This is a genomic window from Rhodobacter calidifons, assembly GCF_011174775.1.
GTDB classification, from domain to species: domain Bacteria; phylum Pseudomonadota; class Alphaproteobacteria; order Rhodobacterales; family Rhodobacteraceae; genus Tabrizicola; species Tabrizicola calidifons.
Genome location: NZ_JAANHS010000003.1, coordinates 218,596 through 274,538, shown reverse-complemented (window position 1 = coordinate 274,538; position 55,943 = coordinate 218,596). Strand labels below are relative to the sequence as shown.

Sequence of the window (55,943 nt, the reverse complement as noted above, 5' to 3'; positions counted from 1 at the left end):
ACCCGGTCGTAGATCTGCAACATGTAAAGCGGTGCCGTCAGCATCAGCAGGTTGACGAGGGCCGAGAACAGGAACGCCGTCGTGAAGGCCTGGCGCGAGGCGGCGCGGGCGGCGGACAGTTCGGCCCGTCCGGGCTGGGTTTCGGCGTTCCGGGTCGCGGTGTCCGACATCTGTCCATCCCTGGCGTCTTCCTGCCGCAGACGGCGCATCTGCCACGGTTGACCGTTGTCATGGTCAGGACGGGGACTTATGGCTTGGCCTGCGGCGATCGGACACTAGTCTAAGCTGCGTCGAGGCCGGACAGTAGGGGCATGGGTCTGAACATTCCATTGATTTCCGGGAAGGTCCCGCCGATTTCGGCCCTCGTGATGTCGGCCTGCCTGCTTGTGGCCGCCTGCGGTGCGCCCTCGGGCCGCGATGCGATCAACGACCCGTTCGAACCGGCAAACCGCACGGTGCACGGCTTCAACAAGGCCGTGGACCGCAGCCTGGTCGCTCCGGCGGCAAGGGGCGTGGGCGTTGTGCCCGAGCCGGTCAGGCAGGGCATCGACAACCTCGCCGACACGCTGGGCCTGCCGGGCGACATCGCCAACAACCTCCTCCAGCTGCGCCTGGCCGATGCCGGGCAGAACACGCTGCGGCTGGGCATGAACCTGACCTTCGGCGTGGCAGGGCTGTTCGACTTCTCCTCGGCCATCGGACTTGCCGGCAAGCCGACCGACTTCGGCGAGACCCTGCATGTCTGGGGCGTGGGCGAGGGGCCCTATCTGGAACTGCCGCTGGCCGGACCCTCCACCGCCCGCGACGCGGTGGGGATGGTCGTGGACACCGTCTTCGACCCCGTGGGCCGCGCCCTGCCCGTGCGCGAGGCCAACGCGGCGCGCGTCATCCGGCTCATCTCACGGCTTGGTGATCGCAACCGCTTCTCGGCCACGGTGGATTCCGTCCTATATGACAGCGCAGACAGCTATGCCCAGGCGCGGCTCCTCTACCTTCAGAACCGGCGCTTCCAGCTGGCGCGGGGCAAGGCGGCAGGCGGTGCGGAGGGCGCCGGCGACGACGCATTCATCGATCCCTACGAGGACCCCTATGCAGACTGACATCCCCCTCTCGCGCCGGGCCTTCGCGGCCGGCCTTGCGGCCGCAGCGGCGCTTGCCGCGCTGCCCGGACCGGCCCTGGCCCTCACGGCCGAAGCGGCCAAGGATCTGGTTGTCAGGACGGTCGACGACGTCAACAGGATCATCAATTCCGGCAAGTCCGAAAGCGCGATGCTGAAGGATTTCGAGAAGCTCTTCGCCAGCTATGCCGATGTGCCCACCATCGCGCGGTCGGTTCTGGGGACGGCGGCGCGTTCGGCCTCCAAGGCGCAGATGGCGGCCTATACCAGCGCCTTCCAGGGCTATATCAGTCGCAAATACGGCCGCCGGTTCCGCGAGTTCCAGGGCGGACGGATCGAGGTGGCCGGCGCCCGCGCGGTGAAAAGCTATTTCGAGGTCGTCTCGACGGCCCGCCTGAAGGGTCAGGCCCCCTTCGAGGTCCGCTGGCATGTCTCGGACAAGGCCGGCAAGAGCCTGTTCTTCAACATCATCATCGAGGGCGTGAACATGCTCTCCTCCGAGCGCACCGAAATGGGCGCGCTGCTGGACCAGCGCAAGGGCGATCTCGACCGGCTGATCGCGGACCTCCAGACGCTCTGACCCGGCGCTCAGCCCCGCCGCTCCGCGTGCGACTTCGTCTTCTCATTGCGGGCCCTGCGCCCGCAAGGCGTGACCCGGCCCTCTGCCAGCGCGTCCCAAGGCCGGCCGTCGCGCCTCAGTTGCCGTTCAGCAGGGCTTCGATCCGGCTGGCCAGGTCGTCATCGCGGACCGGGCCCTCCATCACCGCGCCAAGGGGCGGGACGCCCTCGTAGATCGGCACGCTTTCGCCGGTCACCGGGTCCTCGTAGAACTGGCCGTTGAAGACCGGGGCGTCGGGGTCGTCGAAATAGGGCACGTCCTCGGCGCTGATCGCGCCTTCGCCAGCGCCTTCGCCGATCGGCGCGAAGGTGCTGTCCGGGATCTCCTTGATCAGCGGCTTCGGCGGCACGCCTTCGTTGATCCGCACCATGACCTCGTGCCAGATCTCGGCCGGCAGGCCGCCGCCGGTGACGCCGGTCAGCGGCCGGTTGTCGTCATAGCCCATCCAGACCCCCACGACGTAATCCGCGGTGAAGCCCACGAACCAGGCGTCGCGCGCGCTTTGCGTGGTGCCGGTCTTGCCGGCGGCCTCGCGGTCCTTCAGCCGCGCGCGGGTGCCGGTGCCGCCGTTCAGCACCTCGGTCATCATGTAGGTCAGCGCATGCGCCGCCTTCTCGCTGATCACCCGCTCGCCGATGCCGCCGCCCGCGCCGAACAGGGGCTCGTCCATCCCCTTCAGCTTCAGCGCCTGCAAGCCGTAGGGCGAAACCGCCGAGCCGCCGTTCAGGATGCCCGCGAAGGCGCCGGTCATGTCGATCAGCGTCGATTCCGACACCCCCAGCGCCAGGGCGGGGCCGTTGGCGAAATTCTGCGCCAGGCCGAAATCGGTCGCCACCCGCTTGACCAGGTCGCGGCCCACCGCCTCGGAGACCCGCACCGCCGGGATGTTGCGGCTTTCGGCCAGGGCCTGGGTCAGCGTGATGGTGCCCTTGAACTTGCGGTCGTAATTCTGCGGACACCAGTCGCCCGACCCGGGCGTGTAGATGCACATCGGGCTGTCCTCGACCAGGTCCATCGGGCTGTAGCCCAGATCCATCGCCACGGCATAGACGAAGGGCTTGAAGGTCGATCCGGTCTGCCGCAGCGCCTGGGTCGCGCGGTTGAAATCGCCCGCGTTCGGCACGTTGCGCCCGCCGACCATGGCACGCACCGCGCCGTCCGCGCTCATCACCACGATGGCCGCCTGCGCCTCGGACCCGGCCTTGACCTTGGTATCAAAGACCCATTTCAGCGCCTCTTCCGCCTTGCGCTGGATGTCGGGGTCCAGCGTCGTCTCGATGATGACATCCTCGGTCGTGTCGCGCGCCAGGTAGTCGGGCGTGGTCTCCATCACCCAGTCGGCGAAATAGCCGCCGGCGCGCTGCCTGGCCGCCTTGGACAGGACCGCGGGATTGGCCCGTGCCTCGTCGGCCTGGGCCTTGGTCAGATAGCCCTGCTCCTCCATCAGCCCGATGACCACCGCGGCCCGGCTCCGGGCGCGTTCCAGGCTTGCCGTCGGCGCGAAGGTGGACGGCGCCTTCAGCAGCCCCGCCAGCATCGCCGCCTCGGCCGCGTTCACCTCTTTCGCCGACTTGCCGAAATAGCGCTGCGCCGCCGCCTCGAAGCCGCGCGCCCCCGCGCCCAGATAGGCGCGGTTGATGTAGATGGTCAGGATCTCTTCCTTGGTATATTTCGCCTCCATCGCCATGGCGAAGGGGACTTCCTTCAGCTTGCGCCAGATGCCCCCCTTGCGGCAGTCCTTCTCGTAGTCGGCTTCCGACTTCCAGACTGCCGGGTCCCATTTCACGCCCAGGCACAGCAGCTTGGCGGTCTGCTGGGTGATGGTCGAACCCCCGTTGCCCTCGAAGGCGCCGCGGCCTTCGGACAGGTTGATCCGGATCGCGCTGGCGATGCCGCGGGGCGAGATGCCGAGATGCCAGTAGAACCGCTTGTCCTCGGTCGCGACGATGGCGTCGTGCAGGACCTTCGCCACGCTGTCCGCCGTCACCATGCCGAAGGTTTCGCCGCGCCAGGCAAAGACCTCGCCGTTGCGGTCCAGCATGGTCACCGAACCCCGGGCGCGGCCGTCGATCAGGGCATCGACCTCGGGCAACTGGGCGTAGAAGTAGCCGACGATCCCGCCGTAGACCAGAAGGCCGATGGCTGTGGTCCGCCACACAAGGCCCCAGAGCACCCGCCAGAGCGCCAGGAACAGGCCCATGATCAGCCCGTGCTGCCGCGCCGGCCGGCCGCGGCGCGTCCGCCCGCGCGGCGCCTTCGGACTTTTCGGCGGGGCAGGCTTTCGTGGTCCGCCGGTCGCCGCACCGGCAGAGGCGCCCGCGCGCGCCGAAGGGTATCTCTTGTCCGCCACAAGGGGGCCGCGCCCCCGGTTTCCAGTTGCCATGCCTGCCCTTGCCAATCGTCAGCCTGGGCCGTTCCCGCCCGTTTGGCGGGCACATTATCCCGGATTTGCCGGAAAGCGAAGTCGGGCAGGCCACGATTCGCATTCGATAGGCGCCTAAAAATCAGGCGATTGTCGAAATAAGTGCAAAAAATGTGCACCAATCCCCGGATCTGCGGCGCTGAAGGGCCACCGTTTCTTGTGCATGCGCAGCCTTCGCCTGCCTCATGACTGGCGAAGGGCCCACCTCTGGGTGCCTGCCAAAGACAGAGGGGAAACACGTGAAGCTCATCATTGCAGCAATCAAGCCGTTCAAGCTCGAGGAGGTGCGCGAGGCGCTGACCGCCATCGGCGTGCGCGGCATGATGGTGACCGAGATCAAGGGGTTCGGCAGCCAGTCGGGGCACACCGAAATCTACCGCGGCGCGGAATATGCCGTGAACTTCGTGCCGAAGGTCCGGCTGGAGATCGTCGTCTCCGATGCGCTGTCCGATCAGGTCGTGGCGACGATCCAGAAGACCGCCAGGACGGACAAGATCGGCGACGGAAAGATCTTCGTCCTGGACGTTGAACATGCTGTGCGGGTGCGCACCGGCGAAACCGATGACGACGCGCTGTGATCGGCGGGGGAAAAGGGGAAACACCTGACATGAAGATGCAATCGAAACTCGCTGGCCTGGGCGCGCTGTCCGCTGCGCTCTTCGCCAGCCTGCCCGCCCGGGCGCAGGAAGCCGCCGCCGAGGCGACCGAAGCCGCCGCAGAAGCGGCCGCCGAGGTCGTCCCCGTGATGGACAAGGGCGACGTCAGCTGGATGATGATCTCGACCGTCCTCGTCCTGTTCATGACCCTGCCGGGCCTGGCGCTGTTCTACGGCGGGCTGGTGCGGTCGAAGAACATGCTGTCGATCCTGATGCAGACGACCGCCATCGCCTGCGTCATGATGATCGTCTGGGTCGTCTACGGCTATTCCTTCGCCTTCGGCGGCTCGACCTCGCCCTGGTGGGGCGGCACGGGCAAGCTGTTCCTGTCGGGCGTCACCGCCGACAGCATGGCGGCGACCTTCTCGGACGGCTACGTCATCCCGGAATACCTGTTCATCGCCTTCCAGATGACCTTCGCCGCGATCACGCCCGCGCTGATCATCGGCGCCTTTGCGGAACGGGTGAAGTTCGGCTCGATCCTGGTCTTCTCGGTCCTCTGGGGCACCTTCTCCTACTTCCCGATCGCCCATATGGTCTGGGACGGGGCGGGCTATCTCTATGGCAAGGGCGCCATCGACTTTGCCGGCGGCACCGTGGTCCACATCAACGCCGGGATCGCGGCGCTGGTCGGCGCCATCGTGATCGGCCCGCGCGTGGGCTACGGCAAGGACAACATGGCCCCGCATTCCATGGTCATGACCATGATCGGCGCCTCGATGCTCTGGGTCGGCTGGTTCGGCTTCAACGTCGGCTCGAACCTTGAAGCCAACGGCGGCGCGGCGCTGGCGATGATCAACACCTTCATCTGCACCGCCGCCGCGACGCTGGCCTGGTGCGCGATCGAGAGTGTGCAGCGCGGCAAGGCGTCCATGCTGGGCGCGGCCTCGGGGATCATCACCGGCCTTGTCGCCGTGACCCCGGCCTGCGGCACCATCGGCCCGATGGGGGCGATCCTTCTGGGCGTGCTTGCGACGCTGGCCAGCTACTTCTTCGTCACCGTGGTCAAGCTGAAGATGAAGTACGACGACAGCCTGGACGTCTTCGGCATCCACGGCGTGGCCGGCATCGTCGGCGCGGTCCTGACCGGCGTGCTGACCGCCTCGACCTTCGGCGGCACCGGCGGCGACGACTTCGCCATCGGCGCGCAGCTCTGGGTCCAGATCGAGGGCGTGCTGATCACCATCGTCTGGTCCGCCGTGGTCGCGTTCCTCGCCTTCAAGCTGGTGGACATGACCATGGGCCTGCGGGTGGACAGCGACACCGAGCGCCAGGGTCTGGACCTCACCAGCCACGGCGAGCAGGCCTACCACTCGTAAGGCACGACCCGGCGGCGGACACTCCTCCCTCCCTGTCCGCCACCGAACCAGGACGGCCCGCGGGATCTTCCCCCGCGGGCCGCTCTCGTTTCCGTCGCGCCGCCTTGGCCCGCCGCGCGCAATGGCCTAGGCTGGCCGCATCGGGACAGGAGACGCGACAATGACCACCACCTGGCAATTCTGGGCCGTCCTCTCCGCCACCTTCGCCGCGCTGACCGCGATCTTCGTCAAGATCGGCGTCAGCGGCCTGCCCTCGGACTATGTTGTCACGCTTCTGCGCACCTGCGTCGTCCTCGCTGTCCTCGCGCTGATCGTCGCCGCGACGGGCCAGTGGCAGAACCCGGCCCGCGTGTCCTGGACCACGCTCGGCGCCATCGTGCTGTCGGGCCTCGCCACCGGGGCGTCCTGGCTCTGCTACTTCCGCGCGCTGAAACTGGGCGACGCCTCGCGCGTGGCCCCGATCGACAAGCTCAGTGTCGTCCTCGTCGCCATCTTCGCCGCGATCTTCCTGGGTGAAAGGCTGTCAGCGGTGAACTGGGCCGGGGTCGTCCTGATCGCGGCAGGTGCCGTCCTCGTGGCTGTAAAAGTCTGACGCCCCCAATTGGACACAGCCGTCGCGCAAACAGGAACTCCGCTCAAGGGCGTCGCGCTGGTCGTGGCGGCGACGCTCCTCTTCGCGACGGGAGACACCCTGGGCAAGCACCTGTCGATGCTCTACGCCGCGACGATGGTCCTTTCCGCCCGCTACCTCATCAACCTCGTCCTCGTCCTTGTCACCATGTGGCCCCGCCATCGCAGCGCCGTCTGGGCGACGCACCGCACCGGCCTTGTCCTGTTGCGCGGCGCTCTCCTCGCCGTTGCCACCGTCACCATGCTCCTCTCCCTCCGCGTGATGCCGGTGGCCGAGACGGTGGCGCTGATCTACATCACCCCCGTCCTCCTGATGCTCGCCTCCGGGCCGATCCTTGGCGAGCGGGTGCCGCTGATCGGCTGGATCAGCGCCGCGCTCGGCTTTGCCGGGGTCCTCCTAATCGCCCGCCCCGGCAGCGGGCTTGACCCCTGGGGCGTCGCGCTCTGCCTTGTGAACGCCGTCCTCGGCACCGGCTACCACCTCCTGACCCGCATCCTGACCCGGACCGAGACGACGATGGCGCTTCTCTTCCACACCGCGCTGGTGGGGTCGGTCCTGTCCGTGGGCGCGACGCTGGTGATCGGGGGCGAGACGATGCCGACGCTGCCCGACATCGGCCTGATCCTCCTCTACGGCACCTGCGCGACGGTCGGCCATCTCCTCCTGACCTCGGCCTACCGCGAGGCCCCGGCCTCCACCCTGGCCCCGGTCAACTACATGCACATCGCCTTCGCCACGCTGCTTGGCTGGCTGGTGTTCCGGCACCTGCCCGACGCGCTGGGCTTCACCGGCATGGCCCTGATCGCCACCGCAGGAGTGCTGGCCGCCTGGCAGGCAAGCCGGTAGAGCACGCCAAGCTTGTGCCATTCAGGCAGAGACCGCCTCAGCCCCTTGCACCGCGCACAGCTTTCCCTTCCCCAAACATCCCCGCCGGAGGCCTCCGAGCCGTTTTGTGTCCTTCACACAAAACGGCGAGACAAATAGTCTTCGCGCCGAAGGCGCTCGATATGACAACCGCCCCCACCCGCAAAGCGTTAACAAACGCTGAACGCCCACAGCCAACCCATTGATTCACAAGGCCTGCAAAACCGCGCCACGCGCGGCGCGCTTCAGAAGAACCCCCGCGGGATCAGCCGGTGCTCCCAGGCGTCCCGCTCCAGCTCCTCCCGGAAATCCGGGTGTGCGATCGAGATCAGCGCCCGCGCCCGCTCGGCAATCGACCGGCCTTTCAGGTTCACCATCCCGTATTCGGTGACCACATACATCATGTCCGTCCGGGGCGTCGTCACCACGTTGCCGCGGGTCAGCGCCGTCACGATCCGGCTCCGCCGCTCCCCCTTCTTCTCGTAGGTCGAGGCGAGGCACATGAAGCTTTTCCCGCCCTTCGACCCATAGGCCCCCCGCACGAACTGCAACTGCCCCCCCGTGCCCGAGATATGCCGGAACCCGTCCGTCTCCGACGCCGCCTGGCCTTGCAGGTCGATCTGGGTCGTGTTGTTGATCGACACCACCCGGTCGTTCCGCATGATGGTGTGGGGAAGGTTCGTGTAATCGACCGGATGGAACTCCACCTCCGGGTTCCGGTCGATGAAGTCGTACAGATACTGCGCCCCCAAGGCGAAGGTGCAGACCATCTTCCCCGGGTTCAGCTGCTTCCGCGCCCCCGTCACCCGCCCCGCCCGATAGAGGTCCACGATCCCGTCCGTCATCATCTCGGTATGGATCCCCAGATCCGAAACCGGGCTTTCCGCCAAGAGCGAACAGACCGCATTCGGCATCCCCCCGATCCCGATCTGCAGGCAGGCGCCGTCCTCCACCTCCGCCGCGATCAGCCGGGCCACGGCCTTGTCGACCTCGGTCGCCGGTGCCTTCGGCAGTTCGGCCATCGGGCGGTCATACCCCGGGATGATGTAGTCCACCTCCGAGACATGCACCCCGGTCCCTTCGCCCATCACATAGGGTAGCGTCGGCGTCTCCTCGACGATCACGACCTTGCCGCGTTCGACCAGGGCCCGCATCCACAGCGTGTTCGGGCCGAAGTTGAAGAAGCCCCTCTCATCCATCGGCGCGGTCTTGAAGACCACGATGTCCGGCGGGTCGATGAAGCGGCGGTAGTAGTCGGGGACCTCGCCCAGGTTCACCGGCAGGTAATGCGCCATCCCGGCGTCATGCTTCCGGCGGTCGTAGCCGGAGAAGTGGGTCGAGAACCAGTGGACATGCCGCGCCTCCGGGTCCGCCTCCAGCACGGCGCGGGGGCGGGCGGTGAGGACCGACCGGAACCGCAGGTTCGTCACCTCGCCCAGCCGCGCCGCCAGGGCCTCGTCGAAGGCGTCGGGCTGGCCCAGCACCGCGCCGTAGTCCAGCCACATCCCCGACCGGACCAGCCCCGCCGCCTCTTCGGCCGTGATCCGCCTTGCTGCCTTGGCCATCGCGATTCTCCCTGCGCCCCGAGCCGCATCAGGACTCGGCACCCTTGCAGAGGTTATCGGCGCAAAACGGGGTTGAGGCTAGACAAAGCTCATCCGGTGCCGGTCATGGCGCGCGATCAGGCGGGCGATCCGGGCATCGCGCACCACCTTGCAGGCCGGGCTGGCGACCGCGTCGATCAGGCCTGGGAAGAGCGTCTCGATCTCTTCCAGCGCCTCCGGCCCGGTCAGCAGCGTCTCGCTGGATGCGCCTTCGGCAAAGATGATCTCGTGCCGGTCGGTCAGCAGGTGGAAATAGTCCACCGACCCACCGGTTTCCTCCAAAGAGGCCCCGGCCAGGCCCAGCAGCTTGACGGCAGGCACGAGAACCTCTTTCGTGCCGAACATCCGTTCGACCACCGGGCTGCAAAGCAACATGCGGTGCTGACGCGACACCAGGAGGTCGCGCCGCGGCAGGCCCCGGCCAAGCGCCCCCCGCGCAAGGCGCACGGGTGCCAGCGTGCCCCGCGCGGCAGCCCGGCTGCATCCGATCCAGCGGATGGGTTGGGCGCCGTTGTCCCGCGTGGTCACAAGGTCGCCCGGGCGCAGATCCTCGATCGGCCTTTCGCCGTCCGGGGTAAGGATGCGAGTGCCGCGCACATAGCAGATCAGGTAGTTCCACGTCTCGCGGATGGCGTTCATGCCGGTGAACGTGTTGCCGTTCAGGCTGTCCAGCGTCAGCGAGCGGATCGGCTTGGCCTCCATCGCCGCCTGGTCGGCATTCGCCGAGAATTCCGGCGCCCAGTAGGTGTTGCCCGCCGTGTCCTGGAAGATGACGGCCGTGATCGTCGCCGTGGTGCCATCCAGATAGGTGATGGTCGCGTTGTAGTTCGCTGCGCCGTCGAAGGTTTGCAGCGGCCCGCCATTGATGCGGAACGTGTCGTTCGACAACGAGTTGTTCATGTCGTAGACATTGGCCGTACCGCCGTTGAACGACCCGGGGGTCAACACCGCCGCGGTGTTCAGCAGCGGGTTCGACATCGTGCCAAAGCTCAGTCCGACCAGCGCCGAGGCATCTTCCGCGACCTGATTGCCTTCCGTGGGGTCGATGATCGGCTGCACGCCCAACTGGAAGACGTTGAATGTTGTCGGCATTTCGAGCTGCCTCTTACCAAGCTGTCACCTTTACCCTGTGACTGTGACGTAAATTTCTGGTTGAAAGAAGGAAAGATTTGGACATCTGGCGAACGTTTGCGCAGGTCGCGGCCGGGGCAAAGGGGGCGCAGCCCCGCGCGGGGCGACCGTGGTGAGACGCTGACGCGGGTCCGGTGTGAACCGGACCGGACCGATGCGAGTCCCGATTCGGGAGGCTTGTGGTTGGCGGTCCGGTCAGATCACCTGCGCGATGGCGGCGGCCAGAACCGGGACGGTCTGCGCGTTCAGCCCCGCGATGTTGATGCGGCTGTCGCCGACCATGTAGATGCCATGATCTTCGCGCAGGCGGTTGACCTGCGCCTCGGTCAGGCCGAGGCGGCTGAACATTCCGCGATGCGCCGCCACGAAGTCGAAGCGGTCAGAGTTCGTCGCCCGGCGCAGGGCATCGGCCAGCTGCCGGCGCAAGGACAGCATGTTCTGGCGCACCTCCTCCAACTCGGCCTTCCAATCGGCGGTCAGCGCGGGGTCCTCGAGGATCATCGTCACCAGCCGCGCGCCGTGGTCGGGGGGGAAGCTGTAGTTCTGCCGGTTCAGGAAGTTCAGGTTGCCCTGCACCACCGCCTTGCGCTCCGCGCTGGTCAGCGCGATCAGGATGCCGGTGCGTTCGCGGTAGATGCCGAAGTTCTTCGAGCAACTGGCGGCGATCAGCACCTCGGGGAAGGCAGCGGCAATCTTGCGGGTCGCCTCGGCATCGGCGTCCAGCCCGTCGCCGAAGCCCTGATAGGCCAGATCGACGAAGGGCACGGCACCTTTCCGTTGCAAAAGCGCGATCACCTGATCCCACTGGTCCGCATCAAGGTTCGCGCCCGTGGGGTTGTGGCAGCAACCGTGCAGCAGCACCGCATCGCCCGCCGCCACGCCTTCGAGGTCGGCCATCAGACCGGCAAAGTCGATGCCCGAGGTGGCCACATCGAAGTAGCGATACTCGACCCCGGTCATGCCCAGGTATTTCACGATCGAGGGATGGTTCGGCCAGGTCGGCGCCGACAGCCAGACGCGCGCCTTGGGGTTCGCCATGCGGATCAGTTCCAGCGCCTGCCGGATCGCGCCGGTCCCGCCCGGGGTCGCCACCGAGGCCGCGCGGTCAGCGTGGCCGTCGCCGAGGATCATGTTCACCAGCGCCGCGTTGTAGGCCGGTTCTCCCGCAAGGCCGGTGTAGGTCTTGGTGGTCTCCGTCTCCCACAGCTGCTTTTCGGCCGCCTTGACCGCGCGCATCACCGGGATCAGGCCGTTTGCGTCCTTGTAGACGCCGACGCCAAGGTCGATCTTGCTGCTCCGCGGGTCCTCACGGAACATGGCGATGAGTTGCAGGATCTTGTCCTGCGGCTGGGGATGAAGCGTTTCGAGCATGGGATTTCCCGGGGTTCTGGACGCCCGCCCAGTGCCATAACGCCACGGCAACGGCAAGCGGCGAAGGCAAGTGGTCGCCTGCCGGGCGCGAAAACCGGTTCCCACTTTTCGTTGGCAGGCGTCAGGGGCCGGTCGCCACCTTCAGATCCTCATACATGCCCCATTCGGCCCAGGACCCGTCATAGAGCGCATGATTCCGGTGCCCCATCCGTTCCAGCGCAAGCGACAGGACCGCCGCCGTCACGCCGGACCCGCAGGTGGTGATCGCAGGCTTCGTCAGGTCGATCCCGGCGGCCTGGAAAATCCGCTTCAGTTCGGCGGGAGGCTTCATCGTCCCGTCGGGATTCAGCACCTCGGTGAAGGGCAGGTTCTTCGACCCCGGAATATGGCCGGCGCGCAGGCCGGGACGGGGTTCGGGCGCCTCTCCCCTGAACCGGGCGGCGGCGCGGGCGTCGATGATCTCGGCCTCGCCCAGCTTGGCGGCATGGGCGACTTGCGTGACGTCCTTGACCAGATGGTTCTGGCGGGAAACCGTCATGTGCCGGTCGCGGATCACCGGGGGCATGTCCTCGATCTCGCGCCCCTCGGCCTGCCATTTCGGGAAACCGCCGTCGAGCACCGCGACATCCGTCTTGCCCATCAGCCGGAAGGTCCACCAGACCCGGGCGGCGGAGAAGATCCCCGCGCCGTCATAGACCACCACCTGATGCCCGTCGCCCACGCCCATCGCGCGCATGCGGGAGATGAACTTCTCGGGCGGGGGGGCCATGTGGGGAAGGGAGGACCGCTGGTCGGAAATCTCGTCGATGTCGAAAAACCGCGCGCCGGGGATATGGGCGGCGGCGTATTCGGCCCTGGCGTCCCGGTTCTCGGCCGGCAGGTACCAGCTGGCGTCCAGCACCCGCAGGTCAGGGTCGCGCAGGTGTCTGGCCAGCCAGTCGGTCGAGACCAACGTCCTTGGGTCATCCTGCGGCGATGGGGTCATGCGGGCCTCCCGGAGTTGACCAGGATATATCCGCGCGGGCGCACGGGGCGCAAGCGGCGCGGGGGCGCATGGGCCCCCGTTCCAGGGCGAATTACTTCGCCATGGCCTTCTTCAGCATGCCCACGATCGCCGTCAGCACGGCACCACCGATGCCGCCGCCCGCGACAGACTGGATGATCGTACCGAGGTCCAGGTTGGCAGCCGCAGCCCCGGCGTCACCGCCGAGCATGCCCATCAGAACACCGCCAAGTCCGCCACCGACCGCGCCCGCGACCGAGTTGCCCGCCGTCCCGAGACTGAGAGTCTTGAGCCCGGCACCCGCCGCATTGCCGCCGATGAGGCCCGCAATGATCTGGATGATCAGTTCCATACCCATACCGCTTACCTTCCCTCTTCGCCGGTTCCCTGACCGGGTTGTCCCGGCTTTTCCCCCGGACTTCCTGTCCGTTAAGGAACAGACTGCCAGAAACCGGCGAATCCGGCAATGAATGCGTGATCAGTGCAAGTTCAGCCGCGGGAGTTCTGTTTCAGCAGCCGGGCCTTGTCGCGTTCCCAGTCCCTTTTGGCGCTGGTCTCGCGCTTGTCGGCCAGCTTCTTGCCCTTGGCGATGCCAAGCTTCAGCTTCACGACGCCGCGGTCGTTGAAATACATTTTCATCGGAACGATGGTCATGCCCTCGCGCCCCACCGCCGACCACAGCCGCGATAGTTCCTTCTTCGAAACCAGAAGCTTGCGCCGCCGCCGTTCCTCATGCCCGAAGGTCCTGGCCTGAAGATAGGGGGCGATGTAGCTGTTGATCAGCCACAGCTCGCCGCCCTCGACCGAGGCATAGCTTTCCGCGATGTTCGCGCCGCCCTGCCGCAGGCTCTTCACCTCGGAGCCCAAAAGCACGATGCCGGCCTCGAGGTCGCTTTCGATATGGTAATCGAAACGCGCGCGCCGGTTCTCGGCGATCAGCCTGGAGTTCGGATCGGACTTTGCCACCATGATCGCGGTGAGATAAGCCTTGGTGCAGGCTTAGTCCAGAAGGGGCGACATGTTCGGACAGATTGCCTTGGGGTCGGTTCTGCTGATCCTCAACATTCTGGTCATGGCCAGCGCGGCCCTGGTCCTGGAAGTCGGGTTCCGCCGGGTCCATCCCTGGCTGCTGCGGCCGCCGCAGCGGCTGAAGCTTCTGGCGATGCTGGTCGCGGTCGGTCTATGGGTGCTGGCGGTGGTGACGGCGGGTGTCTGGATCTGGGCCTTTGCGATGTTCACGCTGGGGGCCTTTGCCAGCCTGGAGGAGGCCACCTATTTCGCGCTGGTCGCCTTTACCACGCTGGGCCTGGGCGATGTGGTGCCGCCGGAGGACTGGCGCATCCTTGCGGCCATGGCGGCGGTGAACGGGTTCCTCAGCTTTGGCCTGCTGACCGCGCTTCTGGTCGAGGCGCTGCGCCAGGTCCGGCTGACGCAGCTGGAAGTGCGGCACAAGGACTGATCCGTCTCAGCCTTTCAGCTCGCTGGTGATCCTGACCGGCCCGACCGCGCCCTTCAGCTTGGCCCGGTAGATCACCACGCCCTCGGCCACCCGCATCACATAGGTCCGCGTCTCGGCGAAGGGGATCGTCTCGACCCAGTCCACGACATCCACGTCGGGACGCCTCGGGTCGCCGAATTCGGTGATCCAGCGCCGCGGGCGGCCTGGCCCGGCATTGTAGCCCGAGGCGATCAGCGCGATCGAGGGGCCGAACTCGGCCGCCATTTCGGCCAGATAGGCCGAGCCCATCGTCACGTTGTAGGCCGGGTCCGAGGTCAGCTTGCCTGCGTCGAACTCCTTGCCCAGTTTTCCCGCCATCAGCCTGGCCGTTCCGGGCAGGACCTGCATCAGCCCGCGCGCATCGGCCGAGGACCGGGCGGTGGGGTCGAATTCGCTTTCCCGCCGGGCGATGGACAGGGCCAGCGCGCGGCTGACCTTCAGCCCGTCCGGCACGAAATCGGGGATCGGGTAATAGGCATGCGGCAGGATCAGCCCGCGTTCGGCGGCCTGTTTTGCGATCAGGAGTGCCATGTTCGGGTCGCCCCAGGCCAGCGCCATGTCGGCCATCTGGGCAAGTCCCGTCGCGTCCTGGCTTTCGCCGAGGTGCAGAAGGAAGCGCCTGGCCAGGCTGCGATCGCCGGCCTTGCGCAGAAGCTCGGCCGCAGCCAGCACGGAGGACCGGGTGAACCCGGCGCTGCGCCAGTCCGGGGTGGCTGGCCGGGCGAGAAGGCCTGCGTCCAGCGACAGGCCCAGCCGTTCGGCGGCCAGCAGCCCGTAGAAGGCCGTCTGGTGCCTTGCCGCCGCCCGGTAGCTGGCGCTGCCGTCGCGCCCCGCCGCCTCTTCTGCGCGGCCGATCCAGTAGTGCGCCCGCGCCACGCTGATCGGCGTCGAAACCCCGGCAAGGAGATGCTGGAAATGCCTTTCGGCTGTCGCCGGATCGTTCAGCCGCCGCAGCGCGATGAAGCCCGCCAGAAACTCCAGATCGGCATAGGCCGAGGCACCGCTGTCGGTCGGCAGATGGTGGTTCGCGGCGACCCGGTAGGCCTCTTTCGCGCGGCCCTGCCGCATCAGCCAGCGCGCCAGAAGCGCCCGGCGTTCTGCCCAGGCCTGCGGGCGGCCGAGGCTTTCGGCGGATTTTGAACGCTCGAGGATCAGCTCGGTCGCCTCGTCGTACAGATCCTTCTTCATCCGCCAGATGAACCGGTCATAGGCCAGGCCCGGATCGCCCGCGCGCCTTTTCGGCACCGCCTCGATCAGGCCGGTGACACCCTTGCCCTGTTCTTGCAGCGCGATCCGCGCGCGGGCGAGGGCCTGAAGATCCTCGGGCACGCGCGACAGCATCCGCGTCGCCTCTTTCGTCCGGCCTTCCCACAGGAGAGTGTCCAGACGCAGTTCATGGACGAAACCCACCGCTTCGGGCGCAAGACCGATCATCTCGGCTTCCTGCTCGGGCGAGAAGGCAAGCCTGGACCAGGCTCGCATCGCCTCGGTCTCGGCCTCTGCCGCCCGGCCTTGGGCCTGAAGCGCGCGGACATAGGCGATGGCACCGCGCCCGGTCACGGGCAGACCGACCTCGAACCAGGCGATGATGCGGGCCGGATCGGTCGAGCGCGCGACGGCCTCTTCGCCCTTTTCGCGCAGAAGCGGCAGGCCCGGCCAGTCCGGGCGGCGTTGCAGGAAGGCCTCGTAATCGCCCAGCCGCCCGCCGCCCGCCCGCAGGCGCTGCCATTCGATCACGTCGCGCCCGACCCCCGAGGGCGCGACGGCCAGCGCGCCGTCGAAATCCTTTCCCGCGGCCAGCTCCAGCGCTGTCCGCATCGCCTGTGTCGTATCTGCTGTCGCCGGAAGCGTCTGGAGGCCAAGGGCCAGGACCAGCGCCCGGATCATTGTTCTGCTGCTCATGCCGCTGAATCTGCCTGACGCGGCGCCGGTGGACAACCCACACTTGCGTCAGCGCGCAAGACTTGGCTTTGGGTCTGCCAGCCGCTAAGAGGAACCCGGTTTCGGGCAATCCCGCCCATCACAGGAGAAGCGTCATGATCAGAGGGTCCCTTCCTGCCCTGGTGACGCCGTTCAAGAACGGCGAGCTCGATCTGGTGACGCTGAAGAAACTCGTGGACTGGCACATCGCCGAGGGCAGCCACGGGATCGTGCCGGTGGGGACGACGGGCGAAAGCCCGACGCTGAGCCACGCGGAACACCAGAGGGTGATCGAAGAGGTCGTGGCTGCCGTCGCAGGCCGCGTTCCGGTGATCGCGGGCGCCGGGTCGAACAACACCGTGGAAGGCATCAGCCTGATCCGCCACGCCGAGAAGGTCGGGGCGGATGCGGCTCTGGTGGTGACACCCTATTACAACAAGCCGACGCAGGCCGGCCTGATCGCGCATTACACCGCGCTGCACGACTGCTGCCAGCTGCCGATCATCATCTACAACATTCCCGGCCGGTCGGTGATCGACATGACGCCGGAAACGATGGGCCAGTTGGCGAAACTGCCCCGGATCATCGGCGTCAAGGACGCGACCGGCAAGATCGAACGCGTGAGCCAGCAGCGTGCCGCCTGCGGGGCGGATTTCATCCAGCTTTCGGGCGAGGACGCGACGGCACTGGGCTTCAACGCGCATGGCGGGGTGGGCTGCATCAGCGTCACCGCCAACGTTGCCCCGCGTCTCTGCGCGGAGTTTCAGGAGGCGACCCTGCGCGGCGATTATGCCAAGGCGCTGGAGTATCAGGACAAGCTGATGCCTCTGCACGAGGCGATCTTCATCGAGCCCGGTCTTGTGGGGGCGAAGTATGGCCTGTCGCTGCTCGGTCTCTGTTCGGAAGAGGTCCGCCTGCCATTGGTAGGGCTGACGGACGGCACCAAGGCCAGGATCAAGGCCGCGATGCAGCACGCCGGGCTGATCTGAGGCGCCAAATTCCTTCGAAGGAATTTGCAAATCTTTTCGAAAAGATTTGCGCCCCGTCCGACCGGCGGGGCGCTTGTCATTTCCGCCCAGCCCAAGCAAGGTCCGCCCATGCGCAGCATCAAGGCCATCCATGTCATCTCGGCCCATGCCGAGGGCGAGGTCGGCGATGTCATCGTCGGCGGCGTCGCCCCTCCGCCCGGCGCGACGCTGTGGGAAATGCGCCAGGCGCTCTGGCGCGACCAGACCCTGCGGAACTTCGTCCTGAACGAACCGCGCGGCGGCGTGTTCCGGCATGTGAACCTGCTGGTGCCGCCCAAGAACCCCCGCGCGCAGATGGGGTTCATCATCATGGAGCCCGAGGACAACCCGCCGATGTCGGGGTCGAACGCGATCTGCGTGGCGACCGTGCTGCTGGACTGCGGGATCATTCCGATGACCGAGCCGGTGACGGAGCTGGTCCTGGAAGCGCCTGGGGGGCTTTTGACAGTCCGTGCCGATTGCCGCGCCGGAAAGGCCGAGCGTATCCATGTCCGCAATTTTCCGTCCTTCGCCGACCGGCTGGGCGTGCCGCTGGATGTCCCCGGGCTGGGTCGCCTGACGGTGGACACGGCCTATGGGGCCGACAGTTTCGTCGTGGTCGATGCCCAGGCGGTCGGGTTCACACATGCGCCGGATGAGGCCCATGCGATGGCGCGGCTGGGGGTCCGGATCACCAGGGCAGCCGACGAACAGTTGGGCTTCCACCATCCTGAAAACCCGGATTGGCGGCATTTCTCTTTCTGTCTTTTCGCCGGTCCGCTGGTCCGCGTCGCCGACGGATGGGAGACGCGGCACGCCGTCTCGATCCGTCCCGGCAAGATCGACCGCTCGCCCACCGGGACGGCGGTTTCGGCGCGGCTTGCCCTCCTCGCCGCACGGGGCCAGATCGGCCCGGGCGAGGTGCTGCGGGCGCGGTCGCTGATCGGGGGTGAGTTCGCGGGGCGGATCGTCGGGGCCGCGAAGCTGGGCGAGATCGACGCGATCCTGCCGGAAATCTCGGGCCGCGCCTGGATCACCGGGGTGCACCAGCACATGCTGGACCCTGACGATCCCTGGCCGCAGGGCTATCGGCTGAGCGACACCTGGGGCGCGCGGTGAGGCTTCCGCACCCGCTCGTCGAGGACTGCGTCCACTCCTCGCTGACCACCGACGCGTGCCGGAAGGGCTCGAGGAGGCGGCCTTGGCGCTGACCGACAACCAACGCGGCGCGCTTTACATGACTGTATCCATGGCGGGCTTCGCCGTCGAGGATGTCTTCGTCAAGGCCGCCGCTGCGGCGCTGCCGCTGGGCCAGGTCCTGTTCAGCATCGGCCTGTGCGGGATGCTGGTCTTCGCCGCCATGGCCGCGCGCCGGGGCGAGCCGATCCTGCCCGCCGCCTTCCTGTCGCGCCCCATGCTGATCCGCAGCGCGTTCGAGGTGACGGGTCGGCTGTTCTACGGTCTTGCCATCACGCTGACCGCGCTGTCCACCACCTCGGCGATCCTGCAAGCCACGCCGCTTGTCGTGGTGGCCGGGGCGGCGCTGGTCTTCCGCGAAAGGGTGAGCCTTCGCCGCTGGCTGGCGGTTCTGGCCGGTTTTGCCGGCGTCATGGTCATCCTGCGGCCGGGGGCGGAATTCTCGGCCCTGTCGCTGCTGGCGGTGGTCGGCCTTCTTGGCTTTGCCGGCCGCGACCTGGCCACGCGCGCTGCTCCGGAGGGCCTGTCGAACCGGCAGCTCGGCGCGCTGGGCTTTGCGATGCTGGCGCTGGCCGGGGCGATCCTGCTTGCGGTCAGCGGCGGAGCCAGGCTGCCCGACCTGGCCGACCTTTCCCGGCTGGCGGCCGGCACGGCCTTCGGCATGCTGGGATATCACGCGCTGAGCCATGCGATGCGGACCGGAGAGGTCTCGGCCGTGACGCCCTTCCGCTATACCCGGCTGGTCTTCGCCATGGTGCTGGCCATGGTCCTGTTCGGCGAACGTCCTGACCTGGCCACCTGGATCGGTGCGGCGCTGGTGGTGGGATCGGGCGTCTTTGCCCTGACCCGCAAACAGGATGCCCGCGCCGCCTCAGCCGAAGGCGAGCGTCGGGACATCGACGATGGTTGAACCGCCATCCACCGTCAGCACCGCGCCGGTGATCATCGCGGCATCGGCCGAGCAGAGGAAGGCAATCGCCGCCGCGACCTCGTCGGGATGCGCGGGGCGGCCAAGGGGCACGTCGCGGGTGACGAGGGCATAGGCGGCCTCGCGACTGGCCAGGCCCTGCCGGGCGCAAAGCTCGTCCATCTCGGCATCGGCCATCTCGGTCGTCACCCAGCCGGGGCAGACCGCATTGCAGCGCACGCCCTGCCGCCCGAAATCCCGCGCGATGGACCGGACGAGGCCGATCTGGGCATGCTTGGCGACGGTATAGCCGAAGGCGCCGGCCGGAGCGGCAAGGCTGGCGATCGAGGCGGTGACCGCGATCGCGCCCTGGCGGCGCTGAAGCTCGGGCAAGGCCGCGCGCAGCAGGATCACTGCCGTGTCGAGATTGGACCGGCGGGCGGCTTCCCAGTCGGCATCCGAGGTCTCGGCCAGCGTGGCAAAGCCGTGGCCGCCGGCATTGGCGACGACGACATCCAGCCCGCCGAAACGGTCGCAGGCCAGAGCGACCGCCGCCGCAGCCCCGGTTGGGTCGGCGGCATCGCCGGTGCAGACCGCGGCCCCGATCGGCCCGGCGACCGCCGCAAGCTGCGCCTGCCGGCGGCCCATGACCACGACCTGCGCGCCTTCCTGCGCCAGCCTCCGGGCGGTTGCCGCCCCGATCCCGGTGCTCCCGCCCGAGACCAGCGCCACCTTGCCGGTGAACCGCCCGCTCATGCCGCGGCCTTACCGGGCGGCACGATCCCCGCGGCAACCCAGGCGTCCAGCCGTGCCAGCACCGCGTCGCAGAAGGCTGCGTCGTTGATGTGGCAGTCCAGCACGGTCAGGTCCACCCGGCCGCGCAGCGCCGCCTCGGCCGCCGCGATGAAACCGGCCAGGCCCTCGGGGTCATGCGCGGCCTCGCCGGGCCTGTCCCATTCTTCGATCCCGCCCGCGGGCAGGAAGACATGGGTCGGCCCCTTCGCCCCGGCCAGCCGTTCGGCCATGGCGACGGCCAGCGCGCGGCGTTCGTCGGGGGTGAAGGCCACGCTCTTGATCAGCCGGTTGTGCACATGGCAGGGGCGGTCGCGGAAGCGGTCCGGCATCTCCTGCCAGCCCGCAAGGTCCAGAATGTCCGCCGCCCCCGGCGCCACCATCTGCGGCGTGCCGCTGCGCCCCGCGCCCGTCAGCCGGTCCGCCCCGGCGCTGACCAGCGAGCCGCCTTCCGCGTTGACGAATTCCTGCACCGAGAAGTCCATCACGCAGGCGAAATGACCGGCCAGGGCCAGCCGCTCGAAGGCCATCCCGCCCATGCCGGTGGTGTGGAACACCGCGATGTCATAGCCGCGCCGGGTCAGTTCCGGGTGCAGCCGCTTCATGTATTTCAGGCAGGACGACCCCAGCGAGGTCATCCCGATCAGCGGCCGGTCGAAGGCGGGCGGCTCCACCGCCTGCGCCGCGCCCAGCACCGCCCCCGCCGCCTGGCTGAGCGAGGATCTGCAGAGCGGATTCAGCCCGTAAAGCCCCCCGGCCCAGAGGATGAACTGCACATCCGCCGCCATCCGGTCCGGCGCGATCAGCGGCGATCCGGCGACGGTCGAGACGATGTATTTCGGCACCCCCAGCGGCAGGGCCTGGGCGCAATCCAGCGCAAGGTCGGTGCCCATGGTGCCGCCCAGGGCGATCATGCCGTCAAAGCGCCCCTCCGCATGGAGGCGCCGGGTCAGGGCGGCTGCGCCCGTGCTCATCCGTTCGAAGGCCTCGCCTTCCTCGCCAAGCGCGATCAGGCCGGCGATGGTCTCGCCCGCCGCTGCGGCCACCTCGTGCTTGGTCACATCGACCGGAACCTTCGCCTCGCCCAGGATGCTGACATCCATCGCCAGCACCGCGCCGCCCTGCGCCTTGATCCGGCCGATCAGATAGTCAAGCTCGTCCGCCTTGGTGTCGAACGTGCCGATGACCAGGATGGTTTTCGTCATGCCGCGCCTCCCCCTGTGCGTGCAGTATTGTCCTGTAGCCAGCCCGTGCAAAGTGCGCGCGCCTCGGCCACGAAACGCGCGTTGCGCGCGGCCCCGCCGGGTTCCGCCATCCGGGGCACGATCCAGCCGACATAGGTCAGCGCGCGCAAGGCGATGAAAAGGTCCAGAAGCGACAGGTCCAGCGGCCGCAACTCATGATAGCCCGCGATCAGCGCCGCGCGCAGGGCCGGGTGATCCGGCTCGTCCAGGGACTTCAAGAGGACTGTGGCCAGGTCGAACAGCCGATAGCCGAAGCCGCCGTCGTCGAAGTCGATCAGGCGGATCGTTCCGCCGTCCAGCAGAACGTTTTCCCGCACCAGATCGGCATGGATCAGGCCGAAATCCGCCGTCGTGCCCGCCAGCCTGGACCGCGCCGCGTCGCGCAGGCGCAGGAACAGGGTGCGGTCGGCCGGGTCCAGCGTCGGGTTGTCCCAGAACTGGCCCCAGACCGGCGCCTCGCCCACGAGACCCTCGGCATCCCAGCGGCAGCGGCGAAAGCCCGGCGGTGGCGTCCAGGCGTCGCAGGCGGCATGCAGCCGCGCGATCTCGGCCCCAAGCGCGCGATAGGTGCCCGTCCGGTCCTCCAGCACCAGCGGCACGCGGCTTTGCCCCAGCGGGCGACCGGGAAGCCAGCCCAGCACATCGGCAAAGCCTGCGCCCACCCGCTCCATCAGCCGCCCGCTCCGCGAGGGCAGGGGGCGTGGCACCTGCAACCCGGCCCGGTCCAGCGCCGCCAGCCAGTCGAGTTCCGACCGAAGCTCGGCTTCGTCGCGGTAACCGGGTCGGCGCAGCCGCAGGGCGTGGTCACCCCGTGCCGAGCGGACCCGCCAGACCCGGTTCTCGCGCCCGGCGACGAAGGTGCAGTCGGCCCCGGCCAGGCCCCAGAGCGCCAGCGCCTCGGCCAGCGGATCGGTCATTCCGACACCGGCGTTTCGGCCAGAACCGCGTCCAGCGTGGTGACAAGAAGGTCCAGATGCTCTTCGCCAAAGGGCATCGGCGGGCGGATCTTCAGCGTGTTCTTGTGCCGGCCAAGCCTTGACAACAGCACCCCGCGCTGGCGCAGCCGGTTCACCACGCGGTCGGCATAGGCCGAGGCGGGGGCCTTCGTGTCGCGGTCCAGCACGAATTCCGCACCGAAGACCATGCCGGATTGCCGGACATCGCCGATCACGGGATACTTCTGCTGCAACTCCGACAGCCGGACCGCAGCCAGCCGGCCGATCCGCGCGGCATTGGCTTGCAGGTCGCGCTCCTGCACCTCGTCCAGCACCGCCATCGCCGCAGCACAGGACACGGGATTGCCGCCGAAGGTGTTGAAATAGCGGAACGCGCTGCGGAAACGCGCCATGATCCCGGGCGTTGTCACCAGGCCCGCGACCGGGTGGCCATTGCCCATCGGCTTGCCCAGGGTCACCACGTCCGGCACCACGCCCTGCCGCTGATGCGCCCAGAAATGGCTGCCCGAGCGCCCGAAGCCGGACTGCACCTCGTCGCAGATCAACAGCCCGCCCGCGCGCCGCACCGCTTCGGCGGCGGGGCGCAGCCAGCCTTCCGCCTGCGTGGGGAAGCCTTCGTTCAGGAACAGGGGACACAGGATCAGCGCGGCGAAACCGATGCCCGACCGTTCCAGATCGGCGATGGCCGCCTCCACCTGCGCCGCGAACCGCTGGCCGTCGGGATCGGGGATGCGGTAGCTGTCGGGCGCCTCGACATGGCGCAGATACTGGCCGAGGCCGAAACCCACCTCGGGCACGTTCGACCGCGACAGATGGCTGACCAGCGCGGTATTGCCGTGATAGGTCGCATCGGTGGCGATGATCCCGCGCTTGCCGGTGACACCTTCCGCCATGCGCAGCGCGATGTCGTTCGCCTCGGACCCGGTGCAGGTCAGGATCGCGGTGGTCAGCGGATCGTCGAAGGTCGCGGTCAGGCGCTCCACATAGTCCAGGATGCCCTCGTGCAGATAGCGCGTGTGGGTGTTCAGGGTCGCCGCCTGATCGCAGATCGCCCGCACGACGCGCGGGTTGCAATGCCCGACATGCGCCACGTTGTTGTAGCAGTCGAGATAGCGCCGCCCCTCGGCATCCCAGAGCCAGACCCCCTCGCCCCGCACCACATGCACCGGGTCGTCGTAGAAGGTCGGGACATTGGGCCCCAGAAGCGCCCGGCGCCGTGCGATCAGGTCAGCCATCCGCACCCCCTTGCCTGCGGGCCTTCAGCACCGTCCAGACCTGCGCGCCGATGGCCGCGAGGATCATCAGGAACAGGACGAAGGCGATGGGCCGGTCGATGAAATCCCAGGGCTCGCGCACCCGGGCCATGGCGGTGCGCAGCCGGTCCTCCATCAGCTTGCCCAGCACCATCCCCAGAATGATCGGCGAGGTCGGCAATTCCAGCCGCTTGAGGATGAAGCCGAAGACCCCGAAGGCCGATGCGATGGCGATGTCGGTCAGCGAATTGCGCAGCGTGTAGATGCCGATCAGGCTGAAGGTCAGGATCATCATGCCCAGGAAACGGTTCGGGATCAGCATGACCTTCATCAGCGTGCGGGTGGCGAAGAACAGGAACGCCACCACCATCACGTTCAGCAGGAACAGGCTGATGTAGAGCGCATAGATGAAGTCCATCTGCTCGGCGAAAAGTCGCGGTCCCGGCACCACGTTGTGCACATAGAACACCGCCAGCATCATCGCCGTCAGTTCTTCCCCCGGAATGCCCAGGGCCAGAAGCGGGATCATCGCCGCCGCCGGGACCGAGTTGTTTGCGGCCTCGGACGCCACGATCCCCTCGGGGTTGCCCTTTCCGAACAACTCGGGCGTCTTCGATGTGCGCTGGGCATAGCTGTAGGACATGAATTGCGACATGAACTCGCCCACGCCGGGGATCATGCCGCAGACCACCCCGAAGGCAGAGGCGACCGAGGCGATGCGGCGATAGACCCAAAGCTCGCGCATCTGGCGGAAGAAGCCGGACTTCTCGACATGGGGCAGAGCGACGCGCTTGTCCTTGCTCATCAACAGCACCAGCGCCTGGCTGATGGCGAAAAGGCCAAGGACCACGACGATCAGATCGACGCCGGATTGCAGCCAGGACTGGCCGAAGGTGTAGCGCTGGGTATAGGCCGAGGGCTCGATCCCGATGGTGGACAGGAAGATGCCCAGACAGGCGAGGATGGCCGCCGGCAGCACCTGCCCGCGATGGGTGACGACGACCAGCACGATGCCCAGAAGCGCCGCCAGGAAGATTTCCCGTGCCCCGAACATCGGCGCGACCCTGGCCAGCACGGGGGCCAGCAGGATCAGCGCGAAGATGGACAGCACGGCCCCGTAGAACGAGGCGGAATAGGCCAAGCTCAGCGCCCGCCGCGCCTCGCCGCGCCTGGTCATCGGATAGCCGTCATAGGTGGTCAGCGCGTTCACCGGCGTTCCGGGCGTGTTGACCAGGATCGCCGGGATCGCCCCGCCGAACATCGAGGATCCGTAGATCCCCAGCAGCAGCGTCAGCCCGACGATGGGCTCCAGCGAAAAGGTCACTGGCAGGGCGATGGCGATGGCCACCGCCGCGCCGACGCCGGGCATGGCACCGACCAGAACGCCGCCGATCGAACCGACGATCAGCGCGGCGATCACGTCCCAGCGGGCCAGAAGCTCGATGCCGGAAAGGAAGCTCTCCATCGGCGCCTCAGAAATAGCGGATCAGGATGTAGCGCAGGCTGCCGGGGGCGAAGTCGTAGATCGCGCCCGCGGGGATCTTCACGTTCATCCCGGTCTTGAAGAACAGGACGACGAACAGGCCGAAGCCCGCCGCGATCCAGACCGCGCGCCCGCGATAGCCGGTGCGCAGGGCGATCCCGGTGCAGAAGGCCAGCGTCGCGCCGAGGTAGCCGATAAGCGGAATCGCAATGACGTACAGCATGTACCAGCCGATGAACTCCAGCGAGCGCAGCCAGAGCGCGGCCTCCTGCCAGCGGCCGGGCGTGCGGGGCACGCGCAGCCGCGACAGTGCATTCATCAACCCGAACAGCACCACGCCCCCCAGCGACAGCGCGGGCCAGAAGCGCGGCTGCGCCGCCAGCCCCTTGCCCGGCAGCCAGGTCGTCTGCCAGGGGATCGCGGCCAGCAGCGCCACCGCCACTGCCATCGTCAGCGTCACGAACAGGATCTCTCCCGGCCGGCGGCCTTGGGGAAAGACATGCGGGCGGTCCTCGGGCCCTTCGCGCATCCGGCCGATCCCGTCCGGCGCCTACTGTTCCAGCATGCCGGCGATGCGGCCCGACACCTGAATGTCCGAGGCGATGCGCGCCTTCGCTGCCTCGGCATCCATCCAGTAGACGATGGCGCCGGTCTGCGCTGCCAGCTCCTGCGCACGGGCCGAGGCCATGGTTTCCTTCGCCGATGCGATGATCTTCTCGCGCACATCGGCCGGCGTGTCCTTGTGCACAAAGAGCCCGTTCCACAGCGAGATGTTCAGGTCCGGCGCGACCGAGGCCAGGGTCGGCGCGTCCGGCACCACCGAGATCGGCCCTTCGGTGACGGTGGCCAGGATCTTCACGCTGTCAAGGCAGGGCAGAATCTGCTGGATCGTCGTGTTGATGACATCGAAGTCGCCCGAGGCCAGCGAATTGCAGTCCAGCGCGCCTGCGGACGCCTCGCCACCCCATTCGAAGCCCAGTTCCTTCGCCGCGGCAAAGGTCGCCTGCGTCGGCAGAAGGAAGGCGCCGAAATGGCCCAGAAGCTGCGGGTCGGACTGCGAGTGTTCGGCAAGTTCGGCCATCGTGGAATAGGGCTTGTCGGCCGAGGTCGCGATGACGAAGGGATAGGTCAGGAAGATGCCCAGCGGCTCGAACGGGTCGGGGTTCAGGCCGGGGACGCCGACATCGGGGCCGACCACGGGGATGTCCACCACGAATGAGCCGATGGTGTAGCCGTCGGCCGGGGCAGCCGCGACTTCGGCCGCGCCGGGGAAGGGCCCGCCCTCCGAAGGCTTGTTCACCACCGCCGCGGCGACGCCGTATTTCGCCTGGAAGTCCTCGGCGATCATGCGGGTCAGGACGTCCTCAAGGTCGCCGGGCGGGAAGGGCACGACAAAGCTGACCGGCCGGTCGGGGTATTCGGCCAGGGCCGGTGCGGCGACACTGGATGCAAGCAGGGCAAGCAGGGCAGGCTTGAACTTCGGCATTGACGACCTCCCATCGGTTCATTATTGTCACCATTGGTTCAAATCTTAGGACCATCAGCACGCTGCGTCAACGTTTTTTGGCGCGGGTTTGTTGGTCCGGGCGGAAGTTGGGGGTCACATCTTGTCAAGCACGGTAGCCAAAGCCTTGTCTCTGCTGGATTACTTTTCGGATTCCGAGCCCGAGATCGGCCTGTCCGAACTGGCCCGCCGGTCGGGCGTGGACAAGGCGACCGTGCACCGGATGCTGGCGGTCATGTGCGACCACGGCCTTCTGGAAAAGCGCGGCGATGCAAGGCTTTACCGGCTGGGCGCGGGCGTTCTGCGGCTGGCGCGGGTGCGCGAGACGGCCTTTCCGGTCTCGTCGGTCTTCCAACAGTCGCTGGAGGCGCTGTCGGCGCAGATCGGCGAGACGGCGCATGCCTCGCTGATCTCGGGCCGGGCGCTGGCGACCATCGGGGTCTGCGAGGCCAGCCGGGGCAGCCGGGTCTCGCTGGTGGCGGGCGAGATCCTGCCGTTCCACAGCACGGCATCGGGCCTGGCAGTCCTGGCCTTCTCGCGCCCCGAACTGGTGGACCGGCTGCTGGCCGAGCCGCTGGCCGCCCGCACCTCGCGCACGCCCACCGATGCGGAGGTGATCCGCGCGCGGCTGCAAGAGGTTCGGCTGACCGGCTATGCCGAGGCCGACCAGACCAACGAGGACGATGTCTATGGCATCGCCATGCCGGTTTTCGACACCGACGGAACGGCAACCGGGGCGATTGCGGTCGCGGTGCCGGCGCACCGGATGACGAACGACCTGCGCCGCCAGATCATCGCCGCGCTGTTCGCCGAGGCCGAGACGCTGAACGCGGGCATCGGCGGCCGTCCGCCGGCCACGTTCCGCGCCGCAGTTGCGCGCTTCGGCGCGGCCTGACCCGCCATCCGCGCCCGGCATCTGGACCGCCCTTGCGCTTGCTGGGTTGACCGAATCCCTTCCTGGGCGCAATATATGAACCGCTGGTGTAAATAAAGAACCAACATGACCCAATCCCAGATCGACAGCCTGCGTGCGCAACGGCTGGAACCGGCCCTGCACGTTGTGGACGGTCGCCGCGTTCCGGCTTCGGACGGGGGCACGATGCCGGTCGTCTCGCCCATCGACGGCCGTCAGCTCACCACCTGCGCCCGCAGCACAAGGGCCGACGCCGATGCCGCCATCGCCGCCGCCCGCCGCGCATTCGACGATGGCCGCTGGTCCGGCCTTGCGCCCGCCGCGCGCAGGAAGGTCCTGCTGAAATGGGCCGATCTGATCGAGGCCCGGGCGCTGGAGATCGCCGTCCTGGGCGTGCGCGAGAACGGGACCGAGATCGGCATGGCGCTGAAGGCCGAGCCGCTCTCGGCGGCGGCGACGCTCCGCTATTATGCCGAGGCGATCGACAAGCTCTCAGGCGAAATCGCCCCCACCGACCCGGCCTTCCTGGGCCTGGTCCATCGCGAGCCTGTCGGCGTGGTCGGCGCCATCGTGCCGTGGAACTTTCCCCTGATGATCGGCGCCTGGAAGATCGCTCCGGCGCTGGCGGCCGGCTGCACCATGGTGCTGAAACCGGCCGAGACCGCCTGCCTGACGCTGCTGCGCCTGGCCGAACTGGGGCTGGAGGCGGGCCTGCCGCCGGGCGTGTTCAACGTCGTCACCGGAGAAGGCACGGTGGTGGGCGCGGCCATCGCCGAATCGATGCAGGTGGATGTGCTGGCCTTCACCGGATCGGGCGCGACCGGGCGGCGCCTTGTCGAGGCTGCGGCCCGGTCGAACCTGAAGCGCGTCTATCTGGAACTGGGCGGCAAGTCTCCCAACATCGTTTTTGCCGATGCGCCCGACCTGGACGAGGCGGCAAAGGTCGCTGCCCATGCCATCTTCCGCAACTCGGGTCAGGTCTGCATCGCCGGCTCGCGCATCCTGGTCGAACGCAGCATCCACAAAGGCTTTGTCGAGAAGCTTGCCGCCCATGCCGCCGCGATCAAGGTCGGCGATCCGCTGGACCTGGCCACCCAGGCCGGGGCGGTCAACTCGGAACGCCAGCTGCACCGGAACCTTGCCTTCGTGGCCGAGGCGCGCGCGGCCGGACGGCAGGTGATCGGCGGCGCGCGGATCCTTCAGGAGACCGGCGGCTACTACATGTCGCCCGCCATCGTCGCCGATGCCGAACCCGGGGACCGGGTGTTCCGCGAGGAGGTCTTCGGTCCGGTCGTCACCGTCACCCCCTTCGACACCGAGGCCGAGGCGGTGGCCCTGGCCAATGCCACCGACTATGGCCTGGCCGCCGCGGTCTGGACCGCGAACCTGTCGCGGGCGCATCGCATGGTGCGGGCGATCCGGGCGGGGCTGGTGCATGTGAACACCTATGGCGGGTCTGACCTGACGGTGCCCCTGGGCGGGGTCGGCCAGTCCGGCAACGGGCACGACAAGTCGCTGCATGCCTTCGACAAGTTCCTGAACCTCAAGACCGCCTGGGTGAAGCTGTGACCCGCGCGCTGGTGCTGGATTTCGGCGGGGTGATCTCGAAGACCCTGTTCGAGACGCACGCCCTGTCCGAGGCCGCGCTGGGCCTTGCCCCGGGCACGCTGACCTGGCGCGGGCCGTTCGACCCGGCCTCGGACGCGCCCTGGCGGGCGATGCAGGCGGGCCAGATGACCGAACGCGACTACTGGGCGCTGCGGATGCGGGAAACCGGCGCGCTGGTAGGTGAAGACTGGACCGCCTTTCCCCAGTTCGTCGGCCGCGTCCGGGGCGCCGATCCGGCGGCAGTGATCCGGCCCGAGGCACTGTCGGCCATTGCGGAGGCCAGGGAAAGGGGGCACCGGCTGGCGATCCTGTCGAACGAGCTGGACCTGTTCTACGGCGCCGGTTTCCGCGCGAAGCTGCCCTTTCTGGCCGATTTCGACCTGATCGTGGACGCCACCCACACCGGCATCCTGAAACCCGACCCGCGCGCCTTCGCGATGGTCATCGAGGGGCTGGGCCTGCCCGCCGCCGCCTGTGTCTTCGTGGACGACCAGGCGCGGAACCTGACGGGCGCCGCAGCCGTCGGCATGCCCTTCGTCCATTTCGACGTCACCCGGCCCGGCGCCAGCTACGCCCGGGCGCTTGCCTTGCTTGACCAGGAGATCGCCCGATGAAGGATGCCAACTTCCTGAAGGAACACAACGCCCGGCACCTGTGGCACCCGATGGCGCATCCGGCCGACAGTCTGGCCAACCCGCCCGACATCATCGTCGAGGCCGAGGGGGTTCAGATCATCGACGTGGACGGCCACCGCACCATCGACGCGGTGGGCGGGTTGTGGAACGTGAACCTGGGCTATTCCTGCCAGCCGGTGAAGGACGCGATCACGGCGCAGCTGAACCGGCTGCCCTATTACTCGATCTTCCGCGGCACGACGAACGACAACGTGATCGAGCTGGCCGAGATGCTGGCCGCCTTCTTCGCCCCCGACGGGCTGAGCCGCGCCTTCTATACCTCGGGCGGGTCGGACGGGGTGGAGGTCGCGCTGCGGCTGGCGCGGCAGTATCACAAGATCCGGGGCGAGGCCGGGCGGGTCAAGTTCCTGAGCCTGAAGAAGGGCTATCATGGCACGCATACGCTGGGGGCATCCGTGAACGGCAACGCGAATTTCCGCACCCAGTACGAGCCGCTGATGCCGGGATGCTACCACACGCCTGCGCCCTATACCTACCGCAACCCCTTCAACGAGACCGACCCCGAACGGCTGGCGCAGCTGTGCCTGGCGGCCATCGAGGACGAGATCATGTTCCAGGACGCCTCGACTATCGCCGCCTTCATCATGGAGCCGGTCCTGGGCGCGGGCGGGGTGATCCCGCCGCATGCAAGCTTCATGCCGGGGGTGCGGGCGCTGTGTTCGAAACACGGGATCCTGCTGATTGCGGATGAGGTCATCACGGCCTTCGGTCGGACGGGCGGCTGGACGGGCTCGCGCCACTGGGGGGTGCGGCCGGACCTGCTGGTGTCGGCCAAGGCGATCACCAACGGCTATTTCCCGTTCGGCGCGGTGATGGTGTCGGAAGGCGTGGCCGAGGTGTTCGAGAAGGATACCAGCGGCCGCGGCGCCATCGGGTCGGGCTATACCTATTCCGGCCACCCGGTGGGTGCGGCGGCGGCCATCGCCTGCCTGCGCGAGACGGAACGGCTTCAGGTCCAGCTGAATGCCGGGGCGCGCGGGGCGCAGTTGTTCGCCGGGTTGCAGGCGCTGATGGCGCGGCACGAGGTCATCGGCGATGTCCGCGGCGGGCACGGGCTGATGTGCGCGCTGGAACTGGTCGCGGACCGTGGCAGCAAGACCCCCATCGACAAGAAGACCATCGGCAAGGTGCACCGCGCAACCTACGAGGCGGGGGTGATGGTCCGGGTCTCGGGCAACAACATCATCCTGTCACCGCCGTTGGTGGTGTCCGAGACCGATGTGGCGAATATCCTGTCCGCGCTGGAGGCCGGGTTCTCGGCGATCTAGCCTGGTCAGTCCTCGGCGCCCGCGCCCGGCGGGACGGCCTGGGCCAGCCGTCGCAGCAGGCTGACCAGCCGTTCGGCATCCTCGGTGCCCAGCACGGCGCGCAGCTGACGGTCGAAGGCCAGCGCGAGCCCGCCAAGCTCGGCAAAGACCGCGCGACCCTGCCCCGTCAGCGACAACAGCTCGGCGCGGCGATCGGTCGCGCTGGGCGCGCGGGACAGGAGGCCCGCCTGTTCCAGCGCGGCCACGGCGCGGCTGACCTTGGTCTTCTCGATATGGCTGATCGCGCAGATGTCGCGCGCGGTCATCGCGCCGAACTTGCCCAGATTGGCCATGACCCGCCATTGCGTGCGCGTGAAGCCATAGCGGTCGCGGTAGGCCGCCTGAAACCCGCGCGAGGTCGCCTCGGCCGCCTGGTTCAACAGGTAAGGCAGGAAGTCCTGCAAATCGAAATCGTCGGCCGGATCGGTCATGGCGTGGGTCTCGCCCGGTCGGGATGCGCCGCCTGGAAGGCGGGCAGAGCCTCAAGGGCCGCCGCGACTTCGGCCACCCGCGGGAAGGGGGCAAGGTCCACCCCCCAGCGCCGGGCATTGTAGATCTGCGGCAAAAGGCACAGGTCGGCCAGCGTCACCCCGTCGCCATGGCTGAACCGTCCCCCGGCATGGCGCTGCATCAGCCCCTCCAGCCCCGCAAGGCCCAGGGGGATGAAATGCCGCATCCAGCCCTCCATCGTCGCGCCCAGCGAGACCGCGTGCTGCGCCACGCGCAGGTTGCAGACGGGATGGGTGTCCATCGCCACCGCATGGGCCATGGCCCGCACCTCGGCCCGCGCGGCGGCATCGCCCGGCAGCCAGCCCGCGCCCCGCGTCTCGTCCAGGTATTCCAGGATCGCCAGCGATTGCGTCAGGCGCAGCCCGTCGATCTCCAGCACCGGGACCAGACCCTGCGGATTGCGCGCCAGATTGTCCGGGCCGCGCTGCTGCCCCGCCGTCAGATCGACCGGCACCGCCCGGAAGGGCAGGCCCAGAAGGTGAAGCCCGATCCGCACCCGGTAGGCGGCCGAGGACCGCCAGTAATCATACAGCACCGTCTCGGGCATGGTGTCTCCAGTTCGTTGCAGATGCAACTTGTTCTTGACTTGGTTGCATTAGCAACTATACAAGACCAAAAGCACCGCCCAGGCAAGGGCGGATCCGAGTCCCCGATGCCACCCCGCCAAAAGGAGGTGCAAATGACCAGCCATTCCCTTCCCAAGGGCATGATCCGCGCCGCATCCATCGCCGGCCCGCATGAGGGCTACATGCCTGGCTTCGGCAATGACTTCGAGACCGAGGCGCTGCCGGGCGCGCTGCCGCAGGGGATGAACAGCCCGCAGAAATGCAACTACGGGCTTTATGGCGAACAACTGTCGGGCACGGCCTTCACCGCGCCCGGCCATCAGAACGAGCGTACCTGGTGCTACCGCATCCGGCCGAGCGTCAAGCACACGCACCGCTTCCGCAAGATCGACGTGCCGCTGTGGAAATCGGCGCCTTGCATCGACCCGGACATCGTCAGCCTTGGCCAGTATCGCTGGGACCCGCTGCCGGTGCCCGACGAACCGCTGACCTGGATCACCGGCATGCGGACGATGACCACGGCGGGGGATGTGAACACCCAGACGGGCATGGCCAGCCACATGTATCTGGTCAACACCTCGATGCGGGACGAATATTTCTTCTCGGCCGACGGCGAGCTGCTGGTCGTGCCGCAGGAGGGCCGGCTGCGGTTCTGCACAGAGCTTGGGATCATCGACCTGGAGCCGAAGGAAATCGCCATCCTGCCGCGCGGGCTGGTCTATCGGGTCGAGGTGCTGGAAGGTCCGGCGCGGGGCTTCGTCTGCGAGAACTACGGGCAGAAGTTCCAGCTTCCCGGCCGCGGGCCGATCGGCGCCAACTGCATGGCCAACCGCCGCGACTTCAAGACGCCCGTGGCGGCCTTCGAGGACCGGGAGGTGCCGTCCACCGTCACCGTCAAGTGGTGCGGCCAGTTCCACGAGACGAAGATCGGCCATTCGCCGCTGGACGTGGTGGCCTGGCACGGCAATTACGCGCCGGTGAAGTACGACCTGCGGACCTACTGCCCGGTGGGCGCCATCCTGTTCGACCATCCCGATCCGTCGATCTTCACCGTGCTGACCGCGCCCTCTGGCGTCGAGGGGACGGCGAACATCGATTTCGTCCTGTTCCGCGAACGCTGGATGGTGGCCGAGAACACCTTCCGTCCGCCCTGGTACCACAAGAACGTCATGTCGGAACTGATGGGCAACATCTATGGCGTTTATGATGCCAAGCCCAAGGGCTTTGTCCCCGGCGGCATGTCCCTGCACAACTGCATGCTGCCGCACGGGCCGGACAAGACGGCCTTCGAGGGCGCCTCGAACGCCGCGCTGAAGCCCGAGAAGCTGGAGGACACCATGTCCTTCATGTTCGAGACCCGCTTCCCGCAGCACCTCACGCCCTTCGCGGCACAGGCAGGCCATCTGCAAGAGGACTACATCGACTGCTGGGGGTCGCTGGAGAAGAAGTTCGACGGGACGCCGGGCGTCAAGTGACAGGCGGCGGACCGGGGGCCAGCCCCCGGACCCCCGGGATATTTTCGGACAGATGAAAGAGGGCAGATGCCGCTGCTGCGATCCTGGGTCGAAAGCGCCAATGCGCCGGACCATCCGTTTCCGCTGAACAACCTGCCCTGCGGCGTGTTCTCGATGCCGGGCGGCGATCCGCGCTGCGGCGTGGCCATCGGGGATTTCGTGCTGGATGTGGCGGGGCTGGAGGAGGCGGGGCTTGTTGCCCTGTCCGGTGGCCCCTTCCTGGACGTGCCGTTCTGGAACGACCTGATGGAAGCCGGGCCGGCGGTCTGGGCCGCCCTGCGCGACCGGCTGACCGCCCTGCTCGCGGAAGGAGCGGCCGAGAGGGCGGCTGTCGCGCCCTTCCTGGTGCCTCTGGCCGGTGCAACCCTGCACATGCCGTTTCTGGTCAGCGAATACACCGATTTCTACGCCGGGCGGCACCATGCGACCAATGTCGGCACCATGTTCCGGGGGGCCGAGAATGCCCTGCCGCCGAATTGGCTGCATATCCCCATCGGATATAACGGGCGGGCGTCGTCGGTGGTGGTCTCGGGCACGCCGGTGCGTCGGCCCTGGGGGCAGCTGAAGGGGCCGGAGGATGCCGCGCCGCGCTTTGCGCCCTCGGCCCGGTTCGACATCGAGCTGGAACTGGGCGCGGTGGTGGGACTGCCGTCCGAAGGCCCGGTGACGGTGGCCGAGGCGGACGCGATGATCTTCGGCTATGTCCTTCTGAACGACTGGTCGGCGCGGGACATCCAGGCCTGGGAATATCAGCCGCTGGGGCCCTTCCAGGCCAAGGCCACGGCGACGACGATCAGCCCCTGGATCGTGACGCGCGCGGCGCTGGAGCCGTTCCGCACCTCGACGCCTGCGCGGGAGAAGCCGCTGTTGCCCTACCTGCACGAGCCGCGCCCGATGCTGTACGACATCGCGCTGGAGGTCGGGCTGACGCCGGAAGGCGGGACGGAAACCGTGATCGCCCGGACCAATTACGCCGAGATGTATTACTCGGCCGCCCAGCAGCTGGCGCATCACACCACCTGCGGCTGCCCGATGAACACCGGCGACCTGCTGGGGTCGGGCACGATCTCGGGGCCGACGAAGGACAGCCGCGGCAGCCTCCTGGAACTGTCCTGGGGCGGCAAGGAACCCATCGTGATCGCGGGCGGCAGCCGCAGTTTCATCGAGGACAACGACACCCTCACCCTGCGCGGATGGTGCCGCGGGGATGGCTACACCATCGGTTTCGGCGACTGCTCCGGCAAGGTGCTGCCCGCGCTTGAAGACCCCTATGCAAGGACCTAGACCATGGCCAAGGCTTTCGCATCCCAAGGCGACCTGAGCGGGAAGCAGATCAGCTTCACCGAGATCGGCGAGGGCCTTTACGCCTTTACCGCCGAGGGCGACCCGAACTCGGGCGTCATCATCGGCGATCAGTCTGTGATGGTAGTCGAGGCGCAGGCCACGCCCCGCCTCGCGCAGAAGGTGATCGACTGCATCCGCAGCGTGACCGACAAGCCCATCTCTCACCTCGTGCTGACGCATTACCACGCGGTGCGGGTGCTGGGGGCGTCGGCCTTCAAGGCCCCGCAGATCATCATGTCGGAAGCCGCGCGCAACATGGTGGCCGAGCGCGGGCAGGAGGATTGGGACAGCGAGTTCCAGCGCTTTCCCCGCCTGTTCCAGGGGCATGAGGACATCCCCGGCCTGACCTGGCCGACCACCACCTTCAACGGGAAGATGACGGTCTGGCTGGGCAATCGGCGGGTGGACATCCTGCAACTGGGCCGCGCCCATACCGCAGGCGATGCGGTGATCCATGTCCCTGACCAGAACGTGATGTTCACCGGCGACATCGTCGAGGCGCATTCCGCCTGCTATTGCGGCGACGGCCATTTCGCCGACTGGGGAGGCACGCTGGAGGCGATCCGCGCCTATGATCTGGACGCGATCGCTCCAGGCAGGGGGGATGCGGTGGTGGGCCGTGCGGCGGTGAACGCGGCGTTGGACCGGACGAAGGATTTCGTGGAATCGACCTACCGGCCCGTGGCCCGTGTCGCGGCTCGCAACGGCACCCTGAAGGAAGCCTGGGAGGCCTGCCGGGCGGAATGCGATCCGAAGTTCCGGGACTACGCCATCTACGAACATTGCCTGCCCTTCAACGTCGCCCGCGCCTATGACGAGGCCCGCGGGATCGGCCATCCCCGCATCTGGACCGCCCAGCGCGATCTGGAGATGTGGGCGGCGCTTCAGGGCTGAGAACCGCTGAGGGAGGAGCAGATGACCGAACGCCTTCCGGAACGCTACGCGCTGGCGTTCCGCCTCTATCCCTATCAGCGGTCGCCCGATCAGGATGCCGCCACGCCGATCCGCCACCGGGTGATCGTCGTGGGCGGCGGCCCGGTCGGCCTGGCCATGGCGTTGGACCTGGGCCGGCGCGGAGTGCCGGTGCTGCTGCTGGACGACCACGAAGGCGCGGGGCTGGGCAGCCGGGCGCTGTGCTTTGCAAAGCGCACGCTGGAGATCTGCGACCGGCTGGGCGCGGCGGGGCCGATGCTGGAGAAGGGCGTGCAGTGGAACGTCGGCAAGGTGTTCCACGACGACCGGCTACTGTATGAGTTCAACCTGTTGCCCGAGGGCGGCCATGCCTTCCCGGCCTTCGTCAACCTGCAACAGCCCTGGTTCGAGAAGTTCCTGCACGACGCCATCCTGGCGGCGCAGGCCGAAGGCGCGCCGATCGAGCTGCGGGGGCGGAACCGCGTCGATGCCGTCAGCCTGGCCGATGATCATGTGACGCTGGACATACTGACGCCGGACGGACCCTACCAGCTTCAGGCCGACTGGCTGATCGTCTGCGACGGCGCCCGCAGCCCCTTGCGGGGCATGCTGGGGCTCAGTTTCGACGGGAGGGTGTTCGAGGACAACTTCCTGATCGCCGACGTGAAGATGAAGGCCGATTTCCCGACCGAACGCTGGTTCTGGTTCGAGCCGCATTTCAAGTCGGGCGATTCCGCGCTGCTGCACAAGCAGCCCGACGACATCTGGCGCATCGACTTCCAGCTGGGCTGGAACATCGACCGCGCGAAGGAGCTGGAGCCGGCCCGCATCCGCGCCCGCGTCGATGCGATGCTGGGACCGGATGTGGAGTATGAGCTGGACTGGTGCTCGATCTACACCTTCCAGTGCCGCCGGATGGAGCGGTTCCGCCATGGCCGGGTGCTGTTCGCGGGCGACTCGGCGCATCAGGTCAGCCCCTTCGGCGCGCGGGGCGCGAATTCGGGCATCCAGGACGTGGACAACCTGGCCTGGAAACTGGCGCTGGTGCTGGACGGCACCGCGCCCGAGACGCTGCTGGACAGCTATGATGCCGAACGTGTCTTCGGCGCCGACGAGAACATCCTGAACTCTACCCGGGCGACGGATTTCATCACGCCCAAGACCCCGGTGTCGAAGCTGTTCCGCAACGCGGTGCTGACGCTGGCCGAACATCTGCCCTTCGCCCGCACCGTGGTGAACTCGGGCCGGCTTTCGGTGCCCTGCACCTATGACGGCTCGGCGCTGAACGGCCCGGATCTTCCCGCGATGCCCGCCCGCACCCGTCCCGGCAGCCCCTGCCCGGATGCGCCGGTGGCGGATGGCTGGCTGCTGAACCGTCTCGGGCGGGGCTTCACGCTGATGACGATCGATGCCGACGCGCCCGACAGCCTGGACGCCCACGGCCTGACCGTAGCGCGCCTGGCGCTGACCGCCACGCCGGAACTGACCGCCCGCTATTTGGGAGAGGCGCGCTCGGCCGTCTATCTGATCCGCCCGGACCAGCATGTCGCCGCCCGCTGGGACAGGTTCGACGAAAGCGCCGTCACGGCCGCGCTTGCCCGTGCCATCGGAAAGGGCTGACCCATGCTGATCACCACCCCGAACCTGACCAGCCCGGACGAAACCTATGCCGCGCTGATCGCCACGCACGAGGGCCTGAGCGAGGCGGAGAGCCATGCGCTGAACGCCCGGCTGATCCTGATCCTGATGAACCACATCGGCGACCATGCCGTGCTGGCCAGGGCGCTGCGCCTGGCCCGCGACCCGGGTTCGACGTCCGACTGACAGCCGTCAGGCTCGCGTCAGGCAGCGGCCTTTTCGCCCGCGAAGCGGCCGTAGAAGGTTTCGCCCTTCTCGGCCATCTCGCGCAGAAGCGCGGGAGCATGGAACCGCGGCCCGAACTGCGCTGTCAGGCCCCGGCAGATCGCGACCGCGCGGGGCGCGCCGATCATGTCCAGCCACGAGAACGGCCCGCCCGACCAGGGCGCAAAGCCCCAGCCGAGGATCGCGCCCACGTCGCCTTCGCGGATGTCGGTCAGCACGCCGTCCTCCAGCGCGCGCACCGCCTCCAGCACCTGGGCGAAAAGCATCCGGTGCTGGACGTCCGACAGCGAGGGCTGCATCTTGTCCAGCGGATACTTGTGCGCAAGGCCCTCCCACAGACCCAGACGCTCGCCCTTGTCGTTGTAGGCGTAGAACCCGGCGTTCGACTTGCGGCCCAGCCGGCCCTGATCGGCCATCCAGAACAGCACATGGTCCACCGCCTCGTCGGGGTAGTCCTTGCCCATCGCCTCTTTCGTCGCCTTGGCGATCTTCACGCCAAGGTCGATCGAGGTCTCGTCCACCAGTTGCAGCGGTCCCAGCGGCATCCCCACCAGCTTTGCCGCATTCTCGATCAGCGCCGGTTCCACCCCTTCGGCGACCATGCGGATGCCTTCGTTGATGTAGGGGATGATGCAGCGGTTGGCGTAGAAGAACCGCGCGTCGTTGACGACGATGGGGGTCTTGCGGATCTGGCGGACGAAATCCAGCGCCTTGGCGACGGCGCGTTCGCCGGTCGCCTTGCCGCGGATGATCTCGACCAGGTTCATCTTGTCCACCGGGCTGAAGAAGTGGATGCCGATGAACTGTTCCGGGCGCGCGCTGGCCTTCGCAAGGCCGGTGATCGGCAGGGTCGAGGTGTTCGTGGCATAGATGCAGTCGGCGCCCACCACGGCCTCGACCCTGGCCGTCACTTCGGCCTTGACCTTCGGATCCTCGAACACCGCCTCGATGACCAGATCGGCACCTGACAGCGCGGCGTAATCGGTGGTGGCGGTGATCCGGCCCAGCACTTCGGCCTTCTTCTCGGCCGTGACCTTGCCGCGCTTCATGCCCTTGTCCAGCAGCCCCTCGGAATGCGCGCGGCCCCGATCTGCGGCCTCTTGCGTCGCGTCGATCAGGACCACCTCGATCCCCGCATTGGCACTGACATAGGCGATGCCCGCCCCCATCATCCCCGCCCCGATCACGCCCAGCTTCTTCACGGACTGATCCGCGACCTTCGGCCGGTTCGCGCCCTTCTCCAGCGCCTCCTTGTTGATGAACAGGCTGCGGATCATCGCCGCGGACGAGGGGTTCATCAGCACGGATGTGAAATGCCGCGCCTCGATTCGCAGCGCGGTGTCGAAGGGCACCAGCGCGCCCTCATAGACCGCCGCAAGCAGCGCCTTCGCCGCCGGATAGACGCCCATCGTCTTGCCGAGGACCATGGCAGAGGCCCCGACGAAGGTCGGGAAACCCGCCGGGTGATAGGGCGTGCCGCCGGGCATCTTGTAGCCCTTCTGGTCCCAGGGCTTCACCAGATCGGCGTCGGTCGCCGACAGGACCCATTCCTTCGCCCGCGCCAGCAGGTCCTCGGGCGCCACCACCTCGTCGATCAGGCCCGCGCCCTTCGCCTCTTTCGGAGACACCAGCTTGCCCTCCAGCAGGAAGGGTGCCGCCATCATCGCGCCCAGCTTGCGCACCAGGCGCGTGGTGCCGCCGGCGCCGGGGAAGATGCCGACCATGATCTCGGGCAGACCGATCTTTGCCTTGGGGTTGTCAGCCGCGATGATGCGGTGGCAGGCGAGCGGCAGTTCCAGCCCGATCCCCAGCGCCGTGCCCGGCAGGGCGGCGACGATGGGCTTGCCCCCCTTCAGCGTCTTCGGGTCCATGCCCGCGCGTTCGATCTTGCGCAGGACCTGGTGCATCTGCATCACGCCGTCAAAGATCGCCTGTGCCCCGCCCGCGCGCATGCCTGCGATAACGTTCAGGTCCATCCCTCCGGCAAAATCCTTCTTGCCGCTGGTCAGGATGATCCCCTTCACCCCCGGATCGGCCAGCGCCCGGTCGATCAGATCGGACAACAGCGCGAAAGCCTCGGTGGACATCACGTTCATCGATCTGGACGGGACGTCCCAGGTGATCGTGGCGACACCTTCGGCATCGGTGGTCATGGTGAAATCGGTCATCGGTTCGTCTCCTTGGGCCAGCCGGATGAGGGGGTGCCCGCCTTGTGCGGCAAGGTGCAGGGTCCCTTCCGGCGCAATTGGTGCAGATCGTCTTCAGGGCAGGTCATCGCGTCCCGAGGCCGCCGCCCGGCGCCGCGGAAACGGGTTATGGATCGGTCGCAGCAGCGGTCAGGCGCCGAGCGTCCCGCAGGCCGGGGCCGCGGGTCGGGCCGGGCGGTCATGCGCGGGCAGAGGTCAGGCTCCGGGTTCACGTCAGATCCCTCGGGCTCAAGCGCCTGCCGAACTGCGCCAGCAGCACGTCGCGGGTGATCGGCCAGCGGTCGGCCCTGATCTGGTAATGCGCCTCCGAGAACAGCCAGACCTCACCGCGCCGCACGATGGCGTGGCGCGAGGCATGCGGGCAGGCCACCCGCTCGCCGTGCGAGATCAGATGCGTGTGGTGCCAGCCCTCGATACGGTCGCAATCGACATACTCGGCTTCGCGGGCAACCCTTTCGTAATGAGTCACATTAAGATCCTTCAGGGTCTGGTGCAGGGTGTCGAATGTCGGGCGCAGATCGTCGCCAGACGTGACCAGAAGCCGCGCGGTCTCGGTATGGATCAGATAGGGCAGGTCGATCCTGCGTGCATAGCCGTCAAAATCGCCGTTCAGCACGGTTTGCGAGACGGCATTCAGGGCTTGCTGATAGATATCCAGCGCGTTCATCGCGGGCCTGTCCAATCCTGGCCGTCGCGATAGGTGAACCGCGCCTTGCCGCCCTCGATCTCGACCCGCAGGTCCACATCCGAATAGGTCGCCACCTCGCGCGGGGCCTTGGTGCCCACGACCAGAAACCGCGCCACGCGGTCGGAGCGGTTGATGAAATGGTGTCCGTCCGTGCTGCCCGCCGGGAAAGCCGCGCAGTCGCCCGGGCGCATCACCGTCTCGCCCGCGTCCTGGACCAGGGTGCATTCGCCCTCGGTCACCATCACGAACTCGTCCTCGTTCAAGTGCCAGTGCCGAAGCGACGACCGGCCCTTCATCATGCCGGCATAGGGTTCGGGATAGATCGAGCCGGTCTTTACCGGAACCTTCGCGGGGTCGATCACGGGCATGCGGGGTCTCCTTCCGGTTGGGCGCCGCCCGGCCGGAGAGGCCCCCGCGTCAGGCGGAAAGCGCCAGAGCCTCGAATTGCTGTGCCAGGTCGGGCATCGACGCGCGGGTATAGTTCACCATCTCGACCTGCGGTCCAAGCGCGGTGGCGCGGCAGAAATAGACCGCCGAGGACGACCGCCCCGCCTCGCCCGCCAGCGTCAGCTCGTTCCAGTCGGCCCAGACCCGGAACCGACCGGCGCGGGGCAGTTCGACGGCCCTGACCTCTGGCCGCAACGCGGCGACCCCATCCCGCAGCAAGCGCTGCCGCAGCAGCGAAAGGAACAGCCGCGCTTCCGGCCGCCCCGACAGAAGCAGACGTTCGGCCGGCAGGAAGATGGGCAGCGGAAAGGCGTAATAGTCCAGAAGCGCCTCGATCCGGCCCGCCAGAAGCAGCTCTCCACGAAAGCGAAGATGCGCAGCGATATGTGAATGCATGACGGGAGTGCCACCCAAACCGATTTGAAGAAGCGCCCATCATGGGAGAATCAGCTCCGTCGCGACGGAGGATTGCGACATCGGGTGCACCGGATGCGACAGCAAGGCGGCCTTGCACCTCTCGCATGGCGCCGAACTTGCCTGTGCAGCGCATCGGATCAGACCCGTTCGATGATCGTGGCCGCGCCCATGCCGCTGGCGATGCAGAGCGTCGCCAGCCCCAGTTCCTTGTCCTGCCGCTCCAGCTCGTCCAGCAGCGTGCCGATGATGATCGCCCCCGTGGCCCCCAGCGGGTGCCCCATGGCGATCGCCCCGCCATTCACGTTGACCACGGCAGGATCGACGTCGAAGGCCTGCTGGAACCGCAACACCACGGATGCGAAGGCCTCGTTCACCTCGAACAGGTCGATGTCGCGGATCGTCAGACCCGAGTCCTTCAGGATCTTCTGCGTCGCCGGGACCGGGCCGGTCAGCATGATCGTCGGGTCAGTGCCGATCTTCGCCGTGGCGCGGATGCGGGCGCGGGGTTTCAGCCCGTGGGCCCGGCCGAACTCGGCGCTGCCGATCAGGACGGCCGCCGCCCCGTCCACGATGCCGCTGGAGTTGCCCGCGTGGTGGATGTGGTTGATCTTCTCGAGGTGCGGATACTTCATGATCGCGACCTTGTCGAAGCCGGGCATCACCTCGCCCATCTCCTTGAAGGCCGGTTTCAGCGCGCCAAGCGCCTGCATGTCGGTGCCGGGGCGCATGTATTCGTCGCGGTCCAGGATGGTCAGGCCGTTCTGATCCCTGATCGTCAGGACGGATTTCGCGAACCGCCCTTCCTCCCACGCCACCGCCGCGCGGCGCTGCGATTCCACCGCCAGGGCGTCGGCCTGGTCGCGGGTAAAGCCGAATTCGGTGGCGATGATGTCGGCGCTGATGCCCTGCGGGACAAAGTAGGTCTTCATGGCCAGCGTCGGATCGACGGCAATCGCCGCCCCGTCCGAGCCCATGGGGACCCGCCCCATCATCTCGACCCCGCCGGCGATATAGGCATGCCCCGCCCCGCCCTTCACCTGGTTCGCCGCCAGGTTCACCGCCTCCATCCCGCTGGCGCAGAAGCGGTTGATCGCCAGGCCGGGGATGCGTTCGTCCAGATCCGAGGCCAGCACCGCCGACCTTGCGAGGCAGCCGCCCTGTTCGCCGACCTGGGTGACGTTGCCCCAGATCACATCCTCGACCGCGTGGCCTTCCAGCCCGTTCCGCTCCTTCACGGCGTTCAGCACCTTGGCCGACAGTGCGACCGAGGTCAGTTCGTGCAAGCTGCCGTCGGGGCGGCCCTTGCCGCGGGGGCTGCGGACGGCGTCGTAGATGAAGGCATCGGTCATGGTGGTCTCCTCAGGCGGGGAAGGCCCGCGTCAGCAGGTCGTAGGGGTGTTTCCAGCCGGGCAGCGCACTGATGCGGTCCAGCCAGCGGTCGATGTGCGGCCAGTCGGTGCGATCAAAGCCGAAGGGCTCGGGGTAGAAAAGGTAACCGCAGCAGGACAGGTCGGCGATGGTCACGGCCTCTCCGGCGATCCAGGTGCGGCTGTCGAGGTGGTCGTTCAGCACCGTATAGGCGGCCTTCAGGCGGCCTTGCAGGAAGGGGATCACCGCCTCGGGGCGCTTTTCGGGGGGCAGGAAGTTCATCAGGAACCGGGTGGTGCCGATGGCGGTGGACAGCTTGTGGTTGTCCCAGAACAGCCACCGCAGCACCTCGCGCCGTTCTGCGGCAGAGCGGCCCCCCAGCTTGCCGGTCTTGGAGCTGATGTAATCCAGGATCACCCCCGACTGGGTCAGCGTGGTGTCGCCGTCGACCAGCACCGGGACCTCGCCCATCTCGTTGATCGCCTTGAACTCCGCGCTTCGCGCCTCGCCCTTGAAGAAATCGACGAAGACCGGCTCCCAGTCCAGGTCGGCCATCTCCAGCGCCAGGGCGCATTTGTAGGCGTTGCCGCTTTCGCCGAAACAGTAGAGCTTCATCACCGTCCTCCCTTGTCCCCTCCTACCCTTACGCGCCACGCGCCGGACGGAAAGCCTCCTGATGCGACTTCGGCGCATCGCCGGGGGCAACCCCGGCGAGGTGTGACGAAGTCAACGACGAGCGGCCCGGTTCAGAACGCCTCGGCGGCCAGCGCCATGACCGGATCGGCCCCGCTTTCGATGCGGGCCAGATGCATGGAACAGGCCGGAAGCTGCCGGGCCATGTAGAAGCGGCCCGTGGCGATCTTCGCCGCGTAGAAATCACGGTCGGCGGCACCGGCATCCAGCGCCTCATAGGCAGCCTTCGCCATCCGGGTCCACATCAGGCCCAGGCAGACATGGCCCATCATGTGCATGAAGTCATAGGACCCGGCCAGCGCCGCATTGGGGTTCTTCATGCCGTTCTGCATGAAGAACATGCCCGCCTGTTGCAGCTGCTTCGACGCGGTCTTCAAGGCCTCCACGAAGCCCGTCATCCGCTCGTCGCCCTCATGCGCCTTGCATTCGGCCTTCACCATTTCAAAGAAGGCCATCACATGCCTGCCGCCGTCCTGCGCGAGCTTCCGGCCCACCAGATCCAGCGCCTGTATACCGTTCGCGCCTTCGTAGATCATCGCGATCCGGGCGTCGCGGGCGAACTGCGACATGCCCCATTCCTCGATATAGCCGTGCCCGCCAAAGACCTGCTGGGCCTGTACTGCCATCTCGAAGCCCTTGTCGGTCTGGAACCCCTTCAGCACCGGGATCATCAGGCTGACCAGCCCTTCGACCGCGGCGTCGCCCGTGCGGGTATAGCGGTCGATCAGCGTCGCGCCCCAGTAGGTCAGCGCGCGGGCGCCTTCGACAAAGCTCTTCTGCTCCATCAGGTTGCGGCGGATGTCGGGATGCACGATCAGCGGATCGGCCGGGCCGTTCGGGTTCTTCGCCCCCGTCACGTCGCGGCCTTGCAGCCGGTCCTTCGCATAGGCCAGCGCGTTCTGATAGGCGGCCTCGGCCACGGCATAGCCTTGCAGCGCCACGCCCAGCCGCGCCTCGTTCATCATGGTGAACATGGCGCGCATGCCCTTGTGGAGTTCACCCAGCAGATACCCCGTCGCCCCGTCGTAGTTCATCACGCAGGTCGCGTTGCCGTGGATGCCCATCTTGTGCTCGACCTTGCCCACGGACACCGCGTTCCGGTCGCCAAGCGTGCCGTCATCATTCACCAGGAACTTCGGCACGATGAAAAGGCTGATCCCCTTCGTCCCCTCGCCGCCGCCCGGGGCCTTGGCCAGCACCAGATGCACGATGTTCTCGGCCATGTCGTGATCCCCGGCCGAGATGAAGATCTTCTGCCCGGTGATCCGGTAGGACCCGTCCGCCTGCGGCTCGGCCCTGGTGCGCAACAGGCCGAGGTCGGTCCCGCAATGCGGCTCGGTCAGGTTCATCGTGCCGGTCCATTCACAGGTCACAAGCTTCGGCAGCCACTTCCGCTTCTGCTCCTCGGTCCCGTGCGCAAGGATCGCCGAATAGGCGCCATGGGTCAGGCCCTGATACATGTTGAAGGCCATGTTGGCCGAAACGAAGGTCTCGTTCACCGCGGTGTGCATGAGGTAAGGCAGCCCCTGCCCGCCGTATTCGGGCGCCGCGTCCAGCGACATCCAGCCGCCCTCGCGCAGCGTGTCGAAGGCCGCCTTGAACCCCCTGGGCGTGCGGACGACGCCGTTTTCCAGCACGCAGCCCTCGACATCGCCCACCGTGTTCAGCGGGGCAAGCACGTCCTGCGCCACCTTGGCGGCCTCCTCGAAGACGGCCACGGTGAAGCTGCGGTCAAGGTCGGAGTAGCCAGGTATGTCGGCCTCGCTGACCTTCAACAGGTCGTGCAGCAGGAACTGCATGTCCTTCACGGGGGCGGTATAGCTGGGCATTCCTCTCTCCTCTTCCCTTCAGGTGCCGCGCCCCGGACGGGGCGCGGGTCGTTCAGGCCGCGTGCCGGGGCACCAGGCCCTTGGCTTCGGCCTCCGCCAGCTCGGCCTTCAGCTCGGCGATCGCCAGGTCCAGCTCGGCCCGCTGCGCCTCCATCTCGGCCAGCCGCTTCACCGCCAGCTCAAAGGCCCGCTGGCGCTGGGCGGTCACCCCGCCGTCGCGGTCATAAAGGTCCAGCGTCTGCCGGATGTCCTCGAGGCTGAAGCCGAAGCGCTTGCCGCGCAGGATCAGCACCAGCCGCGCCCGATCGCGCCGGGTGAACAGGCGCCGCGTCCCGATGCGGATCGGGTGCAGCAGTTCCTTGGCCTCGTAGAACCGCAGGGTGCGCGGGGTCACGTTGTAGCTCTCGCACATCTCGCGGATGGTCATCACGTCACTCGGTGTTCCAGTCGTCATGGTCGCACTCGTCATTGGAAGCATCACTGCCGCCGCAGATGCGAACCTGCCTACAGGATTACCAGAGGAGTTGACGTTAACGTCACTGTGACGTCACGTCAGAACCGCGCCTGACGTGAAGTCAGACTTCGTCCTGAAATCGTTCCGGTTGACGCAGAGGGAGCGGGACTGGCAGCGGAACGGGCAGCGGAAAAGGCCGGGTCCCGGTCTGACAGCCGGGCCAGCAGTCCTGCAATCCTGTCCCCGGTCAGCGCAGGACCATGCCTTCCGGCCAGGTCAGAACCTGTTCCAGCGTGATCGTCTGCCTGGCCCCCGCAGGCAGCGCGAAGTCCCAGGCGAGGATGCCGCGCTGGCCATCGACATCGGTTTCCGTGACCTTGGGACTGGCCGTCACCGCGATCTCCAGGTCGTCCTGCTCGCTGTAGGGGACCTGATCCAGGATCCGCACCGGCCAGGCTTCTGCCCCGGTGTTCTCGACCGTGATCACCGCGCTTTCGCTTTGCCGGTTGGCGCTGACGAAGATCCCCGTCTGGCCCCCCGCGCGCTTCGGCATCTCGCGCTTGACCCGCAGCGTTTCAAGCGCGCCGAACCCCACCTTCGTCTCCACCCCCGGAGCGACCACGTCCAGCCAGGTCTGGCCGGCCAGCACGCCCTCGCGGAGCAGCATCGCCTGACCGGGCAGCAGCGGCTCGTCGCTGGCGTTGGTAAAGCTGGCCATCACGAAGGCCGTCCGGTCCAGCCGGGGCACGGCCACGGCCTGCACGACCGGCACGAAGTCGAGGCTGTCCAGGGCAAGCCGAAGGTCTTCGGCGCCCGCAGCCACGGTCACCGGCACCGGGTAGTTGTAGACGACGGTGTCACCCTCCAGCGCCACGCCGGCCGTGACCGACGGGGCGGTTTCGGACACCGGCGCCTCCATCATCGCCATGTCCGCGTCGCCCCGCGATTTGCGCGCCAGACCTTCCGGCGCGTCCTCTGGCCAGATGCTGCGCAACTCTGGCCAAAGCTGCGAGGGGGCCGCCTGTTCCGAGGGCCGCGCGGACGACAGGGTCAGTGCCACCCCGTCCCAATCCTCGTCGGTGTGCTGCGTCACCAGGACCGAACGGTCGAGGGTCAGCCTGTCGCCGCCCTTCCGCGTCAGGTTCAGGTCATAGACCGGCTGCCAGCTTGCGTTGCCGACATATTGGGTGATCGTCACTGTCGCTTCGCCCGCCTCCTGCGCGGTGACCGCCACCGACAGCGCGGCATAGTCCATGTCCGCCGAGGGCAGCGCGTCATAGGCCGCCTGCGCCCTGACCAGCGCCTCCTGTGCCTCGGTCACGGCCTTCTGCGCCGCAGGAAGATCCGCCTTCGCCGCCAGCGCGGCCTGACGGACGGCAAGCGTCTCGGCCCCGATCATCCCGGCCATCGCCCTGATCGTCTCGGGCGTCGCCCCGTCCGGCAAGGCGCCAGAGAAGGATGACAGGAACCGCACCTGCGCCTCTGCCGCCTCGACCCGAGCCGTCACCGCCTCCAGCGCCAGTTGCGCGGTGTCGGCGGCGGTCTGCGCGGCCTCGATCCGGGCCTTGGCGGCCTTCTGGTCCTCGGTCAGCGGGTCCTCGCGCGGGGGTAGACGGTCGGCGCGCAGGTTGAAGGCGCCAAGCCGCAGACTCTCCGAAGGGGCAAGCCGGATCATCCCGGGGTCGCTGTCAGAGGGCAGGTCGGTGACCAGCAGCTCGTGGCTGCCCGCCGAAGGCACGCTGAACGTCACCTCGCGCGTCAGCCTTGCGCCTTCGGGATAGACGGTGACGGCGGTGATCCGGCTGGTTGCCGCGATGGTGTCGGCACAGGCGGGCAGGGCGGTGAAGGCGAGGAGAACGGCAAGAAATGCGCGCATCGGCGGGGCCCTTCGATCGACATCGGCCGAAAGGGTAAGCCCGATGCCGCAGTCCGGGCAAGGCCGGGATACCCGTCGCAGGGATTTCGTCCCGGCGCGCGTCAGGCCATGTCGAACTGTGCCGGATCGGGACCGCAGCGCCGGCCCTCGTCCAGCGTCGCCATCGCGGCCATCTCCGCCTCGGTCAGCGCAAAGTCGAAGAGGTCCAGGTTCTCGCGCAGCCCGGCCTCGCGGGTCGAACGCGGAATGACCGCGGCGCCGATCTGGAGGTGCCAGCGCAGGATGACCTGGGCCGGGGACTTGCCGGTGCGGCGCGCGGCGGCCTGAACGGGGGCGGCCCCGAAGCTCTGCCCCTGGCCAAGGGGCGTCCAGCTCTGGGTGACGATGCCGTGGCGGTCGTGGAAGGCGCGCAGGGCAGGCTGTTGCAGGCGGGGGTTGATCTCGACCTGGTTCACGGCGGGCGTGACGCCGGTCTCGCCGATGATCCGTTCCAGATGCGCCTCCTGGAAGTTCGACACGCCGATCGACAGGGCGCGACCCTCTTCCCGCAGCCGGATCAGCGCGCGCCAGGTGTCGAGGTAAAGGCCCCGGGCCGGGCAGGGCCAGTGGATCAGCAGAAGGTCGACATGGGCCAGGCCCAGCCGTTCCAGGCTTGCCTCGGCCGCGCGGATCGCGGAGTCGAAGCCCTGTTCGCTGTTCCAGACCTTGGTGGTCACGAAGATGTCCTCCCGCGGCAGACCCGAGGCGCGGACGCCCTCGCCCAGTCCCACCTCGTTGCCGTAGATCGCCGCGCCGTCGACCAGCCGGTAGCCGAGTTTCAGCGCCGTGGCCGTGGTCTCGGCGGTGCTGGCAGCTGGCACCTGCCACAGGCCGAAGCCCAGCTGCGGGATCTGGCGGCCGTCGTTCAGGGGAAGCATCGGGGTCATCGCGGGTCTCCTGCCGGTACGGACAGGTAAGCCCCTGGCCGCCCGAGGCGCAAGGGGACGGGGCTCCGGGTCGGGGTCAGGGGCGGGGGTTGGGGTCGGGCAAGGGCCCGAGCCGCGATTGCGGGGTTGGGATGGTCCGGAAAGCCGCAGCCGAAGCGGCGGACAAGGGCCATGCAGGCCGGGCCCACCTGGCTCGACTTGGCCAGAGGCATGCCGGTGGCGGCGTCGAGAAGGTTCAACCCGCCACCTGCGGGCACGTATTTCAATCCGCGTTCGGCAAGCGCCCGTTGCAGTTCTCCCCAGGTCTCGGAGACTACCAGCGCCTATGCGACGAGAAGCCGAAGGCGCGACGCAGGAGCCGCTCGTCGATGCCTTCGGCACTCCTCGCTCTGCGGCGCTCCCAGCGCTGCACCTCAAGGCCACCAGGTCGCGCAGCACGGCTCCGGGCGTCTCGTCCCGCGCGCGGCACAGCGTCACAAACCGCCGCCACAACAGGCCGTCACAGTGAAAAAGGGTCTCGGCCATAAGCCAAGACCCTCCACGATCAGGGTTAAGAAACCCTCAGCCCTTCTTCAGCGCCTTCGACCCCAGCAGTTCGGCGATCTGCACCGCGTTCAGCGCCGCGCCTTTGCGCAGGTTGTCGGACACGCACCACAGGCTCAGCCCGTTCTCGATGGTCGAATCCTGCCGCACCCGGCTGACATAGGTCGCATATTCGCCCACGCATTCGATCGGCGTGATATAGCCACCGGGCTCGCGCTTGTCGATCAGCATCACCCCCGGCGCCTCGCGCAGGATGTCCTGCGCCTCCTGCCAGTCGAGGAAATCCTCGAACTCGATGTTGATCGCCTCGGAGTGGCCGACGAAGACGGGCACGCGGACGCAGGTGGCCGTGACCTTGATCTTCGGGTCGAGGATCTTCTTCGTCTCGGCCACCATCTTCCATTCCTCCTTGGTCTCGCCGCTGTCCAGGAAGACGTCGATCTGCGGGATCACGTTGAAGGCAATCTGCTTCTGGAACTTCTTTGCCGGAACCTCTTCGACCGGGTTGTAGATCGACTTGGTCTGGTTCCACAGCTCGTCCATCCCTTCCTTCCCGGCGCCCGAGACGGACTGATAGGTGGCCACCACCACCCGCTTGATCCTTGCGCGGTCATGCAGCGGCTTCAGCGCCACCACCATCTGCGCGGTCGAGCAGTTGGGGTTGGCGATGATGTTCCGGTTCCTGTAGCCGTGGATGGCGTCGGCGTTCACTTCCGGCACGATCAGCGGAATGTCGGCGTCGTAGCGGTAGAGCGACGAGTTGTCGATCACCACGCAGCCCGCCGCGGCAGCCTTGGGGGCATAGACCTTCGTCGCCTCGGACCCCACGGCGAAAAGGGCGATGTCCCAGCCGGTGAAATCGAACGTGTCCAGGTCCCTGGTCTTCAGGGTCTTGTCGCCAAAGCTGACCTCGGTGCCCAGCGATTTGCGCGATGCCAGCGCGGCGATCTCGTCCACCGGGAACTCGCGCTCGGCGAGGATGTTCAGCATTTCGCGGCCCACGTTGCCCGTGGCACCCGCGACGACGACCTTGTAGCCCATCGGGGTTCTCCTCTGATCGTCCCAAAGGCGGGACGGGCGGCTGTTAGCGCAAGGCCCGCGCGGGGAAAAGCGGATTCGTCGGCGGAAAGGCCGCCGGGGCTCAGCCCCTGCGGTCCTGTGACCAGAGGTAGACGGCAAGACCCGCCGCTGTTGTCAGGGCGAAGAACAGGAACACCGCCTCATAAGGCGCGGCGGGGGTGACGGGTTCGGTTGCGGCATGCAGGCGTCCGGTCACGATCTGGGCGATGCCGATGGGCGCGATCCCGAACAGGTTCAGCAGCGTCACGCCGCGCCCGGTCAGATGCGCCGGCACGAAGGCCCGCCCATGTGCCAGAACGATGGGAAAGCTTGCGCCGAAGAAGCCCGCAGCCACCAGCAGTCCCGCCGCCACAATCGGCGGCGCGGCGGCGAACCACCACAGCCCGAACAGGCAGACCAGCATCGCCGCATTGCCCAGGATCACCAGCCGCTTGCGGCTGCGGAACCAGCGGTCCAGCGGTCCATAGGCGAAATTGCCCGCCACCATGGCCAGACCCATCCACAGGCTGATCCGCCCGATCTCCAGCGCATCCGCACCGTGCACATCGGCCAGATAGGGCCCGATCCACAGGCCCCGCAGCCCGGCGATGGGCGCATAGCAGACCATCATCATGATGAGGACCGGCCAGAGCGCGGGCATCCTCAGAAGCTCCAGCAGCGACCCGTGCCGCGCCCCCTCCAGCCGTTCGGGATCCCGCACCAGAGCGAGAATCGCCAGCGCCACCGCGCCGGTGATGGCAGCGAGGCCCAGCACCGTCTCGCGCCAGCCGAAGGCGGTCACCGCCCAGGACAGGGGCAGCGACGCGGCAACATTGCCCAGCGTGCCGATCCCCAGGGTCAAGGCCGCCAGCGTCCCGAAGGCGGCTGACGCGAACTGGCGGGCGAAGATGAAGTAGCTTGCCATCAGGACCGGCGCACAGCCCACCCCGATCAGCGCCATGGCCAGCTTGATCTGCCCTGCGTCCGTGGCCTCGGCGAACAGTACCGCCCCTCCGGCCCCCACCGCCAGCAGAAGGCCCGAGGTCAGCCGCGGCCCCACCCGGTCAAGCCAGGCGCCGATCGGCAGCTGCATCGCCGCAAAGGTCAGGAACCACCAGCCCGAGGCCGAGGCCAGCTCGGCCGCCGTCACCCCCAGATCCTGCGTCAGCACCGGCGCCAGCACCGCCAGGAAGGCGCGGTAGAACTGGCTCAGGACATAGGCGAGGATCAGGGCGGCGATGCCGATGCGCATGAGGGGCCTTTCGGGACGTCCGGCGCTTGTGACAAGCCTCTCCGCCCGGCGCAAGGCCGATTTCCGGCGGAAATCGGTCCGGAGTTTTGCAAACTCCGGTCGCTCCGGGGCTTGCAGGGTTGCCCCATCCGGCGTCAGATAGTCGTGGTCCGCCCGGAGGTTTCCATGCGCCTCGTCCTTGTCTCTGCCTGCCTTGCCGCGACCCCCGCCTTCGCCAATGACGGCTTCGGCGGCCTCTCCGCCACCGGCCTGACCTTCGGTCAGACCGAGGCCATCGCGATGGAGGAAGAACGGCTTTTCATCGGCCTCGACCGGATCACCGTGGACTATGTGTTCCGCAATCTCACCGACCGGGACGTGACTGGATAAGTGATCTTCCCCCTGCCGCCCGTCGGCGTATGGTCGGGCTATGAAGCGGCGATGAACCTGCCCGAGGACCTGTCCTCGCCCGATCTCGTCGGCTTCACCGCCACCGTGGACGGCCGGCCCGTGCAGGTCGCCATCGACCGCATCGCGGTGGTCGAAGAGGGCTTCGACGAGGAGAACCCGCCCTCCCGCCAGTACGACAACCCTGGTCGCGACGTGACGGCCGATCTGGCCCGGCTGGGCATCCCGCTCACGCTTGACCTCGTGGCGGTGCGCGAGGCGCTGCTGTCCCTGCCGCAGGACCGGCGGGCCGAGGTCGAGGCGCTGGGGCTGGCGGAGTATTACCCGGGCGATCCGGCGCAGGGCTTGCCGCCGGATGTCTGGGGAACCTGGGCCATCGTCACCCGCTATCACTGGACCCAGACCTTCCCGGCCGGGGGAGTGGTCCGCATCAGCCACAGCTACACCAACCGCCCGCCCGGCGGGGTGTTCTACTGGACCCACCCGCCCGAGGACTGGCAGCTTCACCTGAAGGATCAGTATTGCATCGACGAGGGCACCTCGAAGGCGATCGCCAGGACGCTCGAGGCCTCGGGCAGCGCTGAATTCGGCAATATCGGCACCGGCTGGAACATCTCGTACATCCTGCGCACGGCGAACAGCTGGGCCGGCCCCATCGGCCGCTTCACCCTGACGCTGGACAAGGGCGATCCGAAGAACGTGATCTCGCTGTGCGCCGAGGGGGTCCGCAAGACCGGACCCACCACCTTCGTGATCGAGAAGACGAACTACGTCCCGGACCGCGACCTCGAGGTGCTGATCGTCCAGCCGATGCCCCAGAACTAAGGACGCCTGCCCGGCACCGGATGCGCACCCCGCCCGTGCGCCCCGCGACGAGAAGCCGCCCGTCACGCCGCCTGCGCCACCATCTGCCGTTCCCGGATCGGCAGGTGAACCAGCGCACTGAAGGCTCCGACCCCGACGCCGATCCACCAGACCAGCGTATAGTCGCCGTTCAGGTCATACATCCGGCCCCCCAGCCAGACCCCCAGAAAGCCGCCGATCTGGTGGCTCAGGAATACCACGCCATAGAGCGTCCCCATGTAGCGGATGCCGTAGATATGCGCGACCAGCCCCGAGGTCAGCGGCACGGTCGCCAGCCAAAGCGCCCCCATCACCGCCGAGAAGATCAGGACCGAGGCCGGGGTGATCGGCATCAGGATGAAGGCCGCCGCCGCGATGGTCCGGCCGACATAGATCCAGAACAGCAGGTATTTCTTGGTATGGCGCTTGCCCAGCCAGCCCGCCGTCAGCGTGCCGACGATGTTGAACAGCCCGATCACCGCAATCGATACCGCCCCCAGCGCCGAGGTCGTGGTGATGCCGATGTTCGACAGCATCGACCCTGCGTCGATGGGGGAACAGAGCTCGGTCACGAAGGCCGGGAAATGCGCGGTGATGAAGGCCAGCTGATAGCCGCAGGAAAAGAAGCCCAGGAAGATCAACGTGTAGGACGGATCGCGGAAGGCGCGGATCAGGACCGTGCCCATGCTTTCCTCCAGCTCGGCCCGCGTCGCCAGCTTCGGGCTGCGCAGGAAGGGCAGGGCCGCCAGCGTGGCCAGGATGACGGCCGCGAAGATCAGGAACACGCTCTGCCAGCTGTAGCTCTGCAAAAGCCACTCGGCCGTCGGCGCGCCGAACACCTGACCTGCCGACCCGGCTGCGGTGGCGATCCCCAGCGCCATCGAGCGGTTCTCGGGGCTGGCGGCGCGGCCGACGATGGCCAGGATGACGCCGAACCCGGTGCCGGCGATGCCGAAGCCGACCAGGATCGCCAGCAGCTGATGCTGCCCGGGCGTCACCGCATAGGCGGACAGCACCAGCCCCAGCGCATACATCAGCGCCCCCAGGATGATCGCCCTGCGGTCGCCGAAGCGTTCCGCCAGCGCGCCGAACAGCGGCTGGCCGATGCCCCAGGCCAGGTTCTGGATCGCGATGGCCAACGAGAACTCCGCCCGCAGCCAGCCGAATTCGGCGGCTACCGGGATCTGGAAGACGCCAAAGCTTGCCCGGATCGCGAAAGAGATCATCAGGATCAGGCAGCCGGCGATCAGCACGGGGGTGATCAGGGGGGCTTTGGTCATCGAGGGCGCTCCGGCTCTGGCCGGCAAGGTGCGCGCGAGGGCCGGACGGGTCAACCGCGATATTGTCACCGTTACAGACCGGCAGCGCCCGTCTGGCGGGCAGGACGTTGCGGATGTGCCGCAGGGGCGGGGATTCTGCACGCGGAAGGGCATCGCAACCGCTATGGACTTTTGCGCCGACCCGACCGCCGCTATGGCCGGATCAGGCATCGGGATAACTGGGGGTAAGAATGTCCGACTGGTGGCGTGGCGCCGTGACCTATCAGGTCTATCCCCGGTCGTTCCAGGATGACAATGGCGACGGGGTGGGCGACCTGCCCGGGATCACCCGGCGGCTGGACCATCTTGCGGCGCTGGGCGTGGACGCCCTCTGGCTCTCCCCCTTCTTCCGCAGCCCGATGAAGGACATGGGCTATGACGTCAGCGACTATTGCGACGTCGATCCGGTCTTCGGCACCCTGGCCGATTTCGACGCGCTGGTGGCGCGCGCTCATGATCTGGGGCTGAAGGTCATCATCGACCAGGTGCTCAGCCACACCTCGGACCAGCACCCCTTTTTCGTCGAAAGCCGCAAGGACCGGGTGAACCCAAGGGCCGACTGGTATGTCTGGGCAGATCCCCGGCATGACGGCACCCCGCCCAACAACTGGCTGTCGGTCTTCGGCGGGCCCGCCTGGGCCTGGGACGCGCGGCGCAAGCAGTATTACCTGCACAACTTCCTGGCGGCGCAGCCCGACCTCAACTACCACAACCCCGCCGTCCAGGACTGGGCGCTTTCGGCGATGCGCTTCTGGCTGGAACGCGGGGTGGACGGCTTCCGCTTCGATACCGTCAACTATTTCTTCCACGACCTGCTTCTGCGCGACAATTGCGCCGACTATCGGGTCAAGCCGGAACCCGAGGGCAACCCCTACGGGATGCAGTATCACCTGTTCGACAAGAACCAGCCCGAGAACCTGGCCTGGCTGGAACGCATCCGCAGGCTGCTGGACGACTATGGCGCGGCAAGCGTGGGCGAGATGGGCGAAAGCCACCATGCGATCCGCATGATGGGCGAATACACCGCGCCGGGGCGGCTGCATCAGTGCTATTCCTTCGAACTGATGGGCTACGACTATTCCGCCACCTTCTTCCGTGACCGGATCGAGGGCTTCTTCAAGGGCGCGCCCGACGGCTGGCCGATGTGGGCCTTTTCCAACCACGATGTCGTCCGCCATGCGACGCGCTGGGCCAGACACGCGGCCAGCACCGAGGATCTGGCGAAACAGGCAGCTTCGCTGCTGCTGTCCTTCGAGGGCTCGATCTGCCTCTGGCAGGGCGAGGAACTGGGCCAGACCGACACGCCCCTCGATTTCGAGGAACTGACCGACCCGCAGGGCATCAACTTCTGGCCCGAGCCCATCGGCCGCGACAACACCCGCACGCCGATGGTCTGGGACGCGTCGCCGAACGCGGGCTTCACCAGCGGCAAGCCCTGGCTGCCGGTGAAGGCGGAACAGGCCGCCCGCCATGTCGCCGGGCAGACGGGCGCGCAGGGCTCGGTGCTGGAACACTACCGCGCGGCGCTGGCCTTCCGCAAAGGGTCAGCGGCGCTCAGGACCGGAAGGACGCGCTTCCTCGACCTGCGTGAGCCGGTCCTCGGCTTTGTCCGGGGCGAGGGCGAAGGCGCGCTGCTCTGCCTCTTCAATCTCTCGCCGGTGGCCTTGTCGGTGACCGTGTCGGGCGTCGGCGCACCCACCGGGCCGTCGCTTCACGCAGTCCTGCAAGGTGACCGGCTGACCCTTGGCCCGAACGCGGCGGCCTTCCTGCCGGTGACCGGCACGGTTGCGGTGCACGACTGAAGTCCCCGGTCGGGTGGGGTTGACCCTCACCCTACCTTTCGGTCCACCACACCCCTGCCGGGGGGATCGTCACCCCACCCCATTCGGCAGGAACCGGGTTGT

At 67.6% G+C, this 55,943-nt stretch carries 52 protein-coding genes and 1 pseudogene (2 of these 53 only partly in view); 21 read left to right on the top strand and 32 right to left on the bottom strand.

Annotated features, from left to right (window positions below; translation table 11 throughout):
• On the bottom strand, positions 1-170 hold the start of the coding sequence (locus G8O29_RS06200; protein WP_166402366.1) for a type I secretion system permease/ATPase. Its footprint begins 1,582 nt before the window's first position; 170 of the gene's 1,752 nt are visible here — the first part of the coding sequence; it begins with the start codon at positions 168-170; the stop codon falls past the left edge of the window.
• A 198-nt stretch (positions 171-368) separates the two neighbouring features.
• On the opposite strand from G8O29_RS06200, the gene G8O29_RS06195 reads away from it, so the two are divergent.
• Entirely contained in the window at positions 369-1,100 is a 732-nt protein-coding gene (locus tag G8O29_RS06195; protein WP_242678922.1) for an MlaA family lipoprotein, read from the top strand.
• The gene (locus G8O29_RS06190; RefSeq protein WP_166402364.1) at positions 1,090-1,698 is read left to right on the top strand and encodes an MlaC/ttg2D family ABC transporter substrate-binding protein; all 609 of its coding nucleotides are present in this window, start codon (positions 1,090-1,092) and stop codon (positions 1,696-1,698) included. The genes G8O29_RS06195 and G8O29_RS06190 overlap by 11 nt, the downstream gene beginning before the upstream one ends.
• Positions 1,699-1,813: 115 nt before the next feature.
• Here the strand turns inward: G8O29_RS06190 and G8O29_RS06185 are convergent, their stop codons facing one another.
• Positions 1,814-4,120: a transglycosylase domain-containing protein gene (locus G8O29_RS06185; protein ID WP_166402363.1), complete on the bottom strand. Its 2,307-nt coding sequence runs from the start codon at positions 4,118-4,120 to the stop codon at positions 1,814-1,816.
• Between the two features lie 278 nt (positions 4,121-4,398).
• On the opposite strand from G8O29_RS06185, the gene G8O29_RS06180 reads away from it, so the two are divergent.
• From G8O29_RS06180 to G8O29_RS06165, 4 genes are all read left to right on the top strand, one after another.
• The gene (locus tag G8O29_RS06180) at positions 4,399-4,737 is read left to right on the top strand and encodes a P-II family nitrogen regulator (RefSeq protein WP_166402362.1); all 339 of its coding nucleotides are present in this window, start codon (positions 4,399-4,401) and stop codon (positions 4,735-4,737) included.
• Between the two features lie 29 nt (positions 4,738-4,766).
• Entirely contained in the window at positions 4,767-6,134 is a 1,368-nt protein-coding gene (locus G8O29_RS06175) for an ammonium transporter (RefSeq protein ID WP_166402361.1), read from the top strand.
• Positions 6,135-6,294: 160 nt separating this feature from the next.
• Positions 6,295-6,726 (top strand): EamA family transporter, encoded by a 432-nt coding sequence (locus G8O29_RS06170; RefSeq protein ID WP_166402360.1) that lies wholly within the window; start codon positions 6,295-6,297, stop codon positions 6,724-6,726.
• Between the two features lie 9 nt (positions 6,727-6,735).
• The gene (locus G8O29_RS06165) at positions 6,736-7,611 is read left to right on the top strand and encodes a DMT family transporter (RefSeq protein WP_166402359.1); all 876 of its coding nucleotides are present in this window, start codon (positions 6,736-6,738) and stop codon (positions 7,609-7,611) included.
• A 263-nt stretch (positions 7,612-7,874) separates the two neighbouring features.
• Here the strand turns inward: G8O29_RS06165 and G8O29_RS06160 are convergent, their stop codons facing one another.
• The 6 genes from G8O29_RS06160 to smpB all read right to left on the bottom strand — a co-directional run bounded on the left by G8O29_RS06160 (position 7,875) and on the right by smpB (position 13,707).
• Positions 7,875-9,194: an acetyl-CoA hydrolase/transferase family protein gene (locus G8O29_RS06160; RefSeq protein WP_166402358.1), complete on the bottom strand. Its 1,320-nt coding sequence runs from the start codon at positions 9,192-9,194 to the stop codon at positions 7,875-7,877.
• Between the two features lie 78 nt (positions 9,195-9,272).
• Positions 9,273-10,325, bottom strand: a complete 1,053-nt coding sequence (locus G8O29_RS06155; RefSeq protein ID WP_166402357.1) for a Hint domain-containing protein — start codon at positions 10,323-10,325, stop codon at positions 9,273-9,275.
• A gap of 234 nt (positions 10,326-10,559) precedes the next feature.
• On the bottom strand, positions 10,560-11,735 hold the full coding sequence (locus G8O29_RS06150) for an amino acid aminotransferase (RefSeq protein ID WP_166402356.1): 1,176 nt from the start codon (positions 11,733-11,735) through the stop codon (positions 10,560-10,562).
• A 121-nt stretch (positions 11,736-11,856) separates the two neighbouring features.
• Positions 11,857-12,720: a 3-mercaptopyruvate sulfurtransferase gene (sseA, locus tag G8O29_RS06145; protein ID WP_166402355.1), complete on the bottom strand. Its 864-nt coding sequence runs from the start codon at positions 12,718-12,720 to the stop codon at positions 11,857-11,859.
• 91 nt (positions 12,721-12,811) lie between these two features.
• Positions 12,812-13,090, bottom strand: a complete 279-nt coding sequence (locus G8O29_RS06140; RefSeq protein WP_207623679.1) for a hypothetical protein — start codon at positions 13,088-13,090, stop codon at positions 12,812-12,814.
• Positions 13,091-13,227: 137 nt separating this feature from the next.
• Positions 13,228-13,707, bottom strand: a complete 480-nt coding sequence (smpB, locus tag G8O29_RS06135) for an SsrA-binding protein SmpB (protein ID WP_166402353.1) — start codon at positions 13,705-13,707, stop codon at positions 13,228-13,230.
• 49 nt (positions 13,708-13,756) lie between these two features.
• On the opposite strand from smpB, the gene G8O29_RS06130 reads away from it, so the two are divergent.
• Positions 13,757-14,197 (top strand): ion channel, encoded by a 441-nt coding sequence (locus tag G8O29_RS06130; RefSeq protein ID WP_166402352.1) that lies wholly within the window; start codon positions 13,757-13,759, stop codon positions 14,195-14,197.
• Positions 14,198-14,203: 6 nt separating this feature from the next.
• Here G8O29_RS06130 and G8O29_RS06125 read toward each other — a convergent pair whose 3' ends face one another.
• On the bottom strand, positions 14,204-16,138 hold the full coding sequence (locus G8O29_RS06125; protein WP_166402351.1) for a lytic transglycosylase domain-containing protein: 1,935 nt from the start codon (positions 16,136-16,138) through the stop codon (positions 14,204-14,206).
• A 134-nt stretch (positions 16,139-16,272) separates the two neighbouring features.
• On the opposite strand from G8O29_RS06125, the gene dapA reads away from it, so the two are divergent.
• The 3 genes from dapA (at position 16,273) to G8O29_RS06110 (ending at position 19,270) form a co-directional block, all read left to right on the top strand.
• Entirely contained in the window at positions 16,273-17,145 is an 873-nt protein-coding gene (gene dapA / locus G8O29_RS06120) for a 4-hydroxy-tetrahydrodipicolinate synthase (protein ID WP_166402350.1), read from the top strand.
• Between the two features lie 108 nt (positions 17,146-17,253).
• Complete coding sequence (locus G8O29_RS06115; protein WP_166402349.1) at positions 17,254-18,282, top strand: trans-3-hydroxy-L-proline dehydratase; 1,029 nt, start codon at positions 17,254-17,256, stop codon at positions 18,280-18,282.
• An 82-nt stretch (positions 18,283-18,364) separates the two neighbouring features.
• Positions 18,365-19,270, top strand: a complete 906-nt coding sequence (locus G8O29_RS06110; RefSeq protein WP_302848564.1) for a DMT family transporter — start codon at positions 18,365-18,367, stop codon at positions 19,268-19,270.
• Here G8O29_RS06110 and G8O29_RS06105 read toward each other — a convergent pair.
• Genes G8O29_RS06105 through G8O29_RS06075 form a run of 7 tightly spaced genes read right to left on the bottom strand, consistent with a single transcriptional unit; the run spans position 19,232 to position 26,481 of the window.
• Positions 19,232-20,023: an SDR family NAD(P)-dependent oxidoreductase gene (locus G8O29_RS06105; RefSeq protein WP_166402348.1), complete on the bottom strand. Its 792-nt coding sequence runs from the start codon at positions 20,021-20,023 to the stop codon at positions 19,232-19,234. The genes G8O29_RS06110 and G8O29_RS06105 overlap by 39 nt on opposite strands.
• Entirely contained in the window at positions 20,020-21,264 is a 1,245-nt protein-coding gene (locus G8O29_RS06100; protein ID WP_166402347.1) for a Tm-1-like ATP-binding domain-containing protein, read from the bottom strand. Before G8O29_RS06100 ends, G8O29_RS06105 begins: the two co-directional genes overlap by 4 nt.
• The gene (locus G8O29_RS06095; RefSeq protein WP_166402346.1) at positions 21,261-22,220 is read right to left on the bottom strand and encodes a phosphotransferase enzyme family protein; all 960 of its coding nucleotides are present in this window, start codon (positions 22,218-22,220) and stop codon (positions 21,261-21,263) included. The genes G8O29_RS06100 and G8O29_RS06095 overlap by 4 nt, the downstream gene beginning before the upstream one ends.
• Complete coding sequence (locus G8O29_RS06090; RefSeq protein ID WP_166402345.1) at positions 22,217-23,494, bottom strand: aspartate aminotransferase family protein; 1,278 nt, start codon at positions 23,492-23,494, stop codon at positions 22,217-22,219. The genes G8O29_RS06095 and G8O29_RS06090 overlap by 4 nt, the downstream gene beginning before the upstream one ends.
• Positions 23,487-24,977 carry a tripartite tricarboxylate transporter permease gene (locus G8O29_RS06085; RefSeq protein WP_166402344.1) on the bottom strand — a complete coding sequence of 497 codons (1,491 nt, stop codon included), beginning with the start codon at positions 24,975-24,977 and terminating at the stop codon, positions 23,487-23,489. The genes G8O29_RS06090 and G8O29_RS06085 overlap by 8 nt, the downstream gene beginning before the upstream one ends.
• A 7-nt stretch (positions 24,978-24,984) precedes the next feature.
• Complete coding sequence (locus G8O29_RS06080) at positions 24,985-25,524, bottom strand: tripartite tricarboxylate transporter TctB family protein (RefSeq protein WP_166402343.1); 540 nt, start codon at positions 25,522-25,524, stop codon at positions 24,985-24,987.
• 21 nt (positions 25,525-25,545) lie between these two features.
• Positions 25,546-26,481: a tripartite tricarboxylate transporter substrate-binding protein gene (locus G8O29_RS06075; RefSeq protein WP_166402342.1), complete on the bottom strand. Its 936-nt coding sequence runs from the start codon at positions 26,479-26,481 to the stop codon at positions 25,546-25,548.
• Positions 26,482-26,569: 88 nt separating this feature from the next.
• On the opposite strand from G8O29_RS06075, the gene G8O29_RS06070 reads away from it, so the two are divergent.
• From G8O29_RS06070 to G8O29_RS06055, 4 genes are all read left to right on the top strand, one after another.
• Positions 26,570-27,394 carry an IclR family transcriptional regulator gene (locus G8O29_RS06070; protein WP_367890131.1) on the top strand — a complete coding sequence of 275 codons (825 nt, stop codon included), beginning with the start codon at positions 26,570-26,572 and terminating at the stop codon, positions 27,392-27,394.
• A gap of 105 nt (positions 27,395-27,499) precedes the next feature.
• Entirely contained in the window at positions 27,500-28,981 is a 1,482-nt protein-coding gene (locus G8O29_RS06065; RefSeq protein WP_166402340.1) for an aldehyde dehydrogenase family protein, read from the top strand.
• The gene (locus tag G8O29_RS06060) at positions 28,978-29,634 is read left to right on the top strand and encodes an HAD-IA family hydrolase (RefSeq protein ID WP_207623677.1); all 657 of its coding nucleotides are present in this window, start codon (positions 28,978-28,980) and stop codon (positions 29,632-29,634) included. The genes G8O29_RS06065 and G8O29_RS06060 overlap by 4 nt, the downstream gene beginning before the upstream one ends.
• Positions 29,631-30,983, top strand: a complete 1,353-nt coding sequence (locus G8O29_RS06055; protein ID WP_166402339.1) for an aminotransferase class III-fold pyridoxal phosphate-dependent enzyme — start codon at positions 29,631-29,633, stop codon at positions 30,981-30,983. The genes G8O29_RS06060 and G8O29_RS06055 overlap by 4 nt, the downstream gene beginning before the upstream one ends.
• Positions 30,984-30,988: 5 nt before the next feature.
• Here the strand turns inward: G8O29_RS06055 and G8O29_RS06050 are convergent, their stop codons facing one another.
• Both G8O29_RS06050 and maiA read right to left on the bottom strand, forming a co-directional pair.
• Entirely contained in the window at positions 30,989-31,453 is a 465-nt protein-coding gene (locus tag G8O29_RS06050) for a MarR family winged helix-turn-helix transcriptional regulator (RefSeq protein ID WP_166402338.1), read from the bottom strand.
• Complete coding sequence (gene maiA / locus G8O29_RS06045; RefSeq protein WP_166402337.1) at positions 31,450-32,079, bottom strand: maleylacetoacetate isomerase; 630 nt, start codon at positions 32,077-32,079, stop codon at positions 31,450-31,452. Before maiA ends, G8O29_RS06050 begins: the two co-directional genes overlap by 4 nt.
• 132 nt (positions 32,080-32,211) lie before the next feature.
• Between maiA and hmgA the strand changes: the two genes are divergently transcribed.
• From hmgA to G8O29_RS06020, 5 genes are all read left to right on the top strand, one after another.
• Positions 32,212-33,573, top strand: a complete 1,362-nt coding sequence (gene hmgA / locus G8O29_RS06040) for a homogentisate 1,2-dioxygenase (RefSeq protein WP_166402336.1) — start codon at positions 32,212-32,214, stop codon at positions 33,571-33,573.
• Between the two features lie 66 nt (positions 33,574-33,639).
• On the top strand, positions 33,640-34,896 hold the full coding sequence (fahA, locus tag G8O29_RS06035) for a fumarylacetoacetase (RefSeq protein ID WP_166402335.1): 1,257 nt from the start codon (positions 33,640-33,642) through the stop codon (positions 34,894-34,896).
• A gap of 3 nt (positions 34,897-34,899) precedes the next feature.
• Complete coding sequence (locus tag G8O29_RS06030; protein WP_166402334.1) at positions 34,900-35,850, top strand: MBL fold metallo-hydrolase; 951 nt, start codon at positions 34,900-34,902, stop codon at positions 35,848-35,850.
• Positions 35,851-35,871: 21 nt separating this feature from the next.
• Entirely contained in the window at positions 35,872-37,488 is a 1,617-nt protein-coding gene (locus tag G8O29_RS06025) for an FAD-dependent oxidoreductase (RefSeq protein ID WP_166402333.1), read from the top strand.
• A 3-nt stretch (positions 37,489-37,491) separates the two neighbouring features.
• Positions 37,492-37,692 carry a DUF2783 domain-containing protein gene (locus tag G8O29_RS06020; RefSeq protein WP_166402332.1) on the top strand — a complete coding sequence of 67 codons (201 nt, stop codon included), beginning with the start codon at positions 37,492-37,494 and terminating at the stop codon, positions 37,690-37,692.
• 17 nt (positions 37,693-37,709) lie between these two features.
• Here the strand turns inward: G8O29_RS06020 and G8O29_RS06015 are convergent, their stop codons facing one another.
• The 12 genes from G8O29_RS06015 to G8O29_RS05960 form a co-directional block, all read right to left on the bottom strand.
• The gene (locus G8O29_RS06015; RefSeq protein WP_166402331.1) at positions 37,710-39,899 is read right to left on the bottom strand and encodes a 3-hydroxyacyl-CoA dehydrogenase NAD-binding domain-containing protein; all 2,190 of its coding nucleotides are present in this window, start codon (positions 39,897-39,899) and stop codon (positions 37,710-37,712) included.
• A 247-nt stretch (positions 39,900-40,146) separates the two neighbouring features.
• Positions 40,147-40,605: a hypothetical protein gene (locus G8O29_RS06010; protein WP_166402330.1), complete on the bottom strand. Its 459-nt coding sequence runs from the start codon at positions 40,603-40,605 to the stop codon at positions 40,147-40,149.
• Positions 40,602-40,994 (bottom strand): cupin domain-containing protein, encoded by a 393-nt coding sequence (locus G8O29_RS06005; protein WP_166402329.1) that lies wholly within the window; start codon positions 40,992-40,994, stop codon positions 40,602-40,604. Before G8O29_RS06005 ends, G8O29_RS06010 begins: the two co-directional genes overlap by 4 nt.
• Positions 40,995-41,043: 49 nt before the next feature.
• On the bottom strand, positions 41,044-41,469 hold the full coding sequence (locus G8O29_RS06000) for a hypothetical protein (protein ID WP_166402328.1): 426 nt from the start codon (positions 41,467-41,469) through the stop codon (positions 41,044-41,046).
• A gap of 158 nt (positions 41,470-41,627) precedes the next feature.
• The gene (locus G8O29_RS05995) at positions 41,628-42,839 is read right to left on the bottom strand and encodes an acetyl-CoA C-acetyltransferase (protein WP_166402327.1); all 1,212 of its coding nucleotides are present in this window, start codon (positions 42,837-42,839) and stop codon (positions 41,628-41,630) included.
• A gap of 10 nt (positions 42,840-42,849) precedes the next feature.
• Entirely contained in the window at positions 42,850-43,473 is a 624-nt protein-coding gene (locus G8O29_RS05990; RefSeq protein ID WP_166402326.1) for a glutathione S-transferase family protein, read from the bottom strand.
• Between the two features lie 131 nt (positions 43,474-43,604).
• Positions 43,605-45,380 (bottom strand): acyl-CoA dehydrogenase C-terminal domain-containing protein, encoded by a 1,776-nt coding sequence (locus tag G8O29_RS05985; protein ID WP_166402325.1) that lies wholly within the window; start codon positions 45,378-45,380, stop codon positions 43,605-43,607.
• Positions 45,381-45,432: 52 nt separating this feature from the next.
• Positions 45,433-45,834: a MerR family transcriptional regulator gene (locus tag G8O29_RS05980; protein ID WP_166402324.1), complete on the bottom strand. Its 402-nt coding sequence runs from the start codon at positions 45,832-45,834 to the stop codon at positions 45,433-45,435.
• 247 nt (positions 45,835-46,081) lie between these two features.
• Positions 46,082-47,710: a DUF4139 domain-containing protein gene (locus G8O29_RS05975; protein WP_166402323.1), complete on the bottom strand. Its 1,629-nt coding sequence runs from the start codon at positions 47,708-47,710 to the stop codon at positions 46,082-46,084.
• Between the two features lie 101 nt (positions 47,711-47,811).
• Positions 47,812-48,636 carry an aldo/keto reductase gene (locus tag G8O29_RS05970; protein ID WP_166402322.1) on the bottom strand — a complete coding sequence of 275 codons (825 nt, stop codon included), beginning with the start codon at positions 48,634-48,636 and terminating at the stop codon, positions 47,812-47,814.
• 561 nt (positions 48,637-49,197) lie between these two features.
• Positions 49,198-50,220, bottom strand: a complete 1,023-nt coding sequence (locus tag G8O29_RS05965; RefSeq protein ID WP_166402321.1) for an aspartate-semialdehyde dehydrogenase — start codon at positions 50,218-50,220, stop codon at positions 49,198-49,200.
• 100 nt (positions 50,221-50,320) lie between these two features.
• Positions 50,321-51,490, bottom strand: a complete 1,170-nt coding sequence (locus G8O29_RS05960) for an MFS transporter (RefSeq protein WP_166402320.1) — start codon at positions 51,488-51,490, stop codon at positions 50,321-50,323.
• A 165-nt stretch (positions 51,491-51,655) separates the two neighbouring features.
• On the opposite strand from G8O29_RS05960, the pseudogene G8O29_RS05950 reads away from it, so the two are divergent.
• Positions 51,656-52,702 (top strand): annotated as a pseudogene (locus G8O29_RS05950) (DUF4424 family protein).
• 62 nt (positions 52,703-52,764) lie between these two features.
• Here the strand turns inward: G8O29_RS05950 and G8O29_RS05945 are convergent.
• Positions 52,765-54,000, bottom strand: a complete 1,236-nt coding sequence (locus G8O29_RS05945) for an MFS transporter (RefSeq protein WP_166402317.1) — start codon at positions 53,998-54,000, stop codon at positions 52,765-52,767.
• A 230-nt stretch (positions 54,001-54,230) separates the two neighbouring features.
• On the opposite strand from G8O29_RS05945, the gene G8O29_RS05940 reads away from it, so the two are divergent.
• A complete protein-coding gene (locus G8O29_RS05940) occupies positions 54,231-55,841 on the top strand; it encodes an alpha-amylase family glycosyl hydrolase (protein ID WP_166402316.1) in 1,611 nt (536 codons plus the stop codon).
• A gap of 31 nt (positions 55,842-55,872) precedes the next feature.
• On the opposite strand, the gene G8O29_RS05935 is transcribed toward G8O29_RS05940, so the two are convergent.
• Positions 55,873-55,943: the end of a beta-galactosidase gene (locus G8O29_RS05935; RefSeq protein WP_166402315.1), read on the bottom strand. Its footprint extends 1,831 nt past the window's final position; only the last 71 of its 1,902 coding nucleotides appear in the window; its start codon lies beyond the right edge, outside the window; its stop codon occupies positions 55,873-55,875.

Excerpts from the sequence above, each read along its gene's own strand:
- G8O29_RS06140 (WP_207623679.1), bottom strand. The coding sequence starts at position 13,090 with ATGGAACTGATCATCCAGATCATTGCGGGCCTCATCGGCGGCAATGCG.
- fahA (WP_166402335.1), top strand. The coding sequence starts at position 33,640 with ATGCCGCTGCTGCGATCCTGGGTCGAAAGCGCCAATGCGCCGGACCAT.
- G8O29_RS06170 (WP_166402360.1), top strand. The coding sequence starts at position 6,295 with ATGACCACCACCTGGCAATTCTGGGCCGTCCTCTCCGCCACCTTCGCC.
- G8O29_RS06190 (WP_166402364.1), top strand. The coding sequence starts at position 1,090 with ATGCAGACTGACATCCCCCTCTCGCGCCGGGCCTTCGCGGCCGGCCTT.
- G8O29_RS06020 (WP_166402332.1), top strand. The coding sequence starts at position 37,492 with ATGCTGATCACCACCCCGAACCTGACCAGCCCGGACGAAACCTATGCC.
- G8O29_RS06150 (WP_166402356.1), bottom strand. The coding sequence starts at position 11,735 with ATGCTCGAAACGCTTCATCCCCAGCCGCAGGACAAGATCCTGCAACTC.
- G8O29_RS06010 (WP_166402330.1), bottom strand. The coding sequence starts at position 40,605 with ATGAACGCGCTGGATATCTATCAGCAAGCCCTGAATGCCGTCTCGCAA.
- dapA (WP_166402350.1), top strand. The coding sequence starts at position 16,273 with ATGATCAGAGGGTCCCTTCCTGCCCTGGTGACGCCGTTCAAGAACGGC.
- maiA (WP_166402337.1), bottom strand. The coding sequence starts at position 32,079 with ATGCCCGAGACGGTGCTGTATGATTACTGGCGGTCCTCGGCCGCCTAC.
- G8O29_RS05940 (WP_166402316.1), top strand. The coding sequence starts at position 54,231 with ATGTCCGACTGGTGGCGTGGCGCCGTGACCTATCAGGTCTATCCCCGG.
- G8O29_RS05990 (WP_166402326.1), bottom strand. The coding sequence starts at position 43,473 with ATGAAGCTCTACTGTTTCGGCGAAAGCGGCAACGCCTACAAATGCGCC.
- G8O29_RS06115 (WP_166402349.1), top strand. The coding sequence starts at position 17,254 with ATGCGCAGCATCAAGGCCATCCATGTCATCTCGGCCCATGCCGAGGGC.
- G8O29_RS05945 (WP_166402317.1), bottom strand. The coding sequence starts at position 54,000 with ATGACCAAAGCCCCCCTGATCACCCCCGTGCTGATCGCCGGCTGCCTG.
- G8O29_RS06005 (WP_166402329.1), bottom strand. The coding sequence starts at position 40,994 with ATGCCCGTGATCGACCCCGCGAAGGTTCCGGTAAAGACCGGCTCGATC.
- G8O29_RS06065 (WP_166402340.1), top strand. The coding sequence starts at position 27,500 with ATGACCCAATCCCAGATCGACAGCCTGCGTGCGCAACGGCTGGAACCG.
- smpB (WP_166402353.1), bottom strand. The coding sequence starts at position 13,707 with ATGGTGGCAAAGTCCGATCCGAACTCCAGGCTGATCGCCGAGAACCGG.
- G8O29_RS06160 (WP_166402358.1), bottom strand. The coding sequence starts at position 9,194 with ATGGCCAAGGCAGCAAGGCGGATCACGGCCGAAGAGGCGGCGGGGCTG.
- G8O29_RS05985 (WP_166402325.1), bottom strand. The coding sequence starts at position 45,380 with ATGCCCAGCTATACCGCCCCCGTGAAGGACATGCAGTTCCTGCTGCAC.
- G8O29_RS06075 (WP_166402342.1), bottom strand. The coding sequence starts at position 26,481 with ATGCCGAAGTTCAAGCCTGCCCTGCTTGCCCTGCTTGCATCCAGTGTC.
- G8O29_RS06090 (WP_166402345.1), bottom strand. The coding sequence starts at position 23,494 with ATGGCTGACCTGATCGCACGGCGCCGGGCGCTTCTGGGGCCCAATGTC.
- G8O29_RS06125 (WP_166402351.1), bottom strand. The coding sequence starts at position 16,138 with ATGAGCAGCAGAACAATGATCCGGGCGCTGGTCCTGGCCCTTGGCCTC.
- G8O29_RS06080 (WP_166402343.1), bottom strand. The coding sequence starts at position 25,524 with ATGCGCGAAGGGCCCGAGGACCGCCCGCATGTCTTTCCCCAAGGCCGC.
- G8O29_RS06085 (WP_166402344.1), bottom strand. The coding sequence starts at position 24,977 with ATGGAGAGCTTCCTTTCCGGCATCGAGCTTCTGGCCCGCTGGGACGTG.
- G8O29_RS05980 (WP_166402324.1), bottom strand. The coding sequence starts at position 45,834 with ATGACGACTGGAACACCGAGTGACGTGATGACCATCCGCGAGATGTGC.
- G8O29_RS06015 (WP_166402331.1), bottom strand. The coding sequence starts at position 39,899 with ATGACCGATTTCACCATGACCACCGATGCCGAAGGTGTCGCCACGATC.
- G8O29_RS06175 (WP_166402361.1), top strand. The coding sequence starts at position 4,767 with ATGAAGATGCAATCGAAACTCGCTGGCCTGGGCGCGCTGTCCGCTGCG.
- G8O29_RS06105 (WP_166402348.1), bottom strand. The coding sequence starts at position 20,023 with ATGAGCGGGCGGTTCACCGGCAAGGTGGCGCTGGTCTCGGGCGGGAGC.
- G8O29_RS06025 (WP_166402333.1), top strand. The coding sequence starts at position 35,872 with ATGACCGAACGCCTTCCGGAACGCTACGCGCTGGCGTTCCGCCTCTAT.
- G8O29_RS06055 (WP_166402339.1), top strand. The coding sequence starts at position 29,631 with ATGAAGGATGCCAACTTCCTGAAGGAACACAACGCCCGGCACCTGTGG.
- G8O29_RS06195 (WP_242678922.1), top strand. The coding sequence starts at position 369 with ATGTCGGCCTGCCTGCTTGTGGCCGCCTGCGGTGCGCCCTCGGGCCGC.
- G8O29_RS06000 (WP_166402328.1), bottom strand. The coding sequence starts at position 41,469 with ATGCATTCACATATCGCTGCGCATCTTCGCTTTCGTGGAGAGCTGCTT.
- G8O29_RS06185 (WP_166402363.1), bottom strand. The coding sequence starts at position 4,120 with ATGGCAACTGGAAACCGGGGGCGCGGCCCCCTTGTGGCGGACAAGAGA.
- G8O29_RS06050 (WP_166402338.1), bottom strand. The coding sequence starts at position 31,453 with ATGACCGATCCGGCCGACGATTTCGATTTGCAGGACTTCCTGCCTTAC.
- G8O29_RS05975 (WP_166402323.1), bottom strand. The coding sequence starts at position 47,710 with ATGCGCGCATTTCTTGCCGTTCTCCTCGCCTTCACCGCCCTGCCCGCC.
- hmgA (WP_166402336.1), top strand. The coding sequence starts at position 32,212 with ATGACCAGCCATTCCCTTCCCAAGGGCATGATCCGCGCCGCATCCATC.
- G8O29_RS05960 (WP_166402320.1), bottom strand. The coding sequence starts at position 51,490 with ATGCGCATCGGCATCGCCGCCCTGATCCTCGCCTATGTCCTGAGCCAG.
- G8O29_RS06130 (WP_166402352.1), top strand. The coding sequence starts at position 13,757 with ATGTTCGGACAGATTGCCTTGGGGTCGGTTCTGCTGATCCTCAACATT.
- G8O29_RS05965 (WP_166402321.1), bottom strand. The coding sequence starts at position 50,220 with ATGGGCTACAAGGTCGTCGTCGCGGGTGCCACGGGCAACGTGGGCCGC.
- G8O29_RS06155 (WP_166402357.1), bottom strand. The coding sequence starts at position 10,325 with ATGCCGACAACATTCAACGTCTTCCAGTTGGGCGTGCAGCCGATCATC.
- G8O29_RS06095 (WP_166402346.1), bottom strand. The coding sequence starts at position 22,220 with ATGACCGATCCGCTGGCCGAGGCGCTGGCGCTCTGGGGCCTGGCCGGG.
- G8O29_RS05970 (WP_166402322.1), bottom strand. The coding sequence starts at position 48,636 with ATGACCCCGATGCTTCCCCTGAACGACGGCCGCCAGATCCCGCAGCTG.
- G8O29_RS06100 (WP_166402347.1), bottom strand. The coding sequence starts at position 21,264 with ATGACGAAAACCATCCTGGTCATCGGCACGTTCGACACCAAGGCGGAC.
- G8O29_RS06030 (WP_166402334.1), top strand. The coding sequence starts at position 34,900 with ATGGCCAAGGCTTTCGCATCCCAAGGCGACCTGAGCGGGAAGCAGATC.
- G8O29_RS05995 (WP_166402327.1), bottom strand. The coding sequence starts at position 42,839 with ATGACCGATGCCTTCATCTACGACGCCGTCCGCAGCCCCCGCGGCAAG.
- sseA (WP_166402355.1), bottom strand. The coding sequence starts at position 12,720 with ATGACCCCATCGCCGCAGGATGACCCAAGGACGTTGGTCTCGACCGAC.